Source organism: Corynebacterium sp. HMSC073H12 (genome assembly GCF_001837775.1).
GTDB lineage: Bacteria > Actinomycetota > Actinomycetes > Mycobacteriales > Mycobacteriaceae > Corynebacterium > Corynebacterium amycolatum.
Genome location: NZ_KV834038.1, coordinates 239,775 through 297,083, shown reverse-complemented (window position 1 = coordinate 297,083; position 57,309 = coordinate 239,775). Strand labels below are relative to the sequence as shown.

Sequence of the window (57,309 nt, the reverse complement as noted above, 5' to 3'; positions counted from 1 at the left end):
ATCGGCGCGGCGCTGTCTGATTTCAACGAGCAGCAGGATGCCACGGCCGCGCATATCGCCGAGGCGGCAAAGACCGTGAAGGACTCGGGTGCAACCGCGCTGTTTGCGGAGAACTCGAACAACTCTAAGTCAATTGAGGCGATCGCCAAGGCCGCAGGTGTCAAGGCCATTGTTGGTGAGGACGCACTCTACGGTGACTCCCTTGGTCCGGCTGGCAGTGCCGGCGAGACCTACATCGGTTCCATCATCCACAACGTCACTCAGGTCGTGACGGCATGGGACGGAACTGTCGCGCCGCTGCCAGAGGGCATCAAGTGAGCCGTAACCGCTTAGCTAACCCCATGTCTGCTGACCCCATAGTCACGCTCCGCGATGCCTCATTCGGCTACACGGCGGTACCCATCGTCAGTCACATCACCGCCAGCGTCACGCCGGGTACCGGGCTTGCACTCATCGGCGCCAATGGCTCTGGAAAAACGACTGTGCTGCGCGGAATCCTGGGTGGGACTCGTCTTCTCGCTGGTGAGATGCACAACAACGCGAAGATTGTGTCCTACGTCCCGCAGTCGGCAGACCTCGATTGCACTTTTCCGGTCACGGCTTTCGATGTCGTCGCCATGGGGGTGCTGCACGAACTGCGCCCTTTCCAACCGCTTGGACACCGCAAAGAACGCATCCACGCAGCGCTAGCCAAAGTCGGACTTGCCGACCGCGCCAGCGAACGCTTCGGCAACCTCTCCGGTGGTCAGCAGCAACGCATCCTGTTGGCTCGCGCCATCGTCGCACGTCCGCAACTCGTGCTTCTCGACGAGCCGTTCAACGGCCTCGACACTGAAAATCGGGCGATGCTGCTGAACCTTCTCAACGAACTGAAGGAAATTGGCACGGCGATTATCGCAGCCACCCATGATCTTGTTCTTGCTGAGGAGACCTGCGAAAACACATTAATCGTGGCGGAGCAGCCGGCTTTTGGTGTGACCTCGAAGTTGGTGCCAGCCTATGTGGACTGAGCTTGCGAATGCGCTTGGGGTAGCGCCTTTCATGTTCAGACCGCTGGTGCTGCTGATTGCCCTCGGGGCGGTCTCTGGCCTGGTCGGTGTCATCGTGAACCTGCGTGGCCTCGAGTTCAATGCCGAGGCCATGGTGCATTCGATTTTTCCCGGAATTGTGGCCGGTGCCGTATTCGGCGGCATCGACATGATTATTCCGGTGGCCACGGCGTTTGCGGTGGTAGTGGCAGTGGCACTGACCTTGGTATCACGCTCGCACATGTCGGAAGCCGGAGTGGCCGTTGTACTGACCAGCTTCTTTTCCATCGGTGTGATCCTTTCACTGAAGAAAGGTGACCAGTCAGGACAGCTGGAAGCGCTCATGTTCGGGCGACTGCTGGAAGTCACTGACTCCCGTCTCACCAGCGCCCTGATTGTCTGCGCCATCGCCTTGGCTCTTATCGCAGTGACCTGGCGCCAGCAGGTGTTTGTTGCCTTTGATCGCTTCGGTGCCAAAGCCGCAGGCGTCAATGTGTGGGGCATCGACCTCACCATTAATGCGGCGATTGCTGCGGTCGTGGTGTCGTCGGCAAGCGCAGTGGGCGTGCTGCTGGTAGTCGGATATCTGGTCGTGCCGGGAGCGGCGGCGAGACTGCTGACACGTCGAGTGCATGTGATGGTGCCGATTGCGATTGCAGTGGGCTGCCTCAGTGGAATCGTGGGTTTGGCACTGGTGCCTCTGGGGCCGGTGTCGCCTCAGGCAGTCGTCGCGCTGACCTCGGTGGGACTGTATTTCGTGGCACTGGGACTGCGCGCCGTGATGGGAGGCGACCGTGTCTAGCATCCTGATTTTGCCAATTATCGAACTGATACTGGTAGGAGCTCTGGCTGGAGTAGTCGGGGTACTCGCGGTGCTGGGAAAACAAGTGTTCTTCGCGGAAGCGATTACACATGCGACTTTTCCCGGCGCGGTTGTGGGTGTTGTTATTGCGGCGGCGCTCGGCCTGAGCCACTCGTGGATTTCGGTGTTCCTCTTTATCGGAGCATTTCTGATGTGTATTCCGATTGGGGCACTGTTCGGTCTGTCAAAGGTGGGAACGACGTCCTCGGCGGCGGGAATTGTGCTGACATTCGGGTTCGCACTGGGCTACTTCCTGAATAAGTGGTTCGCCCCGTTGCCGGTGAAGGTTGAGAGTTTCCTGGTCGGCAGCGTACTTAACGTGAACAAGATTGATATTGCGCTGTCGGGTGGGCTCTTGCTGCTGGTGGCGTTGGTGCTGGTGGCTCGGTGGCGCCAGCTGATTTACTTCACCTTCGACCCGGAGTCTTTCAGAGTCGCGCATTCGAGGAGAAAAGCACAGCTGGTCATCAGCGGGCTGATTGTGTTGACTCTGGTGGCGCTGATTCCGGCTGTCGGCACGATTCTATCCATCGCGCTGCTAGCTGCCCCGGCAGCTGCGCTTGTTGGGGTAGTGAACGATACCCGTTGGCTATTCGTGTTGGCGCCATTGATGGGTATCGCGATTGGCCTGGTGGGGCTATTCATTGCGGTGGCGGCGAATCTGTCAGTTGGTGGCTGCATTGGTGTATGCGCCGGCTGTTTCTATGTCCCCCTCAAGATTGCGTCAACACGCAATAGCGCTAGAGTTTGAAGAATGCACGTGGAGGATTTACCAGCAAAGACCCAGGACTACCTCAAGGTCATTTGGGATTTGCACGAGCGCACCGGTGAAAAAGTGGCACTTGGCGACGTCGCTGAGCGGATGGGCGAAAAGAAGCCCACCGCCAGCGAGGCTGTAAAGAAGCTAGCTGCACGTGGCCTTGTCAACCACGAGCCGTACCGGGGCATTAGCCTGTCGGACCGTGGGCGAGACATTGCGCTGATCATGGTGCGTCGCCACCGGCTGATTGAGAGCTTCTTGGTCTCGACTCTGGGATACACCTGGGATGAGGTTCACGAGGAAGCCGAAAAGCTTGAACATGCGGTCTCGGATGATTTCATTAGTCGCATTGATGCAATGCTGGGATTTCCTGAGCGCGATCCGCATGGCGATCCAATTCCCAGCGCAAGCGGTACCATCGCCAGCGCAGTGCGCACCGATTTGACGGATATCGAGGCTGGCGAGAGGGTAGTAGTCGATCGCATTAACGACTCCGACCCTGAACTGCTGCGCTATTTGGCGACCTCAGGGGTAGGTCCGGGAACCGTGCTCCGAGCCGAAGCCGCACCATATGCAGGCATGCATGTCTTTGCCATCCTCGATGAGGTGGACGATGCCGAGCCAAAGAAAATTCATGTGGCAGACTCGGCACTATGGGCAATCAAGGCGACTCCAACAACGAACTGACCAGAGCCGCAGCGCGCTCTTACTATAAGGTGTCGCGGAATCTCACTGGGCCAACTAAAGTGCCACCCGCACCGTCAGTTTCGTTCGACAGCGTGAAGAGTGCTCGTCGGCAGGCATATGCCAGTGTCGAGAGCTTTGATGTGCCACTCAATGCCATCGCTATCTCGCCTGCTGAGCAGCAGGAACACATGGCTGATCTTGAACGCCGCTTGAATGCCTCGACCAAAGACATGCGGGCACTGCTGGACTACGAAGAGCAGCGCATTGCGGTCACTAGCACCGTCAAAGAGGCAATCGTCTATACGTTGCTGGCAATACTCCTTTTGGCAGCAGCCGTCGGACTTGGCTACGCCAGCCACCTGGGGGCCGATGCGATTTTGAATGCTGCGGCGGAGGTGACGCCGCGATGAGTAAACGCTCAGGCTCCGACAACGGGTGCGTGACGGTCATTGTCGTATTTTTCTTCTTCGGCCTGATTATTCAGCTCTTCGGTGTCACGCTGTGGATTCTGCAATATGCATTGCCAGTTGCGGGCTTGGTGCTTGCGATTCTCATTGCATACCAGGCGTGGGCCGGTGTGCGCCGCAGCGCTGAGGCGCACGAGCTCGCCGAGCGTAATCACGCTGAGCTGCAGCAGGTTGCCATGGACACCGAGTACCAGCTCACCGCAATCCTCTCTGCCTGGGACAACGTGAACACCACAATGGGTGTCGGCACCATCTACAAAGATGTATTTGCCTCCGGTGAGGCTACGCCGGAGCTCATCGAGCTACGCGGTGAGCTCTCTCGTGCTCGAAAGCTAAACAACCGACTGCGCGAGCAGCGCGAAACTATGACTAACCGGGAGCTGCTGGACGCCATCTCTGATGCCGACGAGCTGTGGTGCTCGCTGACGAAGACGTATCAGAACGCTCGTCGCGAGCTGTAGTAACGCACTTGAATTACTCGACGGTCATCACGATCTTGCCGTCAGCGTGCCCGTCTTCTAATACTCGGTGGACCTCCGCGACCTCGGTGAGATTCTTAGTCAGGCCGATAGGAAGTGAAATCTCACCGGCAACTACGCGGTCGGCCAGGTCGGCATAAATGGTCGTGTCATTCGAAATAGCCGGAATGTGTGCCTCAATGCCGCGTTCCTTCGTCGGTGTTAAATCGGCCAGCGAAGGCAGCGCCACAATCCGACCATCCGATGCCAACACATCCAGTGAGGGCAGGAAAGTGTCGAAATACACGCCGTCAAGGACAACGTCCACGCCCTCGGGGAACTGTTGTCGCACAGCCTCGAATACATCTTCCGCTGTGTAATCAATGTGCTGCGCACCAAAGCCCACTAGTTTTTCATGATGGCGTGACGACGCGCTGGCCAACACAGTTGCGCCACGGGCAACCGCAAGTTGCGTCATCAGCTGGCCAACACCGCCACCGGCACCATGGATGAGTACGGTGTCCCCGCTTTTTACCTTTGCAAGCTGCTCGACAGCCACGGTCGCCGTGATTCCCACTAGGGCAAGGCCCGCAGCGGTAACGTCGTCAAGCGAATCGGGCGTTCGGACCACACCGTCGGCGGGGAAGACGTTGTGCGTTGCGTAGGTGCCGCGGAAGTCGTCGAAGCTGCGCATGCCGAAGACACGGTCGCCGGGGGCGAGGTTGTCCACGCCTTCGCCGACGGCAACGACTTCGCCAGCGGCTTCGCGTCCGAGCACCGCGGGAGGGGTGAACTTTGCGCACAGGCCGGAAGATCCATCGCGCATCTTGTAGTCCAGCGGGTTTGCGCCGATTGCTGTGGTTTTAACTAGGATTTCGCCGGGGCCCGGCTCCGCAGGCTCGATAGGTGTCCTGGTGAAAATGTCAGCGGGGCCAAATTCCGTAATGGTCATTGCGTATGCGTTGCCTGAATTTGCTGCCATGTCCATCACTGTAGTCCTAGCTGCTAATTATCAACGGTCGGCAAGCGGGAGGGCAGCGGTGACGGCGCCGAACGACTCATTGAGGTAGGCGCTGAGGAGGTCGGCGGCGTGGTGTGGGGTGTCCTCGATGAGAACTTTGGCGATACTGATGTGGCGATCGGCGTATCGGGCATGGAGTTCGATGCTTTGGGGGTAGGAGAGGAAGCAAAGACGGAGTTGGGCCTGAATTGATTCGGCGGTGGCTAACAGGTCGGGGGACCCGGAAGCTCTGACGATGGCGAGGTGAAAGGCATTATTCCGTTCGGGAAGGTTCAATGATGACTGCGAACCACAAATAGAAAGAATCTCTTCGCCGAGGAGCTTTGCTTGGCTCTTGCTTAGCGACCGCAGTGTTCCGCATTCGGCGACATGGCGAAAAGCATACAGCTCGCGGATGCGTTCTTTGTCGAAGGAAGCGATAAAAACGCCGTGATGAGGGATATGAGTGAGTAGCCCCTCAGATTCCAGCTTCCGGTACGCCTGTCGGATGGTGTTGCGACTGACCTGCAGTCGCGCAGCAAGTTGGGTTTCACGGAGCTGCTCGCCGCTGTAGTGCTTTCCGGCGAGAATCTCTCGGCGCAGGACAGTTGCGGTGACATCCGCTACTGAAACGTCATGTTGTTTTTCCCCAGAGGACGTGTGGGTCTGATCGTCGAGGATGTTTCCGGGGGTAGTCATGTAATACAGACTACTAAAGCACTTTTGTGTGGCGGCCATCACCAATTAACATACGAGACATTGTTCAACAATCTCGGTGCAGACGATTTTCAACGTAGGAATCCTTCAACGTGGGAATCGTCTGACTTGTAGGGAAAGGCCTTACGCTATGGACGCTTCAACATCTGCCCACAAGGCGCGTCGAACGGCACTCCTCGGCGCTGTATTCCTGATGGCGACCAGTGCTATCGGGCCGGGTTTCCTCACCCAGACCGCAACCTTTACGGCCAAGCTTGGCGCGGCTTTCGCCTTTGCCATTTTGATCTCGGTGCTTCTTGATATTGCGATTCAGCTCAACGTGTGGCGAGTGATTGCTGTCTCTGGACGCCGCGCGCAGGAGCTCGGCAACGCCGTGCTTCCGGGGTTGGGCTGGCTTATGTCAATTCTCATTGTCATCGGTGGTGTGGTCTTCAATATTGGCAACGTCGGCGGTGCTGGACTTGGTGCGAACGCGATGTTGGGCGTGGACGCAAAGATCGGCGGCATTGTTACTGCAATCCTCGCCATTGGCTTCTTTCTCTCCCGGCGGGCGGGTATGGCGCTGGACAAGGCACTCGTCGTGCTCGGTGTAGTGATGATTCTGGTCACTGGAATTGTGGCGTTCAGTTCTAACCCACCAGTAGGGGAAGCGCTGAAAAACACGGTCATGCCCGACACGATTGACTTGCTGGCAATCATCACGCTGGTCGGAGGCACTGTTGGCGGTTACATTACATACGCTGGCGCTCACCGCATGCTTGACGCTGGTGCCGGCGGTGTAGACAACCTCGCGCAGACCACTCGCTCATCTGTGACGAGCATCATCGTCACGGCCATCATGCGTTTTCTCCTTTTCCTAGCTGTTTTGGGAGTAGTCGCTGGTGGCGTGGTCCTCAATACGGATGGAAACCCCGCTGCGGAGGCATTCCAAGCTGCGGCAGGAGATTGGGGTATGCGCTTCTTTGGTGTTGTCCTGTGGGCTGCGGGAATCTCGTCGATTGTGGGCGCCAGCTACACCTCGGCAACGTTTTTGACTCGTTCCTCGGGTGCAGGAGCCAAGACTCAAAACACGATCACCATTGTCCTAATTGCAATCTCCACGCTGCTTTTCGGTGTCATCGGTACGGCTCCAGCGACACTGTTGGTTTTCGCCGGAGCCTTCAACGGTTTGGTTCTACCAATTGGCGTCACTGTGTTGATTTACATCGCGCTGTTCCGTGCGGACCTCATGAATGGCTACAAGTACCCGAAGTGGTTGGCGGCTATCGGAATCTTGGGTGTCGCAGTCGCCTGGTTCTTGGCGTGGCGTTCGTTCGGCGGTGTGTTTGAAATGCTCGGCTAATCACCCGGTTTCTCGCACAGTGCAGATGAGAACCAACATAACAACGGTACAAAGACCAGCATTACTACCTGGAAGGAGCGGCGACGTTTATGGGCGCCACTATCGATCTCAACTCTGATCTTGGGGAAGCTTTCGGCTCATGGAAGATGGGTGATGATATCGCTCTGCTGGACATTGTGACCAGTGCGAATATTGCCTGCGGGCATCACGCGGGTGACGCTCGCGTCATGATGGAGACCTGTGAGGCAGCTGCCGCACGCGGAATTCGCATCGGCGCGCACGTCGCCTACCGCGATCTCGCCGGGTTCGGACGACGACGCATGGATTACTCACATCGAGAATTGCGAGCCGAAACCATCTATCAAATTGGTGCCCTTTCGGCATGTGCACGGGCGGCGGGTACCGAAGTTTCCTACGTCAAGCCCCACGGAGCCCTCTACAACCGCATCGCAGTGGATGAAAATCAGGCCGCTGCAGTGGTGGAGGCGCTCCTGCTCGCTCGCTCCACCTGCGGAGATGGGCTTGCCATTATGGCGCAGCCGGGGTCGGTCATCGAACGACTCAGCCTCGACGCGGACCTCCCTGTGATTCGGGAAGCTTTTGCAGACCGCGCATACAACTCCGACGGAACTCTGGTGTCCCGAGCACTCGAGGGCTCGGTCATTGTAGAACCCGATGCCGTCGTCAAACGCGTCATTGCAATGGCTAGTGGGGAACCAATCGCCGCCTACGACGGTTCACCGTTGACCGTGCAGGCTAACTCTATTTGTTTGCACGGAGACACCCCTGGCGCGGTCGAACTCTCCCGTATGATTCGCCAAGGGCTCGTCGACGCCGGAGTCACCGTCGCTGCCCACGTATAGCGCGGACTCGCACACCGGTCTTATTGACCGCAGTTTTTCAACCCCGCAAGAAAGAAAGGATCAGCACCGCCATGGCCGAGATTCGCCCTATGGGAACAAATGCGCTGCTTATCGACTATTCATCATCGGCCAATCCGTTGGCGAAGGTACTTCGTGCACACTCTGCTGCGGCCGAGATCGAGGGACTCGTTGACAGGGTACCTGCAGCCCAAACGCTCCTACTTCGCTTTCGCGGACCGGCTCGTCGTTACCTTGGCGCAGTCGAAACCGCGCTGCGGGGCAACAATACGCAGAGGCAGACCGTCGACAAGCGAAAGACAGTGACGATTCCCGTTCACTATGACGGCGCGGACCTTGAGTCCTTGGCACAAAGCCTTGGGATGAGCCCCCAAGCGTTAATTGATTGGCACTGCGAGCGCCCTTGGACGGCCGCGTTCGGTGGATTCGCTCCGGGCTTTTATTACATGGTGCGGGGGAGCGGTCAGGGATGGCCAGAGCCGCTTGATATTCCCCGCCTTGCGACGCCGCGCACTCGAGTTCCCAAGGGCTCTGTCGGACTTGCGGGCCAGTTCGCAGGTGTGTATCCCATCGATTCGCCCGGTGGCTGGCAGCTCTTGGGGCATACAGATGTGGAGATGTGGGACTTAAATCGGCCCAATCCGGCGCTGCTTGAGCCCGGGGCTGAGGTTCAATTTGAGGCGACTTCTACGGTGAGTGCGGCGTAGAAAAAGGGTGCGGAAGAGATGAAGAATTCTATCGAGATTATTCGACCCGGTATTTTGACGACTATTCAGGATTGGGGCCGTGCTGGGCAAGGGAGCTTGGGGGTGAGTACCTCCGGTGCGTTCGACCGCGAGTCCGCGGCAGCTGCTAACCGGATGGTTGTCAACGAAGAAAGCCTCGCTGTGCTCGAATGCGTCGTCGGCGGGTTGGAGTTCCAAGTAGCGGAGGGAGCAATCATCTCCTTTGCAGGAGCCCACGGTGAGGTGACTGTCGAACAGGATGGCAAGGTCATCAAGACCTCGATGAATAGCCGAATTGTGGTCGGGGAGAAGGCAACTGTACGGCTTGGTACCTTCGATGCAGGTCTTCGTGGATATGTCGCGATTCGAGGGGGCATCGATGTCGCGGAAGTGCTGGGGTCGCGGTCATACGATACGCTCGGCAAGCTCGGTCCAGCGCCTTTGCAGGCTGGTCAGGTCTTGCAGGTCGGCGACCCGGAGTATTCGACGGGGTCGTCAATCGCAATTTATCCCGCTCCTCATTGGTCGAGCGAGGCTGCCCGTCTTGATGTTGTCCCTGGGCCTCGGGCGGACTGGTTTACGTCGGAAAGTGTCAGTGATTTCTTTCACGAGACATGGACCGTGACGCAAGAGGCCAACCGCGTCGGACTTCGGCTGAGTGGGACTACTCTTGAGCGCCAGGTCACCCATGAATTGGCAAGCGAGGGAATGGTTCCCGGTGCGATACAAGTGCCCGCATCGGGGCAGCCGATTATTTTCGGTCCTGATCATCCGGCGACGGGTGGATATCCGGTCATTGGTGTGCTGACGGAGCAGTCATTGTCGAGAGCCGGGCAATTGGTACCCGGTGCGAAGGTAAAATTCCGCCGGGTGCGGGCGGCATAGGTCTGCGGCTTCATTCTGCGCTATGGTGCCCCACAGCGTCTGTTAGCTGTCAGAGTCGCACAGCTCTTCGCAGTAAAATCAGCCACCATGATTGAACACGCCTCCTTTTCCCAACTCAGCGCGACGGATGTTTATGCCATCTCCGCGCTACGCACCGATGTGTTCTACCTCGAGCAGTCCTGTGCCGAGCCGGAAATGGATTGGCGCGACCTGGAAGATACCGCAGAGCACTATTTCATCCGCGACGACAATGACTCCCGCAAGATTATTGCCTACTTGCGTGTAATTGACACGCTCGATGAGTACTCGTCGAGCTACCCGCGCACCATCGGCCGAGTTGTCGTTGATGCTGCGAGCCGAGGTCGGGGGTTGTCCTCGAAACTGCTGCAGCAGGTCATCGCTGACCATTCGGATACGGGGCTGGTTCTGCATGCCCAGACACAGGCGAAGGCTGTGTACGCAAAAGCCGGCTTCCATGAGGTCGGGGAGACCTTCATGGAAGCCGGCATCGAGCACATCACCATGGTGAGTGATGCAGGTAGTGGCGAAGCCTAGGAATTAATCGCCCAGGCTCCGGTTTGTACGGTGTTGCTTACTTCGGGTTTAAGCGTTGACCTTCGAATCCGCCAGGATGCGGTTCAGAGAGTCGACGCTGGCCTTCGCATCGCCGATAAGCATGTCGGTGTTTTCGTTGAAGAACAGCGGGTTCTGCACGCCCGAGTAACCTGAACCCATCGAACGCTTCAGCACAATCACGCGCTCAGATTCCCAGACCTTCAGCACCGGCATACCGGCAATCGGGGACCCCGGCTGTTCTGCCATCGGGTTGACGGTGTCATTGGCGCCGATGACCAGGGTGACATCCACATCGGCGAAGTCATCGTTGACCTCGTCAAGTTCCAGCACGATGTCGTATGGGACCTTGGCCTCTGCCAACAGCACGTTCATGTGACCCGGCAGGCGGCCAGCGACTGGGTGGATACCGAAGACCACTTCCTTACCGTCGGCACGCAGGTTACGGACCAGGTCAGCAACGGCGTACTGAGCCTGTGCCACAGCCATACCGTAGCCCGGAGCAATGAGAATCTTATCCGCGTTGCGCAGGATTTCTGCAGTGTCCTCGTGGTTGACCTCAGTATGGGAGCCTTCCACAGCGCTTGCCGACGTAGCTTCGGAGCCAAAGCCACCCAGAATAACGTTGGCAAAGGAGCGGTTCATGGCCTCACACATGATGTACGACAGGTAGGCGCCGGAGGAACCAACCAGCGCACCAGTGATGATGAGCAGCGGGTTGCCAAGCATGAGACCGGTGAAAGCAGCGGCCCAACCGGAGTACGAGTTCATGATGGACACGACAACCGGCATGTCGCCGCCACCGATGGCGATGACCAGGTGCCAGCCCAAGAACAGGCCCAAAGCAGTCACAGCAACCATGCATGCCCATGCGATGGTGCCGCCCTCGGTGCCGGTTGCGATGAAGACAGCCAGGAGAACCAGAGTGACCATCAGAATGGCAATGTTCAGAGCATTGCGGCCCGGCAGCAGCAGTGGCGAGCCCTTGATCTTCTCAGACAGCTTCAGACCTGCGACGATGGAGCCAGTGAAGGTCACAGCGCCGATGAAGACGCCAATGTAGACCTCACCCAAGTGGAACTTCTGGGCATCGGCGGTGACATCCTCAGCAAAGATGTAGGAGTTGAAGCCAATAAAAATTGCACCGAGTCCGACCAAGCCGTTGAACAGTGCGATGAGCTGAGGCATACCCGTCATGGCGACACTGCGGGCGCGGGTGATGCCAATGACACCGCCGATGCCGATAGCGACAGCGATGAGAATCAGGGTAATCAGCGGGGAGAAGTGAGAATCCGGCTTGGTGTCAGCGGTGACGAGTGCCTGGAAGATGGCGATGACAACGGCTACGGCCATACCGGCAATACCGAAGGAGTTACCGCGGCGAGCGGTCTCTGGCTTGGATAGACCCGAGAGGGCAGCGAGGAACAGGACAGCGGCGACAATGTAGCCGACGTTGGACAGGCGGTAGGTCCAGTCCAGAAGCGAAGCAGTATCAATGCTAGCCATTAGACTTTATGCCTCCTCTTTCACAAACATGCCAAGCATGCGGTCGGTGACGGCGAAACCGCCGAAGATATTGATGGAGCTGACCACGATGGCCGCGAACGCGAGACCGGAAACTAACAGGTTGGAGCTTCCCACTTGGAGAATCGCACCCACCAGAACAATGCCGGAAATCGCGTTGGTCTCAGACATCAGCGGTGTGTGCAGGCGCGGCGTGACCGCAGAGATCACGTAGAAGCCAAGCACGATAGCCAAGGTGAGAACCATGAAGTTGGCGCTCACGCTGTGCGGTGCGCTGAGCATAACCACAATTGCCAGCAGTGCCGTCAGGCCCAAAGCAATCTTCGAGCCCATGCCCGATCCCATGAAAGAGACCTTCTCCGGAGCGTTTTCTTCAAACGCAGCCTGCTGAGCCTGCTGCTCCTGCAGCGGGGCAGCAGGGGTGACAGCGACCTTAATCGGCGGTGGTGGCCAGAGAATCTCAGCTCCGGTAGCGCCGGCGCCATTCTGGGGGCGAGCCTTTGTCACCGTAATGCCACGGATAATCTCGTCGTCGAGATTGAGAACTGGAGAGCCATCCTTTTCTGGCGTAATCAGCTTGAACAGGTTGACAATGTTCTGGCCGTACAGCGACGATGCCTGCGCGGGCAGTCGTCCTGCAAGGTCGGTGTAACCGATGATGGTCACACCGTTGTCAGTGACAATGGTCTTACCTGGAACGGTCACCTCGCAGTTACCGCCACCGGCGGCAGCCATGTCGACGATGACGCTGCCCGGCTTCATAGCTGCAACGTCAGCAGCAGTCAGCAGCAGCGGGGAGCGGCGGCCCGGGATGTTCGCGGTGGTAATGACGATGTCAGCCTGTGCGGACTGCTCAGAGTAGAGCTTTGCCGCCGCAGCAGCCTGATCATTGGTCATTTCCTTGGCATAGCCATCTTCGGACTTCTCAGTGGCGGCCGGAATCGGGATGAACTCTGCGCCCATCGATTCGACCTGCTCGCCGGCTTCAGGGCGCAGGTCTGTTGCCTTGACAACTGCACCCATCGAGTTTGCTGTACCAATTGCGGCAAGACCGCCGACGCCAGCACCGATGACGTAAACGGTAGCTGGCGGCATCTTGCCTGCAGCAGTCACCTGACCAGTAAAAAGGCGACCATACGCAGACGCTGCTTCGACTACTGCGCGGTAGCCACCGATGTTGGCCATCGAGGACAGCACGTCCATCGACTGTGCCCTGGAAATGCGGGGAACTGCGTCCATAGCAAGGGCAGTGATATTGCGCTGAGCGAGCTCTTCGACCAGTTCTTCGTTACGGCCTGGCGCAAGTCGGCTGATTAGCATGGCGCCGTCGTTAAGCAGTGCACGGAACTGCTCCGGCGGGGTGTCGAGCGTTACGACGATATCGCTGTGCCAGACAGACTCGTCGACAATGGTGGCACCGGCGGATTCGTAGTCCGCGTTGGTGAACTTAGCAGCCAGGCCGGCGTCAGCCTGCACGGCGACCTCGTAGCCGAGCTTGACGAGTTTGCCGACGGTCTCCGGGGTCGCAGCCACAATTGTTTGCTGGGGATCGGGTTCTAAGGGGATGCCGATTCTCATTGTGGGAGTTCTTTTCTATTCGGGGGTGTTGTTAAGGGCCATGCGCACTCGGTTGTCGGTTAACAGTGAGTGTGGGCGTGGCCACTTTCTCCTTGGTGTCAATAAGGTATGCGCTGCTGGGGAGATAGCGGAGGCGTTTGTGGAAAAAGGTAATAAAAATATGCGGGTAACGGTGGTGAGGTGGGTTTTCTGAATTTGCGCCCTCTCGTAAAGGGGGTAGGAAATGGGGGTGGAGGTGCTAATTATGGGTGAGAGTGAACATTTTCTGCGCTCTGAATGATTGTTTGAGGGGTGAAGTATGGGGGAGGGTATTTCTGTCTTTACGTACGTCTTTACGCATTAGGTAAATTCGTATTCCTAGGTTCCTGGCAAGAGTTAAGGAAAACGATGATTGGTTCACTAAGTGCCGCCGGAAAGACCGTGCCGGCATCCCGCCGAGGGCAGGGGCGCAAGGGCGTTTAAAGCCAGCTACTCCATCGACTCTGGAATCAGCTTTGCCGCGGCCTCGGCGATTGCCTTACGCTGTGCTTTCGTGAGCTGATTGCCGTTGAGGTAGTCGTTGGCCCAGAGGCCATCGGAAATCATTTGGACAACGTAGGCCATGCAGGCTTCCTCATTGGTGGCAATCTGTTCTACCGGCGGATTCCACCGGCGCAAAAGGCGCGTCCAGATTTCGCGCAGCTCCGGGTCGGCGGCAGAGTCGATGGACATGAGTAGCTCGGCCCTCGTTGCCGTATCCAGTGAGACCTGGAGGTTTGCGCGTAGGCGGTTGGCGGGGGAGACCTCCTCTGCGGGCCCGCCCGCGGCTTCAATCAGTTCTTCCTCCCATAGCTGCGCCATGTGCTCATGGACGCTGCGAATCATGTCTTCGCGGGAGGGGAAGTGGTAAATCAACCCTGATTTACTCATTCCGCATTGAGTTGCGACATTTTCGTAGGTGACCTCGGAAAAGCCGTTTGTCTCGATAATCTCAACGATTGTGTCGAGAATGGCAGTGCGCTTACTCGTGCGCATATTCAGTCTCCTTCGGGTTGCCGCGAAATGCCACCGCAGTCGCAATCGCTGCAATGACAGCAACGACAGCCAGGATAATCAAAATGGCCAGGTAGGAACTGTCGAGGCCGGCGCGGGCGCCGTCGTTAAGCGCTGGCGTGTGAAGTGCATCGGTGAGTGAGATGCTGGCGTCGACAGGCGTGAACAAGGCGTAGAACATGGGTAGGAGGCTGCCTGTGATTGCAACGGTGATCAGTGTGCCAAATTCGTAGGACACGGATTCCATCGCTGCCGCCATACCGGCCTTTGACCTCGGGGCTGAGCCGATAATCGCGGTCGACGACACCGACATCACAGAACCTGCGCCCGCGCCGAGCAGTATCAATCCTGCGATCATGAGCGGGAAATTGCCCGAGGAAACACCGTAGTACATGCCCGCCAGGCCGACGGCGTTGAGGAGGAAGCCGCCGGTGATGAGTGTGCGGAAACCCACTCGATGCAGCGCCATGCCGCCGATGACACCAACTGGCAAGGACGCCAGTGCCGCGGTGGCAACTAGCAAGCCCGCGTCGAGTGGTGTGTATCCGACGGAAATCTGGAAGCGCTGCGTCGTCGTCAATTCGGCGCCTGCCAGGACAAACATGGCAAGCGCGGCTGCCAGCACGCCACCGGAAAACATCGGCGAACGGAAGACGGAGAAGTCGATGAGGGGTTCAGTAAGACGTGCCTGACGACGCTGAAACAGTGCCGCGCCCACTAGCCCGCAGGCGATAGCTGCGACGATGACGGTGGAGGAGCGATGACCAGCGAGTTCCTTAATGAGCGAAACCAGGCCCAGCATGGCCAGCATCGCGTAGAGGCTGGTGAGAAAATCCCAGCGCTTGGCCGGGTTGGGCTGATTCGGCGGAGCAAAAATCAGCGTGCCAATGATTGCGAAAACTACTACAGGGGTGTTGATAAGGAAGATTGAGCCCCACCAGAAGTGCTCCAATAGGAAACCGCCAACGACGGGGCCAGCGGCGGCACCCAGTGTTGCCGTGGCAGACCAAATGCCAATAGCTGTGGCAAGTTCACGAGGGTGGCGGAAGGTCTCACGTAGTAGTGCGAGGGTCGCCGGCATCATGGTCGCGGCGCCCAGTCCTAGACAGCCGCGGGCGATGACCAGCGCCCAGGCGTGCGGCGCAAAGGCCGCGGCCAGGGAAGAGAAGCCAAAAATTGTCAGGCCCACAAGAAACATCTTGCGGTGACCGATGCGGTCGCCCAGGGTTCCTGTGCCGAGGAGGAGTGCGGAGATCACCAGTGGGTAGGCGTTGATGATCCACAGGCCCTCCAACTCGGTTGTGTGGAGCTGCTCGCGCAGAACCGGCAGAGCAGTGTAGAGCACCGAGTTATCTATGCCGATGAGTAGTAGGCCGGCGCTGATGATAGCGAGGAAGATCCACCTGTGGGTGACTGAAGTGGGCGGATTAGCCCTCGTGGAAGCGGCGTGGTCGGTACTTGTCATTCCAGTAACTGTAACGAACGTTCGGTTTAGTTACAACGTCGGAAGGGTGCCGATTTAGGCCTAAAACTTCAAGAAAAGTAAGCCAATCTCGCCCAAGGAGCCGGTGAAAAAGTGTCTAAGTTGCAGGCGTTGTTGAGGTACGAATTCATGGACGCCGTTCGATTTCCCGTGGCGTCCGAACGGGTAAAGATCAGCTTGAGCGCGCTGATTTTATGCTCGGAGGCTTACGGTCGGCGCTTTACGATCGGACGTTGTGACCAATCACCGCCGGGATAGTGATTGGCGCATCCCCGAAAAGCTCCTTCTGGTATTCGTTCTGCTCGAAAGCGCCGGCATCGTTATCCCTGATCGTGGCCACGTTTGTCAGTTTGCGTGCCGACGGTGCGGAGTCCTTTTGGAGCAGTCCGCCACGGCTGCCCGCAGTGGTGGCCGCGAAAGCCCCTGCGCCACGGTTTCCAGCAGCAGCGCCCGCGGTTCCGCCAGCAGCACCCGTAGCTCCGGTAGCAGTACTGTTGCGCGCGCTGATTAGGGAATTCATCAATCCACTTCTGCGCTGTGCAAGGCTATTCGAGGCGTTTGGCAAGGCAGAACCAGCAACCCCGGCACCCAAGCCGGTTCCCATCCCGCGCCCCGCTGTTGGCGCTGGCATACGACCGGGACTCGAAGTCGGAAGTCCCGAGGCCGGTGGACGGGGGCGTGCGTTTCCAGAAGACGGCAGTGCCGGGATATTGCTCGCTGGTGTGAGCCCCGCAGTGCGACCTGCACCGAGGGAGCCAGCTGGCCGGTTGCCGTGAACTCCGTAAGGCGAGACTCCTTGCGGTGATGTGCGTTGAAGTGGGGCGCTCGCTCCCGAAGGGGCGACCATGGCTGGATTCGCCGTGTTTGGTTGAGCTATGGCTGATGTGCTGGTCGGGGATGTTGGCGAGATTGTGGAGCTCGTTGGGCTGCTAGGTGATGCTGGGTGCACAGGGGTAGCAGACGGATTTGTGGGGCTCGACAAAGTCGAAGTGCTCGGTTGCACCTGCGAAGGAGCGGAAGGGCTCGCGGTTGTGGATTGCGGTGTTGGAGAATCCGGAACAGTTGAGGTGGCACCAACTGGTGCGCTGGCGGCCTGCATGCTTCCAGTCATCCCCGCAGGCGAAAGGCTAAACTGGCTAGTTCCAGAACGCCCGGCGACTGTGGCTCCAACGGACACCTCGGCAGTCACACCACTTCCCGCATCGGCAGAAACCAGGTTAGGAATTCGGGGAATAGCGGTCTGTAACTGTGCGGTATACGGACCAGAGAGAAAGGCTGCTACCTCGGCCTGTTCAAAAGCCTTTTGCGCGCCAGGGTTTGGGAGTGCCTTGGACTCGGCCTCAATCGCCGATAGTGCATTGACGGCCATTGCCTTAACGGACGGCAAGACGGCAAGGTGCCCGGCCATGACCTCAGATGCGGTGGCGATGCTGGTTGCGCGTGCGGCCAGACCTTTCATTGTTGAGTCAGCAGCAGAGAAGACAGCACCGCTATTGCTCGACACCAAGCCGGATGAGATAGAGGTTAGATTACTGGCCAGCGTGGTCATAGTTTCAGCGAAGTTATTCCAGTAGGCGATTGCCTCGGCTACGGCACCGTCGTTTGTTGAGGAAAACATGGATAGTAGGGACTTCGCATCGAGACCAAGTTCCGCAGAAAGAGTGACTGGCGCGAAAGTGAGACTTCCAGCTTCAAACATCGGCCGACGCTGAAATACACCACTTGTTCGCGCTACTTCAGCAAGGGAAGCGCCGTCACCATTGAACGGGTTAATGCTTCGAAGAATCCGGTTCATGGTGGATTCGTGCTCAGTGATCACGCGACGGAAGTCAGCGAGATTTGTTTGCGCCCACGTGAGCTGTTTGCCCATCGCCAAATGGATGGAACTGGCGCTACCAGGACTGCCTGTTATTGCGAGCGAATGCTCATTCGCAACCAGCTGCAAGGACGGTACCTGTGAATAACCGCCCAACGTTGGGTAGGCAGCTGATGACAAACCCGCCGAAACAGAAGATTTACTTAGTTGTGAAATGGCGTTGTCAATAGACGGGATGAAAGCATTAATCATTACAGGTCCCCCAAATACTTCGTAAGCAGATTATCCACGGGTTTACATAGTTCTTCGGTCAAATCGGAATCATCTTGGCCAGTGATATCGACTGCAAACCCCAACGATCCACGTTCAGTTTCAACGGACGCAATACAGTATGAGAGACCAATTGGGGTTGTCATTGTGTATGTAACCCCGTTGTGGACTCCGTTTTGTCGGTCAATTGGAAGCCCACCGTAACTGGCGAGGCTGGAATGGGCGATCGAAGCTCTCCAAATTCCGAAAACCTCAGACAATGCTGAGCTTTCGGAACCTATGATGCATCCGAGTTGCCTTGTTCCCTTTACGCGTTGAGAAACCTCAGACTGCTCCCGGAACCCCAGTCTGTCGAGGCGCCCCATAATCTCAGGGTCGTCACACGGATTGGTCAGGACGAATTCGGGTGCGTCGTAGTTATAGTGCCCATCGGGGCCAAGTGGAGCATCACCGGGCTCCGGCGGGTTGTTGGGTGGAAGCACGCCCGCAGGTAACGTCACGCCCGAGTCAGTAGTCATGGTTGTCGCATTGTCGCCGACAGGTTGAACGTCCTCGCCGGAAGCCTCGGTCAATGCGCAACTAGTCCCCGTTATTCCCCATAGAAGTGCTGACAGTAGGGCGGCAGTAGTCGCCTTTTTCAATTTTTCCCTCCCCAAAGAATTTGTGTGAGAAAGATATAACACCGCGGTCACAATTGCGCTTGCTGAGAAGCCGAAAAAATAGACCGGCTGTGGATAACTTTTAGGGGTGTGGACAACGCGGTCGCCGCGCGAAACAACGCCGCTGTACAGCCACCACCTGCCCCTTTGGGGTGCGTTCTCCGTGTCGTCGTTAAGCGTTGGTGGACAGCGTGGGTGTAATAACCGAAGTAATCCGAACGATTGGTTAGACTATGAGGCGCATTACAAAACCACGGGAGTGCCAACCGAAATTCCGGCACTGAGAGGACGCTAGGGATCGAGCGTCGACCGGACGAACCTGAATCTGGGTAATACCAGCGTAGGAAAGGGATGTGTTGCTTCATGGCCGCACGTGTATCTGTATCCGCTCCGCCGAAAGAGGGCGAGGTTACAACTGGCCCAATTTACCGCAGCAACAAGCATTACGACGAGGTTGCGTTTAGCAACGATTTTGGTGAGGCGAACCTGCGCATTCCAGCTCGTCGAATCAATCTGACGGATGGCACTCACTTCGATGCGTACGACACCTCGGGTATTTACACCGAGGAAAATCCGGAGCTGAACCTGAAGGAGGGTTTGGCTAAGACTCGTGACTCTTGGCCGAAGGCTCCGGCAGTGCCGGCGGTTGCGGGGTCTGAGGACGCCCCGAAGGTCAAGACGCAGCTGGCATGGGCTCGAGCGGGAATTGTCACCCCAGAGATGGCATTCATTGCTGCTCGTGAAAATGTGGATCCGGAAGTTGTTCGCGAAGAGGTTGCTGCGGGGCGTGCCGTGATTCCGGCCAACCACAAGCACCCGGAGACCGAGCCGATGATTATTGGCAAGCGCTTTGCCACCAAAATCAACGCCAACATTGGTAACTCGGCTGTGACTTCGTCCATCTCCGAAGAGGTGGAGAAGATGGTGTGGGCGACCCGTTGGGGCGCGGACACCATCATGGATCTGTCCACCGGTAAGGACATTCACGAAACCCGCGAGTGGATTCTGCGTAACTCCCCGGTGCCGGTTGGTACGGTGCCGATTTACCAGGCGCTGGAGAAGGTTAAGGGTGACCCGGCCAAGCTGACCTGGGAAATCTACCGTGAAACCATCATTGAGCAGTGTGAGCAGGGCGTGGACTACATGACCGTTCACGCGGGTGTGCTGCTGCGCTACGTGCCACTGGCCGCCAACCGCGTGACGGGAATTGTCTCCCGCGGTGGTTCGATTATGGCCGCATGGTGCCTCGCGCATCACCAGGAGAGCTTCCTCTACACGCGTTTCGCTGAGCTGTGCGACATTCTGGCACAGTACGATGTCACGTTCTCCCTCGGTGACGGCCTACGTCCGGGCTCCATTGCCGACGCTAACGATGAGGCCCAGCTGGCTGAGCTGCGGACCCTCGGCGAGCTGACCAAGATCGCCAAGTCCCGCGGCTGCCAGGTCATGATCGAAGGCCCAGGCCACGTTCCGATGCACAAGATCGCTGACAACGTGAAGTGGGAAGAGGAGTGGTGTGAGGAAGCTCCGTTCTACACCCTCGGCCCGCTGGCAACCGACATCGCGCCGGGCTATGACCACATCACGTCGGCTATCGGCGCGGCAATCATTGCGCAGGCTGGTACCGCCATGCTCTGCTACGTCACGCCGAAGGAGCACCTGGGTCTGCCGAACCGCGACGACGTCAAGGTCGGCGTGATTACGTACAAGATTTCCGCGCACGCCGCTGACCTGGCAAAGGGGCTGCCGCGCGCTCAGGAGCGTGACGACGCGCTGTCGAAGGCCCGCTTCGAGTTCCGTTGGCATGACCAGTTTGCACTGGCTCTGGATCCGGACACTGCGCTGGATTACCACGATCAGACCCTGCCTGCAGAGCCGGCAAAGACCGCGCATTTCTGTTCCATGTGTGGTCCGAAGTTCTGCTCCATGCGTATTTCCAAGGATGTACAGGACTACGCGAAGGAACACGGCCTGGACTCCGTTGAAGCGATCGAGGCCGGCATGGCTGAGAAGTCCCAGGAGTTCGCTGATCAGGGTGGTCGCGTCTACCTGCCGATTACCGCGGAGTAATTGGTTGCATCAAAGCTGCTGAAGTAAGCCGCGGTCGAGCTTTATTGGGCGTGGCCGCGGTTTTCTTTTGCTCTCAGCCATTTCTTCCAATCTCAGTGTTGAGACTCAAACGGGGGTAGGTAAGGCGTGCCTTAATGAATGTATTAGGGGAGCCTAATATGCGGGGTGTACATTGCTTGTATGCACAGTCTGAAGTTCCTGACTTTCGATCATTTCCACCGCCATCTTGCGGGTGCTCACGAAACTCGCCTTTCGTCCGGCTCTGAATCATCATCCATTGGAGAAGGCAGGCGTCGACCGGTGAGGCAGAGTGCGCGCAGAGGTGTTACTGCGGTTTCGCTGTCCGGTGCCATGGTCCTTTCGGCGTTTGTATCCCCAGCAATGGCTGAAACTGCGAAGCCGATCGTGCCGGACAATTTTCCCAATGTGATTAATCCAGCGGAGAACTTCCAGCCGCAGAATCCGCAGTATGTCGAATCCCCGGAAGTTACTGTCACTTTTGAGGACGGCACACCAGTTGAAGGTGCCACGGTTCATCGCGGCGATGTTCTTATCGTTCGCGGTAGTGGTTTTAATCCGTCGGCCAACCGTGGTGGTTACCCGCTTCCAATTCCTCCGGGTGTGCCCAATGGTGTTTACGTTCTCTACAGTGCTTTCCCAGACTCTTGGAGGCCGAGTGAAGGTGCTCCGTCCTCGTCGCGGAAACATCCGCACGACAACATTGCTTGGGTGACGCCGGCTGGAACTCTCGAGGCGATACCGAACCAGGGCGTCGACATGCGACGTTCTATCGCTCGTCAGGCTACCCCGATGACAGATGACGGCAGCTTTGAGGCGCGCATTGTTGTTGACCCGCCAGAGACCCCAGCTGGTGAAAACTGGGGTATTTACGTCTACCCGGCAGCCGGCTCCATTAATGAGGCCGAGGAAATCTACATCCCGTTGAATTACTCGGATGCTCCGGGCAAGAATGCCCCGGCTCCCTCCAGCGAGGATTTAGTAATTTCTGTATCTGCGTTGGAGAAGGTATTCGGCGCACTGGGCGGTGGCGTCACTGCCAAGAACGGTGCCCTAGAGCCTGAGGCTGGTGTCGTCTCATTCACCCGCGACAATGACAACAGCAATGCCGAAGCGGAGAGTTACCGCGGAGAAGTTCACATCACCGCGAAGTTCAGTCTGGTTCATGTGGTCGTTCGTAATCCACGCATTGAGGAAGGCCCGACCGGAAAGATTATTACGGCAGAGGTCTCGCAGGGCTACGATGTCGGCCCGGATGAGATGGAGCGTATGCCCATAGCCGCCGTGGTCGACAGCGATGGAGATCAGCTGATCACGACGATCGGCACTATTTCACAGTTCCGGTAGTCCCTCCGGCCACCGCCGCCAACTGTCGTTCACCTGGCACTTTGTTCAAAGTACGCCATCATACCTTGCGGGTTCTTGCGGGGTGTAACCACTGCCGTATTGGAATCACTACATTAGATAGAGGCGCTTACCAGCGATGAGGAGGAACGTGGGACGGCATAGTCGGGCAGAAGGACCTGTGTCACAGGATGGGGCATCGTCACAGGCTGCGGAGTCGCAACGTGCTGTTGCGAAGTCTCCGTCACAGGCCTCGCGAAAAATGTGGGCTCGCAAACCCAGTCAGGCCCCCTCGCTGGCGCAATCGCCTGTGATGAGCTGGCCTCTTATTCTGGTCTCGCTGCTCGGTGGTCTTGCCTCGCTGTTGGCCTGGAATGGTCGTACTCAGCCGGACGATTGGGCTTCGCTCTGGGTGGGCGGGCTACTTATGGACAGGGGGCTTGAGTCCCATCTCTATGACGCCGATCCAATCGATTTCACCGCCATGAGTGGAGAGGTCTGGCCACGCCTGGCGCAGGAAGTGTCTGCGCCATTTACGCATCCCTTTGTGCAAAACCCTTTGTTCGCAAAGGCTCTGGGAGCGATATCCCACGTCATGAGCTTTGAAACCTCGGTTGCTTGGTTGCTCTTTCTCTCTGGAATGGCCGTCGTGCTCCTCGTTGCAGCTTCCTACCACCTGTGGTTTCGGTCCACCATGCCCTGGGGTATCGCAGCGCTGGTTACCGCATGCGTATTCGCTCTGCCGACCACTCTTAATTCGTTCTGGATTGGTCAGACGACACCGCTGATTGTCGCGGGCGTTGCTTATGGTCTTGCTGCCTCGCGCACTCGTCCTTGGCTCGCGGGCATCGTGCTCGGCATCGTCGCATCCATTAAATTGACTCCGTATGCGCTCATCGCCGTGATGCTCTTTTTCGCTTATCGACGGCGCGCAGCCCTCTGGGCGCTGGCCACCACGGCGGTACTGGCGGTATGGATGTTTATCCGCGTTGATATGTCGGTGATTTCGGATTGGATTGATCGAGTCGGCGACATTGGTGCGTCAGTCTTGGTCGGCGGTGCGAATCAGTCGTTGGCGTCGACTTTAGCCACAGACCTGGGCAAACCTGATTTATTAGTAACAGTGGTTCGTGATTACCCGAGTCACGTGAAAACGATTCCACTGTGTATTGCGCTTGGCGTGGTGTTGATGGTCACGGCAGTTGCGTGGTTGAACCCGGTCTACCGGTTTGAATTTCTGATCACGGGCGCGTGGCTTATTGCAGCCACATTCTCATCGATTCTTTGGACCCACTACATGTTGATGCTGGTCACGTCTGTGTTCGGTTTGGCCGCCATGGCGCGGACCCGATTGACCAGACAGTGGCCGTATATCGGTATTGCGTTGCTAGTGGTCCTGCTGTCGTTCCCTGTGACAAACCCGATTGCTGCTACGCCATATACCGGCGGATTTATGTATTCGGGGATTACCGCGATGCTCTTGACGCTGGCATTGATGCTAGTTGTTGGTGGCTGCCACGCGTTTGCGGTACATCGGTATGGCGATGGTGATACAGGCGAGGTTGGACCTGGTTTTGGCAGTGAATTAGCTGCTGCGGAGACGTTGAAATTTTCTCAGCCAGAGCCAATGGTCTTATTCGACTTGAGGAAGCGCTAGATTTAGCGGCTCAGCATAGAGACGATGTCACGGGCAGACATGTCGCTGTAGATCTCGTTCCGGGTGCTCTTAACCTGGTGGCCGAAGTGGACTGCGTTAGCGTCACTGCTGGTGTCGCGGGTAAGAGCTTCGCGCAGCGGCTGAGAGAAGAAGGCGCGCTTGGTAGTGAAAGAACGGGGGAACAGGTTTTCAAGGCTCACGGTATAAACCCTTTCTGTGGTCGGAATCCGGTCGGGACTCCGGTTTGAGAGTTTCTGTATTCAAGTGGTTTTCTTTGATGCGGTTGCCACTATATGTCTGAATATGCCCGATATCGAGTTAAAACGGGCAAAAGTGACTAAGCGGATACCGTTCCCAACATGAAATCTGCATCACACTGTGGATCGGCTTAATGCTCGGTCACCGTCAGTTGTGGGCTCCAATACAGTTGTGCCCTCCAATACAATGAAATGCGGAATCAAATTTGAAGTAGGAGTTTGGCTATGGCTATTTCTTCGGCACCCACCCCTGAGTCTCCGGATTCGGCGGATACCTCGGACGCGGCATCGCGCAGCGTTCCGGCGACAGCGCTCAGTCACGTTGAGGATTTAATTGATTTTGTGGCTGCGTCGCCAAGCTCATTTCATGCGGCACAACAGGTCGTTGACCGTCTGAGTGCAGCCGGTGCCACGGTCGTCGACGAGCACGAACAGTGGCCAAGCGAACCCGGTGCCTACGTCCTGCGTCGCGATGGCGCTGCCGTTGCTTGGATCGTCCCGGAGACACCGGCTGCCGATTTGATCGGTTTCCGTATTGTGGGGTCCCACACGGATTCGCCCGGTTTTCGTGTGAAGCCCAACGCGCGCACCTCCGCCGCAGGCTATGCACAGGTCGCCGTCGAAGTCTATGGCGGCGCGCTGTTGGGGAGCTGGACCGACCGCGAAATTGAGTTCGCCGGTCGTGTAATTGATAAAAATGGCAATGAGCACCTTGCTCGCACCGGTCCGGTCGCGCGCATCCCGCAGTTGGCTATCCACCTCAATCGTGCGGTTAACGAAGAGGGGCTGAAGCTCCACAAGCAGAATCACACTGCACCGATTATCGGAATGGATACCTTCGGCACCGATGTGCACCAGGTCATCGCCGATGCAGCGGGCCTGTCTGTCGATGAGATTGTCGCCTGGGACCTCATTTCCTTCGACACTCAGCAGCCGCGCACCTTCGGTGCTCACGATGAGTTCCTGGCTTCAGGCCGGCTGGACAATCTGCTCAGTGTCCACTCCTCCCTGGTCGCCTTCGAGGCCTTGCTCCGCCAAAACTGGAGCACGTCAACCGCTATCCCCGTCATGGTCGCTTTTGACCACGAGGAAGTCGGGTCCGCCTCCACCACGGGCGCTGCAGGGCCACTGCTTGCCGACGTTCTGTCCCGCATCGCAGCGGCCACAGGCGCTGACCTGGAACGCACCCAGCAGCTCTACCGCGGTTCCATCTGTCTCTCTGCCGACGGCGCACACGGTGTGCACCCGAACTATGCAGGGGAACACGAGCCGGGGCACCAGCCGGAACTCAATGCTGGCCCAGTGGTGAAGATCAATGCCAACCAACGTTATGCCACCACGGCGGCTGGGCAGGCCGAGGTTGTCCGAATTGCAGCGGAAACCTCCAAGCGCATTGGCCAGGAAGTGCCGGTACAGTATTTTGTCTCTGCGAACCACAAGCCATGCGGCTCCACTATCGGCCCAATCACCGCAACGCGACTGGGTATTGACACCATTGATATCGGAGCTGCGATGGTCTCCATGCACTCGGCGCGTGAGATGTGCGGCACAATCGATCCATGGTGGTTGGCCGAGCTCACTGTGGATTTCTGGGGCGCAGAGAACTAACAGCTCGTGGGCAGCGCTTAAGTCACCTCTAGCAGGGGAGATGTCGGGGCGCTGTGGCCGTCGGAAAGCGAGAATTGGCAGGAGATTTTCCGCAGATACTCGTCGTGGAGCCTGTTTTCTGTCATGCTATGAACCATGACTGATGCTAACGACACCCTGCCGTCGCACCGCCTTGAAGTACCCATCGAAGAGGCGGTGGCATGGCGTCGCCAACTGCACCAGAATCCGGAGCTGAGCTTCCGGGAGTACCGGACCTCGGACATGATTGAGGATCTGCTCAATCAGTGGGACATCCCGACGTACCGGTTGACTCCGACGTCCGTAATTGGCGTCATCGAGGGCACAGCAGGCGACCCCAGCACGGGCCGTGTGATCGGCTACCGCGCGGATATTGACGCGCTGCCGATTCAGGAGGAAACGGGACTGCCGTACGCCTCGCGCACGCCGGGGGTGATGCACGCCTGTGGTCATGATGTGCACACGGCGATGCTGCTGGGCACGGCGAAGGTGCTTTCCGGAATGCGCGATCAGCTGCACGGAAAGGTGCTGTGCATCTTCCAGCACGCCGAAGAAATGCTACCGGGCGGTGCTCGTGAGCTGGTCGACAAGGGGGCCGCCGATGACGTAGATGAGGTCTATGCCTTCCACGTCGCGCCGCATCCGGTGGGGCATGTTGGGATTTGCCCAGGACGAGTGACAACTATGTCGGGCATCGTCTCCATCGCGATTCGTGGCCGTGGCGGGCACTCCTCGAACCCGCAGCTGTCGATTGACCCGGTGCTCATCGCCAGCGAGGTGACTCTCATGCTCAACACGATTGTCTCCCGCGATGTGGATCCGAAGCACATGAACATCGTCAACGTCGGTTCACTGCACTCAGGTGAGGCCGGCAACGTGATTCCGGATACGGCCAACCTGGAAGTGTCTATCCGCTCGGTGGATGAGGCGGACTGGGAGATTGTCTGCCAGCGTATCGAGGCCGTCGTCAACGGCGTCTGCCAAGCTCACGGCGCACAGGCGACTTTCGACTGGCAGATTCCGTACCCGATGGTGGTCAACGCCGACATTGCCGTCAATCGTGCCTGGCATGCGGCCACGAAGGCGATTGGCAAGTCCAAGGTGTTCGCTGCCGATCCTTGGGCTCCTTCGGATGACTTTTCCTATTTTTCCCGTGAAGCGCCCGGCTGTTACATGTTCCTCGGCACCGGTGGCCCGGAAGCGGGTAATCCCTTCTTTCTCCACAACTCCAAGTTTAAAATTGTGGAGAGAGCCATGGTCAGTGGCATGCGCACGGAAATCCAAATCGCGCTCGATGCACTGAACCCGTCGAAGAATCAACCGCCGGAGCGGCCTGCCGCATCTCAGACCATGCCCGCAGCCGGTTCCGTGCCTCCACGGCCGCGGAACCCAGGCCTTGGCACGCCGAAGTCGCATGCTGGCCAGGTGCGGGCGTCGTCAAGCGAATCGGCGGGGGAGACCTCACCGAGCCCTGAGGCTGCGGCGGCACCAGACAATTCCAATCAGCCTCAGGCACCTAGAGAGGATGCATAGGACAATGTCCACTACCCCCAACGCCCCTGATAAGACGCTCGCTGCCGCCGCACCTGAGTGGACGAAGTGGGCTATTGGATGGCACGTCTATCCACTGGGGTTTGTGGGAGCGCCCATCCGTGAGAAGGATCGAGGCGCCGCGCCGGTCAATCGAATTCGCAAACTGATTGACTGGCTTCCGTACGTCCAGGAGCTCGGGCTCAACGTCCTGCAGCTGGCGCCGGTATTCGAGTCGACTAGCCACGGCTACGATACCGAGGACTACTACCGCATTGACTCGCGCCTGGGCACCGAAGAGGACATGAAGGCCGTCATCGGAGCTGCCCATGAGCGCGGCATCAAAGTGCTTTTCGACGGCGTCTTCAACCACATCGGGTCAGAGGCACCCGCGCTGAAGACCGCGAAGGGAAACCCTGACTCTGAAGAAGCGCAGCTCTTTGCGTTTACGCACTCAGATGGCGACATGACCGCGCCGGTGTTTGAGGGACATGAGAGTTTGGTCGAATTTGATCACACCAGTGACGCGACTGTTGATTTTGTCGTCAACGTGATGAATTACTGGCTGGCGCGGGGGATTGATGGCTGGCGACTGGATGCGGCCTACGCAGTGGATCCACAGTTCTGGCATAAGGTTTTGCCGCGAGTGCGTGCTGAGCACCCGCACGCCTTTATCTACGGTGAGGTCATCCACGGTGACTATGCGGAGATCGTGTCGGTGTCCGGCATGGACTCAGTGACGGAATACGAGCTGTGGAAAGCGACCTGGTCGGCGCTGAAGGAGGAAAACTTCTTCGAGTTGGACTGGACTCTGAAGCGCCATAACACCTTCGCAGAGTCTTTTGTGCCGGTGACGTTTGTGGGAAACCACGATGTTTCACGCATCGCGACACAGGTAGGGGCCGACAAGGCCGTGCTGGCGGCAACGGTGCTGTTTACCGTGGCCGGTGTGCCACTGGTCTACTACGGTGACGAACAGGGCTATACCGGTCTCAAAGAGGAACGCATCGGCGGTGACGACCAGATCCGTCCAGTGTTCCCGGATAGCCCGGAGGAACTCTCTACGCTCGGCGAGGACCTCTACCGTGCTTACCAGCAGCTCGTTGCGATGCGCCGCCGCTTCCCATGGTTGCACTCCGCTCGCGTGGAGACTGACGAATTGCGCAATGGTTTCCTTCGCTACCGCGTGATCGCGACCGATGCGGCGCTCGTGGACGATGCTGCCGGGACCTCGGGTGAGGCTGGAGCTTCCGACGAGATGCCCTCGCTCATTGTCGAGCTGAACCTGGAAAATGGCGCAACCAGCGCGGTAATCCGTGATGGTGACCACGTGGAATTTGAGTTTTCCTAGGCTCTCTTCGTGGCTCTAGGTCGTGGCTCTAGGCTGCCCCCAGAGAACCAAAACCGCCCGGACATCATGGCCGGGCGGTAATTCTTTCGTGCCCCATCGATGAGTGGGCACAAGGGGTAGTGACTGCGTTTCTGTTTGCTAACTACCCCGGTTTTCGCAGTTTCAATTATTGAATCTGCAGTTACATCTCTGCGGTCTCAGCAGGAGTCATCTCGTCGGAGGGTGCTGGGGTGGTGGCCTTCTGCTCGAAGGTCTCCGACGGGTTGGCCTGGTCGCCGACCTTTACGTCCGAGTCAACCTCGTTCGGGGGAGAGCAAGCGACCAGGGCTGCTGCGGCAATGGCGGATGCGGCGATAGCGCCGGCGATGCGGTTACGCATGGATGTGGCTCCTCTGTCGGAAAAACAATAGCTACAAGGGCTAATGAACTTTTCTCACATTATCTTAAAGCAATATCTTAGAGGATACTTAACGGCTTGCGGGAACCAAGGGGCCAATCGCCCCCGCGCCGATGCATAGCGTTGCCCCCGGAGTCGCCTTTTCCACATCGACATGGAGAGTATCTCCACCGCCGCTGAGGTACACATAGCGCGGTCGCAGATCATTGTTCATCTTCACGACCGTGGAACCACCGCGGGTTTGCTCTTCAGTCTCGAAAGGATTGGGGAGCGACAGGCGCACATCCATGTCCTCAGAGGCGGTGGCCGGGAACTCAAGCACCCAGTCACCGAGCTTGATAATGTTCTCAAGCTTGATGTCCTCCGACGCAGTGCCGTCCTCGCCAACTGTGATGCGATGGCCACACTGCTCGACAGGGCCATCGGTGACACGGGTGACCTCGGAGACCTTGGCGTCGATAAGCGAACCGTCTGTATTGAACATGCGCGGGTGACCGGTGACGCGCTCAAACGGAGGGCGATCGGAGACCGCATCAAACACCCGCGAGTACATGTTCATCGGAGCGGCGACGGGCACGAGAATCTCGAAGGGGACGGGCTGGTCAATGAGGTTGTAGTCAATCGCCTTGTCGGGGCCAGCGGCGTCGGCCTCCTCGCGCAGCGCGGACAGCGACGCCTTGGTGTTGCCGATCCACTCCATTGCGATGTCATCAGACCAGGCATTGCGGTAAGTGACCACGGAAATCGTGGAGGTGACAGTCAGCGCGATGCCCAGCGACCAAATCAGAATGTGCGTGCGAGCCGGTAGAAGAGCCGGCGCCTCGTCCTTCGGTGGGAGTCCTGCCAGGGAGATCGCGACGCAGATCACGATGACGAGTGCGACATCAGAGTAGTAGTGCAAAGTGTGCGCCAGCACGCCAGAGGTGTTCTCTCCCGAGCGGAACAGGGTGATGGCGAACAAGGTGGTGAACATGTACGCCACCGATAGCGTCCATGGAGCCCAGCCACGGTAATCGCGGCCGATGAGGGTGGCAGACAGAATCAACAGAATAATGCCGCCGAGAGTAATCAGCTGAGACGAAGCGGAGGCAAACGGCTGTCCCGGAGCCCAGCGTTCCCAGCTTGTTGGGCCGCCGATGATGCCGGCAAAAATCTGGCCGAGGCCGTTGAAGAACAGTTCGGGCTGAAGTTTGTCGGAAATGAAGCCGGTGGTTTCGGCGGAGCCGAAGTAGTACCACAGCGCCCAGGCACCGGTCAGCAGCATCGATGGGATCCAGATGACTAGGCCGCGGCGGAGAACCAGCAGGATATTTCTGCGCTCCATGTAAGCCAAAGTGACGACAACCAGCATGGCAATCGGCGCGATAGCCAGGGACTTCTCAAAGAATCCCAGCGCCACTGCCAGCAGTACAAACAGACCAGCGGCTTCCCACGGGCGGGGGCCGAAGGAACGACGCATAGTGGTGCGAATGGCGACAATCATGAAAACCACGAATGCCAGGTGGAACGGCTGGGAATTGGCCGCAGCCGACCACCAGGTGTCTCCCGGAAGCATCAGTGGAGTCCAGGCGACGACCGTGATGAGGAAGAGCGACACCAGCGTGCGGCCAGTGAGAAGCTCAAAGAGTTTAGTGGTGGCGTATGTCAGCGCTACCGACATCACGGCCATGGTGATAGCCGGCAGCCACCAGTTCCACGGCGCAATGAGGTGATAGAGGCCTTGCACCAGGAAGGCCAGTGGTGCAAGGTGTCCGTCGTGGTCCTGAAGCAGGTAGTCCTTGCTCAGCAGCGGGGTGTCATAAAGATGGCCAACAATAATGAAGTCATCCCAGTAAAAGCCATGGCTGGTCAGCACCAGAATGCGAGCGACAAGCTGTATCGCAATAACAACTCCGATGAGTGGCCACCACTGCTTCGCAGACAGGTCAAGTCTCTCGCCCCACGTCAATGTGGGCATGTAGTATGGGCGAGAACTTTCCTGCTCAGCGGTGTTGTCAGCACCAGGGGCCTCGGCAGTTTTCACTGCGGAATCCGCGGCTGTCCCCTCATCGCCGACTGTCGGCGGATGAGGGGTTTGGGCAGTTGGGGTATCTCCAGTAGATGACCGCTCGGCTTTAGTCATGGTTCCTTATGTTATCTAGGCCATCTGCTGGGCGCGGTAGGGTAGGCAAAAGTTAGTGCTTAGGGCGTGTCGGCACAGGCCCCATACGCCGCTAATGAATACATCAAAATTTTTTGAGCAATATCGCTCGGGTTAAAGAAAAATGGGAGCAAGTGAGATGACGCAATCGGCGAGTGCAGCGCGCGCTAACTTCTCGTGGCGCAATATTGACATCATTATTGCAGCTGTTATCGGCGTGGCCGTTGGCCTGATTTTTGTTATCTGGAACATCATCGGCGGTGCGGGCTATGAAGCAGTCAACGCGCTTACTCCTGGCCTTGGCGGTGTGGTCGCTGGTATGTGGTTCCTCGGTGGGCCGCTCGGCGCGTACATCATTCGCAAGCCGGGTGCCGCTATCTTCGTCGAGGTAATCGCAGCGACAGTTTCAGCACTAATCGGTAACCAGTGGGGTATTACCACCCTGTACTCAGGTTTGGCGCAGGGGCTCGGCGCGGAGCTGGTGTTCCTCATTCTGGCGTATAAGAGCTATAACCTGGCCACCGTGGTTATCTCCGGTCTCATGGCAGGTGTCGGCGCGTGGACCTATGAGCTTTTCACCGGCAACCTGGCCAAGACTTTCGAATTCAACGTCATCTACCTGATCTCCACGGCGCTGTCTGGTGCCGTCCTCGCCGGTCTGCTGGCTTACTTCCTGGCTAAGGCACTGGCGGCAACTGGAGCGCTGGATCGTTTTGCCATCGGGCGAGAGCGGCACGGCGACGTCTAGGAAAATCGATGACAGATGAGGCGTTGACGCGGGGGCCGTCGTCAAGCGGAAATGTCCCTGCGGTGAGCGCGCGGGGGTTCGGATATCGGCACGCGGGGCGCAAAGCTGCGGTACTGAACGACATCACGCTGGACGTCGAGCGTGGTGAAAAGGTGCTGTTGCTCGGCCCATCGGGGGTGGGGAAGTCGACGCTGCTTGCCGCTATTGCTGGCGTGCTTGGCGACGACTCCGATGGCGAAGCCACCGGAGAGCTCCTGATTGAAGGTTGTACTCCCGCTTCCGCACGGGGCGCGGTGGGCTTAGTGCTGCAAGACCCTGACTCGCAGACGATTAGTGCCCGCGTTGGCGACGATGTTGCCTTTGGTGCGGAAAACCTTGGCGTTGCCCCGGCTGAGATCGGCAACCGAGTACGCGCCAGCCTGGATGTGGTGGGACTGGATTTGCCGTTGGACCATCCCACGCACCGGCTTTCCGGGGGACAGAAACAGCGTCTCGCATTGGCGGGTGTGCTGGCGATGGGTGCACGGGTCATTTGCTTGGACGAGCCGACGGCCAACATCGATCCGGCCGGTGTGCCGGTACTACGCGATGCGGCGATTACCGCGGCGGAGAGAACCGGTGCGGCGCTGATCGTGGTCGAGCATCGAGTGGATGCGTGGGTCGATGTGGTCGACCGCATCATCGTGCTGGGCCGCGAAGGTGTGATTGCCGATGGTGCGCCTCATCGTGTCTTGGAAGACCACGGGCAGGCTCTGACGGATGCTGGGGTGTGGATTCCGGGAGCTCCGCCCGCGCTGCCGGACGCGCGTTCAGTTGCCTGCGACCAGGACGGGCACTCTAGCGGTGACATCGCGATTGAAACCCGCGAGTTGGACATCGGCTATGGCGCGAAGAAGTCCTGGTTCAGCGGTGGCGAAGCTGTTGAACCGATTGCTCGCGGTGTATCAATTTCAATCCCATCTCGAGCTTCCACCTGCATTGTTGGTCACAATGGCAGCGGCAAGTCCACGCTAGCGCTGACGCTCGGCGGTCTGCTTGAGCCAATGGCGGGCACGGTCCAAGTGGCAGGCAGCGGTAGCGCGCCGTGGAAATGGCCGTCGAAGAGGTTGGCTACTCGGATTGGCACGGTGTTCCAGGACCCCGAGCATCAATTCGTCACCGGCACAGTGCTGGAAGAGTTGCAGCTTGGCCCCAAACTTGTCGGTGTCAACGCTGATCAGCGCATCGAGGAATTACTTGAGCGGCTGCGGCTAACCGCCCTGACCAAGGCGAATCCATTCTCGCTTTCCGGCGGTGAGAAGCGACGTCTGTCGGTGGCGACCATGCTGGCGACAGCGCCGGATATTGTGCTTCTCGACGAACCGACCTTCGGCCAAGACCGCCGGACATTCACCGAGCTGCTCACTTTGCTTCGCCAACTTGCAGACGACGGCCGAACTGTTATTTCGATTACCCACGATCCGTTGGTGGTCCAAGCGATGGGGGACTACGTCGTCGACATGGATGCGTTTCATCCGGAGCGGTCAGGCCGTGCGGCGCCGGGACAGCGTGGTTCGGGGGAGCAGGCCGGTCCGAGCAGCAATAGCGGTTCGCACGGCCAGGGCGAAGCAGGAGGGAAATCGTGACTGAAGTCGGTTCTGCGGGTACGGCTGAAGGTACGCAGAGCGCCGAGCAGAGCAAGCAGCCTTTCCTCGCGACGGTCAACCCGGTGGCGAGAGTACTGGGCCTATTCTTGCTCACCACACCGCTGCTGATTTCCATCGACTGGGTCTCTGCAGTGGTCGCGCTTGTCTGCACGCTTTTCTTGGTGCCACTGTCGGGTTTGGGTTTTCGTCGTTTTCTAGGACGCAGCCTGCCGCTTCTCATCGCCGCGCCCATCTCGGGCATCTCGATGGCGCTCTACGGCAACCCGGAGGGCAAAGAGTATTTCTCCTTTCTGCTTGCGCATGTGACGGATAATTCCATTTCCCTGGCCATCGCGATCATGTTGCGTGTGCTGGCTATCGGTACTCCAGTTATCGTGCTGACAGCCAATATCGATCCCACCGATCTGGGCAATGGGCTGGCGCAGATTCTCAAGCTGCCCAGCCGGTTTGTGCTGGCAACGGTGGCGAGTCTGCGGCTCGTCGGTCTGTTCATCAGTGATTGGCAGGCGCTGACTCGAGCCCGTCGAGCACGCGGTTTGGGTGACCATGGCGCAATCCGCCGCACTATTTCCCAGGTGTTCGCTCTGCTGGTGTTTGCGCTGCGCCGCGGCACTAAACTGGCTACGGCCATGGAAGCCCGCGGCTTTGGCGCACCGATTAAGCGTACGTGGTGGCACTCCTCGACATTGGCCGCGCGTGACTATGTCACCATGGCCGCCTGCCTTGCCATCGCCGTCGCAGCAATCGGTATTTCCGTGTGGGCCGGGGAGTTCCGCTTCTTGGGCGTGGCGTAGTAAAGGCGTTTCAATCACGATGATTCTGCTTATCGACGGCCGTTCCGGCAGTGGCAAAACCACCTTTTCGGCAAAGTTGCACAGTATCCTCGGTTGGCCAGTGATTCACTTGGAAGATGTTTATCCGGGCTGGTCCGGCCTGCAGAAAGCATCGGCCGCAGTCGCGGAGACCATTTTGAATCCCGCGCTACCGGCCGATGAGCGCGGGTATCGCCGTTGGGACTGGTACGCCAGTGAATTCGCCGAGTGGGTACCCACGCCACCGGACTGCTCTCTCATCGTCGAAGGCTGCGGCGCTGTCACTGAAGCTAATCTTGCCGCTGCCCGTGCCATCGGTGACGGCAACGCATGGGGAGTCTGGGTAGAGCTGGACACGCAGACTCGCTTTGCCCGCGCCATGGCTCGCGACGACCACTTCGAGGAACACTGGGACATGTGGGCCGAGCAGGAATCTCAGCACATGGCCAAGCACAATCCGCAACAGCTCGTCGACTGGACTATCAACGTCCCAGAACAGTTAATGTGGAAACTCTGATGAGAAAAACGCTCGCGTGCCTCGGTGCAGGCTTTGGTTCTATGCTCCTCGTCGGCGGACTACGTGTCGCCGCTAGTTCGGAGCTACGCCCACCACGCCTGCCCAATCGCAGACCTCCGCGGTGGGTTCTTCCCGCAGTCGGTGCCACGTGGACGCTGGCCAGCTACCGCGCCTATTACGCCCGCGCATCGCATCGCTTGACGACGCCCCTGCTCGCCGGCCTCGCAGTACCAGGAGCCGCAGCGATAGTTTTCGAGGCCGTTCGCCTTCGATGTGCTGCCAAAAAGCCAACTGTGCCGCCACGCACCGTGATTGTGCTGGGATGCGCATTGAAGAACAATCGGCCCTCGGTCTTGCTGGCCAAAAGATTGCAGCGAGCAGTGGCAGCGTGTGATGAGCGCACCGAGCGAATTATCTGCTCCGGTGGGCGCGGCAGTGAAGCGGTGACAGATGCCACCAGCTCCGAAGCGGACGCCATGGTGGAGTGGTTGGAGGCGAACGCTGGGGACGTCGTAAAGCGTGGTGACATCGAGTTGATCGCCGAGAACCAATCGACGAATACGTCGGAAAACATTGACTATGCGTGCGAGTTGATGCGTGGCGCAGACGGTGCGTTGAGCGCTGGAACGGTTGTTGTGACCAGTGATTTTCACGTGCCACGGGTAGCGAAGCTCGTGCGCGAACGGGGGCTGGAATCCTGGTGTGTCGTCGGAGCCTATACGCCGTTAAGGTACTGGGCGACATCGCTGCTGCGGGAATTCTTAGCGCAGTTTATTCTGTGGGCGCCGAGCGGAAACGCGAGAATTTTACGAATTTCGCGGGTGCAACAAAGTGTTAGCCACTAGTATCAAACGAAGATAATTACGTCGTGCGGTGATAGAGCTGCGTAGAAATGCGTAGAGCGCGATATCGACCACGACATCGGAATCATTAAATCGGGAGGAACACCCACATGGCTTTGACCCCAGGATTCGACCTGTTCCAGCTGCCAGAGGAGCACCAGGAGCTCCGCGCCGTTATCCGTGATCTGGCGGAGAAGCAGATTGCTCCGTACGCAGCGGACGTCGATGAGAACGAGCGTTTCCCGGAAGAGGCTCTGAAGGCTCTCAACGAGGCTGGCTTCAACGCCGTCCACGTTCCGGAGCAGTTCGGTGGTCAGGGTGCGGACTCGGTTGCGGCCTGCATCGTTATTGAGGAAGTTGCTCGCGTCTGTGGCTCGGCTTCTCTTATCCCGGCTGTGAACAAGCTGGGCACCATGGGCCTGATCCTCAAGGGCTCCGACGAGCTGAAGAGCAAGGTCCTGCCGGACATCGCCAACGGTGAAATGGCTTCCTACGCACTGACTGAGCGTGAGGCTGGTTCGGATGCCGGTTCCATGAAGACCCGCGCTGTCCGTGAGGGCGATGAGTGGGTCCTCAACGGCTCCAAGTGCTTCATCACTAACGGTGGCCGCTCCACTTGGTACACCGTCATGGCTGTCACCGACCCGGAGAAGGGTGCCAACGGCATTTCCGCATTCATGGTCCACAAGGACGACGAGGGCTTCCGCGTCGGTGGCCTGGAGCACAAGCTGGGCATCAAGGGTTCCCCGACTGCGGAGCTGTACTTCGAAAACTGCCGTATCCCGGCTGACCGCATCATCGGCGAAGAGGGCACCGGTTTCAAGACCGCCTTGGAGACCCTGGACCACACCCGCCCGACTATTGGTGCACAGGCACTGGGCATCGCGCAGGGTGCTTACGACTACGCCGTCGGTTACGTGCAGGAGCGCCAGCAGTTCGGCAAGCCGATTGCAGCTTTCCAGAACACCCAGTTCATGCTGGCTGACATGCGTATGAAGATTGACGCTGCTCGTCTCATGGTCTACACCGCAGCCGCTAACGCTGAGCGTGGCACTGCTGAGGGCGGCGCTCGCCTGGGTCTGATGGCCGCAAACGCCAAGACCTTCGCCTCCGACGTTGCTATGCAGGTCACCACTGATGCCGTGCAGCTGCTCGGCGGTTACGGCTTCACCCGTGACTTCCCGGTTGAGCGCATGATGCGTGACGCCAAGATCACCCAGATCTACGAGGGCACCAACCAGATCTGCCGCATGGTCGCAGGCCGCCAGATCCTCGCAGACGCACAAAAGCGCTAACTACCAGCACAAACACCAAACCCCCGCTGAAACGGCGGGGGCTGTTTCATGCCGCCACATCACCCAGATTTTGTCTATTAACCCCAATTCGAGTTACTGACTGCGTTTATGGCTGGCGGCGGGCCAATATGAGTTACTGACTGCGTTTATGACAAAAATAGGCTGAAAAATGGCCTGAAAGTGCCATAAACTCGCACAGTTTCACATTTGCAGCCCGTAATTTTGTCTCTTCGTCCCAGGTTTTTCGGCCGTCCCGCGCGAGCCCTGCACTACACCATCCACCAGCTCGCCAGCAGTCGCACGCATCAGCCTTGCTGATCGCACCTTCATTTCGCCAACCAAGCACAGGAAGCTACAACGATTGTCTCTGCTCCTTGGTCAAGAGTGGGTTGGAGGTCAGGGGCGAAAGCTGGGTTGTGGTTGCCAACGGCGCTGCGCTCATCCGCGAAGCCGCCGAGCCCCTAAGCGCTGCCTACGTCGTCACAAAGAACTTCTGGTTTCGCTCGCCGCGGTAGGACTGGGCGGTTGCAGTTGCGGCGATGATAGAGGCAACAATCAGCAGGCCAGCTGTAATCAAACCGAGCGCCGAGGAGTCTCCGGCGCGCACCTGGGAAATCGTTCCGACCAGCGTCATTGATGCATTAATGACAAAAACTGCCGCTGCCACGGACAGCACCGTGCGCGCTGCCGTCGATCCTTCAAGGAGTTTGCCAGCAAGCCACCAGCACGCAATCGCCGTTGCCGTCTGTGCGATAATCGCAAACGCGAAGCTCACGGCCAAGCTGGTCTGAGCGGCGGAAACCTCGATGTTGTTGGCCTTTGCCGCTTCCGTAACAGTCGCATCCCATTGCAATATGGAACTGACCACGGTGAGGATTAGCGCTGGGATGTAAACATATACCGCCAGCCGCCACCACCTAAAGGACTGCGCCGCATGGTAAGGAACGTCTTTAGCCGAATTGACTGCCATAACTCCACACTCTAAACCACGCAGTCGCGGCGCGAAACGTCACTGCTGGGTTGCACTTATCGCTTGCCGACGAGCAGATAATCGGCAACTGTCCAAAAAGCTAACTTTTATACAGCGCTGGTGCGGTGCGGGTCGGTGAAGTCGACACCTTGGGTTTCCCACACGCGACGCAATTCGTCAACGCCCTTAGCGCGAGCAAGGGCAAATTCGTTGGTTGTGGCCGGGACTGGCTGGAAGATCGTGACTTCGTTTTCCTCTACCACGACCGGCGGGATTTCTGCCTTGAGCAGCACAAAACCTGTGAAGCGCGATTGATCCCACAGTGGCTGGCCAAAGTCGATAAGTGCACCCTCGGTGAGGATGAGGCCTTCGATGCTTGGGGAAGCGGCAAGAATACCCAGCGGGCGGATGACTTCGTCCAGACCACCACGAATAGGCAAGATGAGCTCGGCACGCGGGCCAGCGTTGGTGTCCACCACCATTGCGGACGGATCTTGCATCGCCTCGGCACTGCAACCGAGTGTTGCGTAGGTGACAATCCGGTCTGCGTCAGGTCCGAAGCGCAGCATCTTCAGCGGAGCAGAGCCGAGGAAGGTCAGCTGGGCTTCGCCGGGGTTGGACTCTTCAAAATAGGAGGTAAATGCTGCTCGGACGGCTTTGATGATCGCATTGCTATCAGGGCCGGCGGGAGGGATGGGGCCGGTTAAGTTATCGAACACGAACGGTACTCCTTTGTTGAGGTGGTAGTTCTAGGCTGCAGGCGAAAGCTCAACAGCATCAGCCCACGTCGCTTCGAGGTTCAAAGTCTGCATCCACGCATCAATGTTGTCACCGTGTGCAGCGATTGCGGCGCGTGCAGTCAGCGTGGTCTCGATAGCGAACTCGGTGAGTTCATCGCTAATCAGTCCCTGAGTGTGGGCCGCGACGAGCTCGTCGACATCTTCAACTCGAATCTGCGTGGCCGCATCGACAGGTAGGGGAGCTATGGCCTCAGGGTCGGTCGGTGCCTGCAGGATGTCGAGATACAAATCGGTCATACGCCAGCACTGCGGATCAGTGCGGTCGATGCTGACAATATCGACATAGCGTTGGTGTTCCACCTTCACGCCCGGGCGGAAGTGATAAATGCTGATGCGCAACCCTTCGTCGGCAAGCAGGAATGACTCAAGATATCCAAACTTTGGATGATCCATCCCACGGCGCATATAGAGGCGGCTGGGTGTGAGAGTTCGGAACTCGTCGACTTTGCGCTGAAAGCCCTTGGGGTCGATGTTGACCATTTCACGTAGGTCAAAGGTCTCGACTTTTGGAGGATGTGTGTCCTGACTCGAGTGAATCGGGGAGAGTGCAGGAGCTGCCGCGGTCGAAGCCGAAGTGGCCGGTGAAGTCGCCGGTGAAGTGGACATGCGAATACCTTAACGTGTGGGGGCTGCCTTTTTGGGCATAGAAAAGCCCTTTCTGCATACGTGATGCAAAAAGGGCTAGGGGAGAACTAGAAAAACTTAGTTCAGGCCGACCGGGAAGACACCGGCAGTCGGGGTGTAGTTGCAGTTGGTCGGGCCAGGCTCTTCCTGAGTGGTGATACCGCCCTGCATGACAGCGATGACCACGCCCTTGCCCGTGTCAGCGGTGCCGTTGACAGCGCCCGGGCCCTCCTCGGCGTTGATGCCGTTGTTCTCCAGGGTGGTCTTGCCGTACTTGCCGTTGGCAACGTTGACCCAGTAGACGTTCATCTCGGTGTTCTGTTCCTTAGCCAGCTGCTTGGTGCCCAGGCCAGTGAAGACGAAGCCAAGCTGGTTTTCCGGAACGCCAGGCAGCGGCAGGTCAGCCGGACCCGGAACGGAGGTGGCCATACCGATGGAGCGGCTTTCGCCACCGATGCACTTGTCAGCCACGGTCGGCAGCAAGAACTGGTTGGTCTTCGGGGCGCCTTCCGGAACCTCGAAGCCCGGCTCGCCGTCGCCCTCACCAGTCAGGAAGTCAATTCCCTTGTTCAGTGCGCTGGAAATCTCCTCAGGAACACCTGGGGAGTTAATGATGTCGCGCGCGTTGCCGTAAAGATCCGGCGAAGCGATGTTCAGGGAGTCCAGCGAGGGGGAAGCAGAAGCGGCGGGAGTCATGCCCGCAGTGAGAATTGCAGCTGCACCCAAGGTCGCTGCGGCACGGCGCAGGAAGGAGCGTCCAGTCGAAACCACGGTGAAGTACCTCTCATTCGTGGGCTATTGGAGTCGGAATCAAAATTTCGGAATCGTTGCTCATCTTAGAACGACTCCAACGTGAATTGGAAAGATTTGAAAAAGAAATGTTCAGAATCTTCTCAGGAGATTAACGCACGGATTCCCGCGTGTCGCAAGTCAACTAGAGTGAATAAAGGTGTAGAAAGAGATATTTGTGAAAATTGAGACATACTGCATATGTGTGGGGTTAATGGTGTTTCGCAGCGCGTAAGCGGGCGGAGTCAAGTCTTATCCCGTGGGGTTACAACTATGACATTTGGTCACATCTATCACATGGCGGGCTGAGGGATTACCGTCGTGAAGCGTTGTGGTGTGGGCTGATATGCCGTTATGGCTGTCGGTAAAGCGGGGGTGCAACAAGGGGGTAATTTATACCTAAGGGTGGCGCGGCAGTGCCACTTTGCATGACGGATAGGCGCTCGGGGTTGCGAGAAGCTCTGCCAGATGTGCAGGGCCATTAAGAAGGAGTACACTGTAGAACGCTTTATTACGCGTTGATGCGGGGCGTTAAAGGCAGTCGCAAAAGACAGTCCTTTAGGGCAAGGCCGTATCTTTTTCTTTTAGTCCTATTAGCTTGTTAGGAGCTATCCGCCTGTGAGCGATACCGAGTTCCGTAATGTCGCCATTGTCGCACACGTCGACCATGGCAAGACCACTCTCGTGAACGCCATGCTGGAGCAGTCCGGCGTTTTCGGCGACCACGAAGAAGTTGCAGACCGAGTGATGGACTCTGGTGACCTTGAAAAGGAAAAGGGCATCACCATCTTGGCGAAGAACACCGCTATTCGCCGAAAAGGTGAGGGCAAGAACGGCGAAGATCTCATCATCAACGTCATTGACACCCCCGGTCACGCCGACTTTGGTGGCGAGGTGGAGCGCGCACTGTCCATGGTTGACGGTGTCGTGCTGCTGATTGACTCCTCTGAAGGTCCGCTGCCGCAGACCCGCTTCGTCCTGGGAAAGGCGCTTGCTGCCTGCATGCCGGTAATCATTGTGGTCAACAAGACTGACCGCCCAGATGCACGTATCGACGAGGTTGTTGAGGAAGCCCAGGATCTGCTGCTAGAGCTAGCCTCCACCCTGGAAGACCCGGAAGCTGCTGAGGTCGCTGAGCGCAACCTTGAGCTGCCGGTTCTCTATGCTTCCGGTCGTGCCGGTAAGGCTTCGACGGAGAACCCGGGTAACGGCAACTTGCCGGAGTCTGAGAACTTGCAGCCGCTGTTCGACGTCATCACCGAGGTGCTCCCGGAGCCGTCCGCTGAGATTGATGCCCCGCTGCAGGCGCAGGTTACTAACCTGGACTCCAGCTCCTTCCTTGGTCGAATTGGCCTGATTCGTATTCACAAGGGCCGTATCCGCAAGGGACAGCAGATTTCGTGGATTCACTATGACTCTGATGGCAATGAGCACATCAAGAATGCGAAGGTCGCGGAGCTGTTGCGTACCGTCGGCGTGACCCGTGTTCCTGCTGAAGAGGCCATTGCAGGTGACATCGCTGCTATTTCCGGTATCGACGAGGTCATGATCGGTGACTCTCTCTGTGATGCTGAGCACCCGGATCCGCTGCCGCGCATTCTGGTCGATGAGCCGGCTATCTCCATGACGATCGGTGTGAACACCTCGCCACTGGCAGGCCAGGGTGGTGGCGATAAGCTGACCGCTCGTATGGTCAAGGCCCGCCTGGACCAGGAGCTGATCGGTAACGTCTCGCTGCGCGTGCTGCCGACCGAACGCCCGGATGCCTGGGAGGTGCAGGGCCGTGGTGAAATGGCGCTGTCCGTTCTGGTTGAAACTATGCGTCGTGAGGGCTTTGAGCTGACCGTCGGTAAGCCGCAGGTTGTTACCAAGACCGTCGATGGCAAGGTTCAGGAGCCGTACGAGCACCTGACCATCGATGTTCCAGAAGAGCACCTGGGTGCGGTCACCCAGCTGATGGCGGCTCGTAAGGGACGCATGGAACAGATGGGTAACCAGGGCACCGGTTGGGTGCGCATGGAGTTCCTGGTTCCGTCCCGCGGTCTGATTGGCTTCCGCACCACTTTCATGACGGAGACCAAGGGCACCGGTATCGCCAACCACTACTCGGCAGGTTATGGCGAGTGGGCAGGCGAGATTAAGGACCGCCCGACTGGTTCGCTGGTGGCTGACCGTACCGGCCAGATCACCGCTTACGCGCTGATCCAGCTTTCTGACCGCGGTACTTTCTTCGTCGAGCCGGGTGACCAGGCCTATGAGGGCATGGTTGTTGGCCAGAATCCGCGTGATGAGGACATGGACATCAACATCACCAAGGAAAAGAAGCTGACGAATATGCGCGCAGCCTCGGCTGATGCGACCGTGACCCTGGAGAAGGCTCACAAGCTCTCCCTCGATGAGGCTATGGAGTTCTGTGGCGCTGACGAGTGTGTTGAGGTCACCCCGGAGGGCATTCGCGTACGCAAGCAGATCCTCAGCGCCACCGATCGCGCTCGCGCCCGTTCCCGCGCGAAGGCAATGAATAAGAAGTAATTCGGGTTACTAGGGGGCCAGGCCACCTGGAAAACCGGTCTCGGGGTAACTGACTCGGCCAGGTGTCGAGTAATCTCGTGAATATGTTTATTCGCAGCCGTCGTCACGCAGCTTCTCGTCGATTTTTCGTAGCATCGACACTCTGTGTGACGGCGGCTTTGGCGTCCTCGTGCATGGCTCGCCCGTCCGACGCTCCGACTGTGCCCGGGCAGCAGGACGTGCCGGTACAGCAGGAAGACACCGCTGACCAGGCTAAAAAGATGCGTGAAGTCACGGTCGGTGTCGACGAGTTTGTCGAAGGCTTCAATCCGCATTTGCTTGCCGACGTCTCCCCGGTGACCAGCCTGGTAGCGCGACTGACACTGCCCAGTGTTTTCACCCCCGCGCCAGTTGAGGGCGAGGCTGGTGACGCTACTGTCTCCGCGCAAGCTCCCGGAGTGGTGGATAACGCTGCCAATGCCCGCTCGGCAGGTGCTCCCCAGTGGCTGCTCAACTCCGATTTATTGGATTCCGTGCAGGTCATCAGGAACGATGACAGCAAAGACGGCGACACCAGTAATGGAGCTGGAGGCTGGAAAGCAGCCGATGTTGACATCACGGATCCGACGGTAGCGGCAGAGCATGTCCGCTACCGCATTCGAAAGGGGGCGCAGTGGAGCGATGGCACACCGATTAGCGGCGAGGACTTCCGCTATCTGCATTCCCAAGTCACGTCCACTCCAGGATCGTTGGATACAGCGACCTATGAGCTGATTAAATCCATTGATGTCTCTGACGGGGGCCGTCAGATTGACGTGACGTTCACTGAGCCGATTACGCATTGGCAGCGCCTGTTTGCGCATCTCTTGCCGGCGCATCTGATGCGGTCGAACACTGATGGTTTTTCCGAAGGGCTGGCCAGTCGTTTCCCGGCTTCCGGTGGGCAGTACACCGTCGAGTCGATGGATGTCGGCCGCAACGTTATTCGACTGGTTCGAAATGACCGCTACTGGGGTGAGCAACCAGCGGCCTCGGAGATTATTACGCTGCGCGCCATGCGTAGTGCCATCGATGGTGCGGAGCAACTGCGTTCGAAGCAGATCCAGGCCGTGCAGGTCCGTCCTACGGAGACATCTGAGCTGACGTACGGTCTGATCCCCGGTGTTGCTGAGTTTTTCCATGAGCCAAACCGAGAACTGGTTTTCAGTACCAATCTCGCGTCGAACAGGCTTGCCGACGAGTCCGTCCGCCGGACCATTCTGAGCAGCATCAACGTTGCAGAGGTCTCAGAGGTGGCCACCGGCCGCCGAATTGCGGGTGGTTCTGGTGACGGTGGTGACCAGGAGCAATCCGAGACACCACAGGCCGGTATTACTGAGGACAATCCGCTACGAATTGGCATCATTAGCGACGGTATAGCGGCACGCGCTGCGGCTTTTGCGGTCGCTGACCAGCTGACTGCAGCTGGTATCCCCGCCACCGTTGTTTCGTATTCTCCGGCGGACATGCTGCGGTCTTCGTTGCCCTACGGAACTGTCGATGCCGTGGTGGCATGGGCAGAGCAGCCCAATTCTGTCCAGGCGGCCCGGGAACGCTATGCGTGTACGGAAGGCTCGGTCAGTTCGCTGCCGCCGAAGGACCTGGACGAAGCGGGCGCAGAGTCGGCTGCTGAGTCTGAGTCCGAGTCTGATTCTGATTCTGAGAGCGTCGACAGTTCGACAAAACCTGCGCCAAGTGGAGATCGGGAAAAGAGTGCCGAAGAGCAGGGCTCATTGGACGGGACAACACCGTCTGAGCAGTCCAAATCTTCTACCTCAGCGGAGCCGGCTGACCTAAATGGAGTACCAGTTGCTCCGAAATCGGCTGCTCGGAGCGAGAATCTCTCCGGCCTTTGTGACCCACAGATTGATGAGCTGCTCGCTCCCGACAGTTCTGCGTTGCCCGCTGAACTCGCCGATACCATTGCTGGCCACAGTATCGAGCTGACCTTGGTGAAAGACGGCTTGCTGACGGTGGTCAGCCCGGAAATTACAATTACCGGGAGGAGGGACTCTTCGCAGTGGACCGATGACCCAGTGTTGGGCCGCCTCGGTGTTCTGGGCGAGGTTCGCCGTGTCTCGACACAGAGTGGGGCTCGAGAATCGTCTGAGAATTCTCAGCCGGGAGATAATCCGCGCGAAGATACAGAGCAGGACGGTTCGGGTCAGAACCAAGATGGCCGCGATAACGTCGACCAGGAGAACAAGGGGAAGTAAGAAAGTCCGTGAAGTTACTTTTTGTTCACGCACATCCAGATGACGAGTCCATTTGGACAGGTGGTTTGATTGCGGCTGCCGCGCGGTCCGGAGCGTCGGTAAGCGTAGTGACCTGCACGATGGGCGAGCTGGGAGAGGTCATCGGCGCGCCATACCAGGGGCTAGTTGCTGATGAAGCCGACCAGTTGGGCGGTTTCCGCGTCGCCGAGTTGCGCTCGGCGCTGCGTGCGCTTGGGGCCAATGCTCCAGAAAATGCGCCGCGGTTCCTCGGTGGTGCCGGGCGTTGGCGTGACTCCGGTATGGCCGGTGACAAGGGCAATGAGCATCCCCGCGCGTTCGTGAACTCAGGTGATGAGGCGGTCGCCCAGCTTCGCACCATCCTCGATGAGCTGCAGCCAGATCTGGTCATTACCTACGATGCCGATGGTGGCTATGGGCATCCGGACCACATTCGTGCGCACGATATCACTGTCGCGGCGTGCGGAAATCGCTTTCCGACGCTGTGGGCGGTCACCGATCGTGAGGCAATGGCGGCGGGGCTGGATGCCATTACCGTGGTACCGGAGAGCTGGCAGGCGTGCGATGTCGATGACTTCGCCACCGTGACTGGCCATTTCGAGGTTCAGCTGGATGATACCGCTGTGGCTGCCAAGGTTGAGGCCATGCGCGCGCATGCGACACAAGTGTGGTTCGCCGATGGTTCCGTCAGTGAGGTCAATCCAGATGCTGTCTATGGGCAGACTGATGGTTCTGGTCATGCGCGAGCCGTCTGGGCCTTTTCCAATTTGCTGTGTCAGCCGGTGACGCCGACTGAGGCATACCGTTTTGGTACGGCGACTGCGGCGTCCCTGGAAGCTCTGGGGGAGCTGGTGAATATCCAATTACTGCCAGGGCCGGTAGCGAGCGTCGACTATGTACCAAGCGTAGATCTGGAAGCGGAGGGGAGTGCGGACGATGAGTGACCTTCAACCTCACGAAAGCGAAGACTTGATTAACGCTGCTGGCGGAAAGTTGAAAAACGAGCGCTTGAGTATTGAAAAGCGCACGTTTGGAGATGAGCGCTATTGGGGCGATCCGGAACGTTCGCAGCCACGCGAGAACTTCCATCAGGGTGAAGTCACGGTAGCGCTGGTGTGGCTGTCGCTGGCTGCGCTGGCAGCGCTGGTGATTGAGGTAGTTTTCCTCGGAGCGTGGATTACCGTCGGCTCGGTTGCTATTCCGTTGCCGTGGACTATTCCGTTGGCCTATATTGCCAATCTGGTTATCACCAATACTGCGTTGCTGTGGACTCGTGATCGCTCTAAAGCTGCGATTCCGACTGTCATCTGGGTGCTGGGCTTTGCAGGCATTTTGCTGTGGGCAGTGTTGCCCTTCGGTGGTGATTTGGCAATGGGGCAGTGGTTGCGAACAGTTCTGCTGCTTGTTTGCGGTGTGCTGGGCGGTGCCTGGCCACTGCGCCATCTGCGGGCACTCTAACGGAAACTGCAGCGGAACCTGCAGTCGATGCTGTAGGAGACGGTGGGGAACTTATGCAGGGCAGGCCTGCATGAATGCGCATCTTTCTGGAGCTAGTTGATAACAACACCCACGTTGGGTGTAGACTCCAATCTGAATATACCGCTCTGTCTATTTTGCTCTGGTTCTCGTTGGAACGGCATAATCGACAGATAGCGAAAGCCTCAGCCCATATCTTGTGAGAAAGGTTCTTAAACCTAAAACCATGACTTACATCATTGCTCAGCCATGTGTTGATGTCCTCGACCGTGCCTGCGTCGAAGAGTGCCCGGTTGACTGCATTTATGAGGGCAAGCGCATGCTCTACATTCACCCTGATGAGTGCGTGGACTGCGGCGCCTGTGAGCCGGTCTGCCCAGTCGAGGCCATCTTCTATGAAGACGATGTTCCGGATGAGTGGATTGAATACATCGATGCCAACGTCGACTGGTTCGATGAGCTGGGTTCCCCGGGCGGCGCTGCCAAGCTCGGCCCGCAGGACTTCGACGTGCCATTCGTGGCAGCTCTGCCGCCACAGGCAGAAGACTAAATCCACAGCGGATTAAAACCATTTCCTTCTCCCGGTAAGGACTTCATCACCGCTCATGTCAGCAGCCCGCAAGCGTGTAACTCCCGGTTCTCTTCTGCCTCAGTTTCCGTGGGATTCTCTCACGCAGGCGAAAGCCACTGCGGCTGCGTATCCCGAGGGCATGGTGAATCTCTCGGTCGGTACACCGGTCGATGAAGTCGCTCCGATAATCCGGCAGGGCCTTTCCGAAGGCGCTGCCGCACCGGGCTACCCTCAGACCGTCGGCACGCCTGAGCTACGCGCGGCGATTGTTGCAGCGATGGCGCGGCGTTACGGCGTGACGGGACTGGAGTCGGCGGTCAACGGCGGCAATGTGCTTCCGGTCATCGGTACCAAGGAAGCGATTGGCTGGCTTCCTTTCCTCCTCGGCGTAGGGGCGGGGCATACCGTCGTCATCCCCGAGCTGGCATATCCCACCTACGAGGTCGGCGTTCGCATCGCAGGCGCTGAGCTGCTGCGTGCGGACTCGCTGACGCAAATCGGCCCCGCCTCGCCGACACTGATGTTCATCAATTCCCCGGGCAACCCCAACGGCAAGGTCCTTGGTGTTGAACACCTGCGCAAGGTGGTTGAGTGGGCTCGTGCTCGGGACGTCATCGTCGCCTCTGACGAGTGCTACCTGGGGCTCGGTTGGACTGAACAGCCAGTCAGTATTCTCGACCCGCAAGTGTGCGACGGTGATTTCACCAACTTGCTAGCTATCCACTCGCTGTCCAAGACGTCGAACATGGCGTCGTACCGCACCGGCTGGTTCGCCGGCGATGCGGACCTTATTGCCGAGCTGGTTTCCGTGCGCCGTCACATGGGGCTGATGATGCCGGGACCCATCCAGCACGCCACGATCGCCGCGCTTAACGACGACTCCCACGAGGCCGAACAAAAGCAGCGCTACAGTGACCGCCGTGAGATTCTGCGCGATGCACTGGTAGCCGCAGGTTTTCTTGTCGATGACTCCGAGGGCGGGCTCTATCTGTGGGTTACTCGCGGGGAAGACTGCTGGCAGACGGTTGATTGGCTGGCCGAACGCGGCATCCTGGTCGCGCCGGGTAGCTTCTACGGCCCCAAGGGTGCGCAGCACGTGCGGGTGGGGCTCACAGCGACGCTCAACGATATAGAAGTGGCCGCGGCGCGCATTCGCGGCTAGCCCGGCCAGATGTGCTGGCCCGAGTAGGCCGAATGCTGCAAACGGTGCCGACATCGGCATAGACCAAATCATAAAAAAGGGGGCGTGCCGTGGGACGTGCCGCAGGCAATCGAGATGCTTGGTGGGGACTTGAGAAGAACCGTCAGGCAGCGCAAGTCGATGCCGCCGCTCACGAGCGCGAGGAGTACATCCCCTTTGAGCCGGTAATTGTGGCCGACACTGATGAATTTTTGGTCGTAGACAAGCCACCTTTTCTGCCAGCGACCCCCAATGGCCGCATCGTGGCCAATACCGTGCAGGAGCGCCTGCGACGTAGTCTCGGGGAATCGGAGATTGTGGCCGTTCACCGCCTGGACCTGCTGACCAGCGGGCTGCTGTTGCTCTCTCGGAATCCGGCTACTCGTGCGCGCTACCAGCAGCTTTTCCAAAACCAGGAAATCACCAAAGAATACGAATGCCTCACCGTGATGCCCGATGATTGGCATGCGGGGGAAACCAGGGATGTCACGCTTCTGCTCGATCCCAACCCCGTGGGACGCGGCGTAAAAGTTGTGGAGACCAATGATCCCACACGCGCCGCTGCGAAGAATCCCAAGTTCAAGCTCGCACACACAACAGTGACCTTCCTAGGCCCGATAGCGGCGGATATCGGCGATGTGCTGGCGAGCAGCCGTGGCGGTGGTGCGACCAGCGCCAGTATTCCGCAGCATGCAGTCGGCTGTGGTTGCGGGCATTGCGGTAGCCGCATGCAGGTGGGGCACTGGCGGCTACAGCCCCATACGGGCCGTACACATCAGCTGCGGGCGACGATGGACTGGCTAGGCTATCCCATTCTCGGTGAGGACACCTATGGCCGAGAGGTTGGGACGCAGGGGCCGTCGGCAAGCGCGGGCAACGCGCCAAAGTACACGCCGCAGTTGCGCCTGACGGCGACCGCATTGGCGTTCATCGACCCCGTCACTGGTGAGCGACGTGCCTACCGGAGCGCGCGGAATATTTCGGCCCCGGCAGACGTGCCGACCGCCTTTAGTTAGCGTGCAGATCGGCGCTGAGCTTCACCTTTTCGGCAGCCCACGGCACAACCTCGACTGCACCAGAGAGTGAATTGCGGCGGAAGAGCATATTCGATCCGCCCGAAAGCTCGCGGGCCTTGAGCGTCTTCTTCACGCCGTCCAGGGCAACGTGACACTTCGTGCCGGCGGTGATGTAGAGCCCGGCTTCCAGTACGCAGTCATCGCCGAGCGAGATGCCGAGTCCAGCGTTCGCACCGAGTAGGCATCGCTTGCCGACGGACACAACTTCCTTACCTCCGCCGGATAGTGTGCCCATGATGGACGCTCCGCCGCCGATATCGGAGCCGTCGTCGACGATGACGCCCTGGGAGATACGACCTTCCACCATGGAGTGTCCAAGCGTGCCTGCGTTGAAGTTGACGAAGCCCTCGTGCATGACTGTGGTGCCCTCTGCGAGGTGGGCTCCAAGGCGCACGCGGTCGGCGTCACCGATGCGGACTCCGGTGGGAGTGACGTAGTCGACCATGCGAGGGAATTTATCGATGGAGTAGACGGTGACAGGCCCGCGGCGTGACAACTTGGCTCGGGTCACCTCGAAGCCTTCGACAGCACAGGGGCCAAAATTGGTCCACACCACGTTGTTGAGCTTGCCGAAGATGCCGTCCAGGTTGATGCTGTTGGGCACAACCAAGCGGTGGGAGAGCAGATGGAGGCGCAGGTAGGCGTCGATGGTGTCGGCGGGTGCGTCATCGAGTGAAGCGATAGTAGCTGTGACCAGACGGCGTGTGGTACCACGGTCCGCATCGGCTACGGCCAGGTCTGCGAGGTAGGTGAAATCTTCGGGGAGCGCGTCGGTGTCGATGGTTCCGGTCGTGGTGGAGGTTGCCGTGCCCTCTTCGATGAGCTTGGGGGCGGGGAACCAGACGTCGAGAACAGTATCGTTGTTAAAAGTGGCAATGCCGGTAGCTTGTGCTCCAAAATTCATGGAAAACAGGCTACCGGCATATCCCTATCTATGAAAAGTGTTCCGCAAATGTGTAGCAAGGATGTGTTCGGATAGGGGTAGCAGGGTGGTTAGACCCTGTAATTAGTTGTCACGGGCTAGTTGCTATCGCTGGACTCGAAGGCCTCGCGGGCCGCGGTGCGGCTCTTCTTAGTCAGCGCGGCAAGCACCGCGAGGAACGCAGTGACACACACTACGGCGATAACCTGCTGGCGAGCACCAGGATCGGTGAGCATGCCAACAGCGAGGCCCAGGATCAGGATGACCGCTACCCAGGACAGTGCCGGGTAGGCCCACATGCGAACGGAAAGCTCGTTGTTGGCCTCCATCTGCGGGCGCAGCTTAATCTCGGACAGGGCAATGACCAGCCAGATCACCAGCAAGCAGCCGCCGACAGCGTTCAGCAGGAAGACCAGGACACTCGAACCGTCGAAGACAACCTGTAGGCCAACGGAGATGAAGGCGAAGACCATCGACATAATGACCGCACGGTTCGGAACTGCGTGCTCATTGGTGTGGGCGAAGAAGCGCGGTGCCTCACCGCGGGTGGACATCGAGTAGACCAGGCGAGAGGTGGCGTAGATCTGAGCGTTGAACGCGGACAGCAGCGCCAGAACGATAATGGCCTCCATGAAGCCAACGGCACCTGGAATGTTCGCCTGCTTCAAAACCTGGGTGAACGGCGACTCAGCTGCGGAGTCAGCGCCGTCGATCTGGGAGTACGGCAGCAGCAGGATGATAACGGTCACGCAGCCCAGGTAGAACACAGAGATGCGGAAGATCACTGAGCGGACAGCAGCAGCGATGGAGCGCTGCGGATTCTCGGCCTCAGCAGCGGCAATCGTGACAATCTCGATACCGCCGAAGGCGAAGGCCACAGCCAACAGACCAGCGGCAATGCCGGACACGCCGTTCGGGAGGAATCCGGATTCGGCAATATGCGTCGTACCGACGAAGCTGGTGCCTGGCAGCAGACCGAAGAAAAGAAGAACGCCAATGACCAAGAACGCGATAATCACCGCGACCTTGATGAACGCGAACCAGAACTCAAACTCGCCGAAACCGCGCACATTCGCCAAATTCACTACAGCGAAGAAGACAACACAGACTAGGCCTGGAATCCAGCCCGGAATACCGAACCACGCACCCATGATGGCACCGGCGCCGGTGATTTCAGCGCCGAGCACCATGATGAGCATGAACCAGTAGAGCCAGCCGAGGACAAAGCCAGCCGAAGAACCAAAGGCCATCTCAGCATAGGTGGAGAAGCTACCCGGTGTCGGGCGGGCAGCGGCCATCTCGCCGAGCATCTGCATGACGAGGACGACGATGAAGCCAGCGATGACATAGGAGATCAGAACACCCGGGCCAGCTGCCTTAATGCCGACGCCCGTACCAAGGAAAAGGCCGGCGCCGATTGCGGAGCCAAGACCCATCATGGTCAGGTGTCGAACCTGCAGCCCCTTGCCCAGCTGAGTTGTCTCGCCGGAGGTGGAGGTAATTTGCGATTCGGTCATGTCGCAAACATTACCTGGCTGATAACAGGGGCAATAACCGTATTACGGGTTTACCCCCGTTCACCGTTTCGGGGCCAATTAATGTGCCTTCAAGACACCTAAAGTAGGTTATCCGGCCAGCTCATCCGGCACGTCGGCAAGCTGAGCGAAAGTAGCGGCACCTTCGTCATTGCCCGAGCGCTCCGTGCGGCGGACGCACACCGCCGAGTGGTCCGGGTGATGGTAGAAGTGCATATTGTCGCGGCCCGAGATTTCCCATGCCTGAATACGGTGGTTCTCTTCGGGGACATCGATGGGCGTATCGGGGGCAATGAGGATGCTTCGGTCAATAATGCAGTCATTACCGAGGCTGACGCCGACGGTGCCGGCCGCGATATCGATGTGGCAGCGCTCGCCAACCGTGAGCGGCTTACGCTGACCGGAATCGTCGTGAGCGGCAATGATGGAGGCCGACAGCCCCACCTTCGTGTGCGCGCCAATGACAACACCGGAGGATAGACGTCCCTCAATCTTGCATGGGCCCAGAGTGCCCGAGTTCAGCGAGACAAATCCCTCGCGCAGTACGGATGTACCCGGTGCTAGATAAGCGCCCAGCCGCACGCGCTCGGCCTCTGCAATGCGGACACCGGCTGGCAGCACATAGTCGACCATGCGCGGCATGCGGTCGATGGCATAGACGTGAATCAGGCCGCGGACGCGCAAGTGGGTACGCAGTTGCTCGAAGTTGTCCGGCAGGCATGGCCCCTTGTTGGTCCACGCCACTACATGGAGCAGCTCGTAGAGGCCCTTGGTGTTGAGCTGGTGCGGCTTGACCAGGCGGTGAGAGAGCAGATGCAGGCGCAGGTAGGCATCGTGCGGGTCGACAGCAGGCTTGGACAAATCCTCAATGGACGTGCGCACTGCCACCTGCTCCACGCGGCGGTCCTCGTCCAAAATCACTTGGCGCAGCAGTTGTGGGGTCAGGTCTGCGGCGCCGAGGCGATGGGTGGTTGATTCTACGACCTCATCGCTTAACTGAGGTGCGGGAAACCAAGTATCAAGAACTGTACCGTCCATTGCGATATTGGCGATTCCCGTAGCGACAGCACCAGATGTAATCATGATTCTTAATATTAGTATCCCTTAGAGGAATCTTCGCGGAAGGATGAACTATGCCCCTAGCTGGCCTTGAAAGCACACAGAAGATGAAACAGTGGTTCTTGGTGAGCCTTATCATCGCTGTCAGTGTGCTCGGACTCGGCTTCGTCCTGGCCCTGCCGGTGGTCTTCTATGTCGGATTCGCACTGCTGAGTGCTTGGATTCTCGCCGTAGCCAGCTTCTTTGGTTTCGTTTTGCCGCCGCGAGCAATGCCAATTGGCGCAGTCGGTGTGGCTATTGCCGCAGTGGTTGCGCTCATCGCGCCGAACCGTCTTGTGCTGGTTCTCACAGTTGCCATCGCGGTGGGGCTCGGTGGTGGCATGATCGCCCGTCTTCTGCTGGAGCGCAAGAACCGCGATCAGCAGACACGCATCGACGCGCTGCCGATGTGGGAGCGCGATGAGCTGGGCGATGTCGCCGAAACGCTTCGTCCTGCTTATCGACGAGACATCGATCCCACTCCAGTGCAGCTGCCACATGCAACGGCCAAGATTGTCGCGGCCGTCTGTAAGCCGCTGGCCGGTTCTACGGTGATTGTCAGTACGAATGAGCTTCGTCCGGTGATTGCGGTCTATGGCTCCCGTGTGGCTGTGGTCTATGGGCCCGGCGCGGGCGTTGTCGAGGAAGAAGGCGGCGACGGAGAGGTGACCGATAATGCGGGAGAGGAGCGGGCGCTGGGGTCGTCGGCAAGCGAAACTCCGGAGGAAATCATTGCCCAGACTCTCCCGGAAGGGGCGAAAACCCTGGTCTTTGAGGTGGCAGATGGGCTCAAGGGATCTGCGGAGGGGAGAATTGGTGTGACCTCCGCCGAACCGCATGAGCTGGCGCTGTTCCTCGGTGGTGGCGCGCCTGCCAATGGGGATGCGATCAATGGTCGTGCGGCGCATATTCATCACAAAATTCTGGTTTCGCTGGCGCACAATGGTTTGTACGCTTAATTGATGTGAAATCGAAGTTAAATCTGCTCCAAGATCCTGTAGACCTCACGGCGGCACTGGTGGACATCGAATCGGTGTCCCACAATGAGATCGCGATTGCGGATGCCGTCGAGGTGGCATTGCGTGAGGTAGCGCAGGCAGATGAGTCGATTGAGGTCCTGCGCATCGACAACAACGTGATTGCACGGACCCATCGTGGATTGCCGCAGCGTGTGATTCTGGCCGGACACCTGGATACGGTGCCGACTGCGGACAATGTGCCTTCGACGCGTGGGGTAGACGCGCAGGGGAGAGACACACTCTTTGGCTGCGGAACTGTGGATATGAAAAGCGGGGACGCGGTCTATCTGCATGCTTTTGCGACGCTAGCGGCAAGCCAGGAGCTGCAGCGCGACCTGACGCTCATCATGTACGAATGCGAAGAAATCGCCGCGGAGTTCAACGGGTTGCGGCACTTGAGTGAGTCGCATCCGGAGCTTCTGGCTGGCGATGTCGCTCTGCTAGGCGAGCCCAGCGGCAATGTCATCGAAGCCGGTTGTCAGGGCTCTATTCGCCTGCGTTTGACCGCTCACGGCACACGTGCGCACTCGGCTCGGGCGTGGCTCGGCGACAATGCGGTGCACAAGCTCGCGCCGGTGCTCACGCGGATTGCGGAGTATGAACCGCAGACTGTGGACATCGACGGCTTGGCCTACCGCGAAGGGCTCAACGTCGTCTGGCTGGAGGCCGGAGTTGCCACCAACACGGTCCCCGATGAGGCCGTGTTGCGGGTCAACTTCCGATTCGCGCCCAACCGCAGCGCCGATGAGGCTATGGCACACTTCCGCCAGGTGCTGGGGCTCGACGAGTTCGCGGCCGAGGACCTCACCGTCGATGTCGAGGATGTGAGCCCTGGGGCACTGCCGGGACTGCATGCGGCTGCTGCGAAGGAGTTGGTTGCGGTCGCAGGCGACGTCGTAAAGCCCAAGTTTGGGTGGACCGATGTGGCGCGTTTTTCGGCGCTCGGCATTCCTGCGGTGAACTTTGGCCCGGGTGACCCGGCGTACTGCCACAAGAAGGATGAGCAGATTCCGGTCGAGTGCATAACGGCACTGTGGGAGGATTTGCGGCGGTACTTGACCACCGCGCCGGTGGCTGAGTGACCACGGCGCCGGTGACTGAGTGAGCCTAAAACACACCCTGCCACGCCGACCGGGTGCGAGTATGTCGTAGCTGGCATACATTGTGAGGTTATGAAACCCGTACGTACTCCGTCCCCAGCTAAGCGCCGTGCACTTCGTGGCCCGATTGCAATCCGACAGGCGGGTGAACCGCAGGCATCCACCACAGATCGCAGGCTGTTGTCGCACAATCCAAACACGGATTGGCTGCACAACGATACCTGGCGTGTGCTGCGCATTCAGTCGGAGTTCGTTGACGGCTTTGGTGCGTTGGCGGAAATCCCGCCGGCGGTGACGGTGTACGGTTCTGCACGCTTGACCGAGGACAGCCCTTACTACCAGTGGGGCTTCGACCTGGGCAAGGCGCTGGCGGAGGCGGGTTACGCGACCATCACCGGTGGCGGCCCGGGCATCATGGAAGCCGCCAACCGCGGCTGCTACGACGCCGACGGCCTGTCCATTGGATTGGGCATTGAGCTGCCGCACGAGCAGCACTTGAATGACTGGGTCGACCTGGGCATGAACTTCCGCTACTTCTTCGTGCGTAAGACCATGTTCCTGAAGTACTCGCAGGCGTTTATTTGCCTGCCGGGTGGTTTCGGCACGCTCGATGAACTTTTTGAGTCACTGGTGATGGTGCAGACCGAGAAGGTGGAAAATCACCCAATCGTGCTGCTCGGCACTGAGTTCTGGTCGGGGCTGGTTGATTGGATGCGCGAGAAACTGGTGGCCGTGGAGCTGATTTCTCCGACTGATATGGACCTCTTCCTGGTCACCGACTCCGTTGAAGAAGCTGTCGAGTACATCGAGGCCGCGCACGAAAAGCTGATGGAAGAGTGTGAGCAGACCTCTGACGTTCGCGAAAAGCTCCGCCGAGTCCGTCGCTTCAGCGAAAGGTAGGACGCTGTGCGGAGTTTTTATCAGGACTCCGCGGTGCCGACGGTGATGGCTATCGTCAATCGCACCCCGGATTCCTTCTATGACCATGGCGCGACGGCTGCGGAGGAGACCGCGCTTGCTCGCGTCGACGAAGTTGTTGCGGCAGGCGCGGGCATTGTTGACATCGGCGGTGTCAAGGCCGGTATCGGTGCGGAAGTAACCGTTGCCGAGGAGATCGAGCGTGTGGTGCCGACCATCGCGCAGGTTCGCGAGCGCTATCCTGACCTGCACATCAGCGTCGACACCTGGCGCGCAGAAGTCGGAGAGGCCGCCATCAACGCTGGCGCCAACCTCATTAACGACACTTGGGCAGGCCATGACCCGGAGCTGCTGGAAGTCGCGGGCGCCCACGGGATGGGTTACGTCTGCTCGCACACCGGTGGGGCACTGCCACGCACCAATCCGATTCGCGTGCGTTACGACGACGTCGTGGACGATGTCATCTCAGAAACCGGCAAACTCGCCCAGAGGGCAGTGGACGCTGGCGTGCCGGAGGACCGCATTCTCATCGATCCCACCCACGACTTTGGCAAGAACACCTACCACGGCCTCGAACTTCTGCGGCGCTGCAATGAGCTCGTGGCTACAGGCTGGCCGGTGCTGATGGCGCTGTCGAATAAGGACTTCGTCGGTGAGACTCTGGACCGCCCGGTCGAGCAACGTGTGCCCGGCACCTTGGCAGCGACTGCCCATGCGGCAGCTGCCGGCGTTGCGGTGTTCCGTTCGCATCAGGTGTCCGAAACCCTTGATGTCTGTCGCATGACTCTGGCTATTTCCGGTGGTTTTGCACCACTGCATCCGGTGCGTGGGCTGGTGTAAGGGGCGTAGTTCGAGGTGCTTCACCCATGCCGCTGCGTGAAACAAAGGACTATGATGAAGAGAAGTAGTCGAAAATGCCGACAGGGATTCTAAACCGGGATCTTGAACCGGGGTCTTAGACCGAGGTCTTGAATCGGGATTGTCAATCTCCCGGCTACCACAGCTGAGCTGGGGTAGCTGGTCGTCTCCTGCATCGACATTGTCTTAGAACGAAGGAGTTCACATGGCAGCAATGAAGCCGCGTACCGGTGATGGTCCGCTGGAGGCAGTCAAAGAGGGCAAGAAGATTGTGATGCGCGTCCCCGCAGATGGTGGTGGGCGCCTGGTGGTGGAACTCTCCCCAGAGGAAGCCAAGGAGCTCGGCGCAGAGCTCGTAGCAGTAGTGGAGTAGTGGATAGCCGGGTAGCGGGGTAGCGGCCGGGCTTGTCCGGTTTTGACCCAGGGGTGACCTACACAAATGGTGTAGGTCGCCTTTTCTTTTTCAGGTGATAACGGCTCGAATGCGGGTTTATAAACAAAAAGTACGGGCTGCACATGTGAAACTGTGCGAGCTTATGACACTTTGAAGCCGTTTTTCGGACCATTTTTGTCATAAACGCAGTCAGTAACT

At 58.6% G+C, this 57,309-nt stretch carries 53 protein-coding genes, 1 pseudogene and 1 riboswitch (1 of these 55 cut by a window edge); of the genes and pseudogenes, 36 read left to right on the top strand and 18 right to left on the bottom strand.

Features of this window, described 5'->3' with window-relative positions; all coding sequences use genetic code 11:
- The 7 genes in view from HMPREF2708_RS08000 to HMPREF2708_RS07970 are tightly spaced (at most 23 nt apart) and all read left to right on the top strand, a layout consistent with a single transcriptional unit that may run on beyond the window.
- Nucleotides 1-318, top strand: the end of a protein-coding gene (locus tag HMPREF2708_RS08000) for a metal ABC transporter substrate-binding protein (protein WP_070833804.1). 813 nt of this gene lie to the left of the window's left edge; 318 of the gene's 1,131 nt are visible here — the last part of the coding sequence; its start codon lies off the left edge, out of view; the stop codon is at nt 316-318.
- 23 nt (nt 319-341) lie between these two features.
- Nucleotides 342-1,010, top strand: coding sequence for a metal ABC transporter ATP-binding protein (locus HMPREF2708_RS07995; protein ID WP_070833803.1), 669 nt, complete (start codon nt 342-344; stop codon nt 1,008-1,010).
- Entirely contained in the window at nt 1,000-1,830 is an 831-nt protein-coding gene (locus HMPREF2708_RS07990; protein WP_070833802.1) for a metal ABC transporter permease, read from the top strand. The genes HMPREF2708_RS07995 and HMPREF2708_RS07990 overlap by 11 nt, the downstream gene beginning before the upstream one ends.
- Entirely contained in the window at nt 1,823-2,641 is an 819-nt protein-coding gene (locus HMPREF2708_RS07985) for a metal ABC transporter permease (protein WP_070833801.1), read from the top strand. Before HMPREF2708_RS07990 ends, HMPREF2708_RS07985 begins: the two co-directional genes overlap by 8 nt.
- Before the next feature lie 3 nt (nt 2,642-2,644).
- A complete protein-coding gene (locus tag HMPREF2708_RS07980) occupies nt 2,645-3,337 on the top strand; it encodes a metal-dependent transcriptional regulator (RefSeq protein ID WP_070833800.1) in 693 nt (230 codons plus the stop codon).
- Nucleotides 3,304-3,747, top strand: a complete 444-nt coding sequence (locus tag HMPREF2708_RS07975; RefSeq protein ID WP_141762934.1) for a hypothetical protein — start codon at nt 3,304-3,306, stop codon at nt 3,745-3,747. Before HMPREF2708_RS07980 ends, HMPREF2708_RS07975 begins: the two co-directional genes overlap by 34 nt.
- A complete protein-coding gene (locus tag HMPREF2708_RS07970; protein WP_070833798.1) occupies nt 3,744-4,265 on the top strand; it encodes a hypothetical protein in 522 nt (173 codons plus the stop codon). The genes HMPREF2708_RS07975 and HMPREF2708_RS07970 overlap by 4 nt, the downstream gene beginning before the upstream one ends.
- A gap of 13 nt (nt 4,266-4,278) precedes the next feature.
- Here HMPREF2708_RS07970 and HMPREF2708_RS07965 read toward each other — a convergent pair whose 3' ends face one another.
- Together HMPREF2708_RS07965 and HMPREF2708_RS07960 are read right to left on the bottom strand one after the other, a co-directional pair.
- A complete protein-coding gene (locus HMPREF2708_RS07965) occupies nt 4,279-5,244 on the bottom strand; it encodes a quinone oxidoreductase family protein (protein ID WP_246840386.1) in 966 nt (321 codons plus the stop codon).
- A 30-nt stretch (nt 5,245-5,274) separates the two neighbouring features.
- Nucleotides 5,275-5,961, bottom strand: a complete 687-nt coding sequence (locus HMPREF2708_RS07960) for a GntR family transcriptional regulator (RefSeq protein ID WP_070833926.1) — start codon at nt 5,959-5,961, stop codon at nt 5,275-5,277.
- 148 nt (nt 5,962-6,109) lie between these two features.
- Between HMPREF2708_RS07960 and HMPREF2708_RS07955 the strand changes: the two genes are divergently transcribed.
- The 5 genes from HMPREF2708_RS07955 (at nt 6,110) to HMPREF2708_RS07935 (ending at nt 10,367) form a co-directional block, all read left to right on the top strand.
- Entirely contained in the window at nt 6,110-7,321 is a 1,212-nt protein-coding gene (locus HMPREF2708_RS07955) for an NRAMP family divalent metal transporter (RefSeq protein ID WP_070833796.1), read from the top strand.
- Between the two features lie 89 nt (nt 7,322-7,410).
- The gene (locus tag HMPREF2708_RS07950) at nt 7,411-8,184 is read left to right on the top strand and encodes a LamB/YcsF family protein (protein ID WP_070833795.1); all 774 of its coding nucleotides are present in this window, start codon (nt 7,411-7,413) and stop codon (nt 8,182-8,184) included.
- Nucleotides 8,185-8,255: 71 nt separating this feature from the next.
- A complete protein-coding gene (locus tag HMPREF2708_RS07945) occupies nt 8,256-8,909 on the top strand; it encodes a 5-oxoprolinase subunit B family protein (protein WP_070833794.1) in 654 nt (217 codons plus the stop codon).
- Between the two features lie 18 nt (nt 8,910-8,927).
- On the top strand, nt 8,928-9,812 hold the full coding sequence (locus HMPREF2708_RS07940; RefSeq protein WP_070833793.1) for a 5-oxoprolinase subunit C family protein: 885 nt from the start codon (nt 8,928-8,930) through the stop codon (nt 9,810-9,812).
- 87 nt (nt 9,813-9,899) lie between these two features.
- A complete protein-coding gene (locus HMPREF2708_RS07935; RefSeq protein WP_070833792.1) occupies nt 9,900-10,367 on the top strand; it encodes a GNAT family N-acetyltransferase in 468 nt (155 codons plus the stop codon).
- A gap of 48 nt (nt 10,368-10,415) precedes the next feature.
- On the opposite strand, the gene HMPREF2708_RS07930 is transcribed toward HMPREF2708_RS07935, so the two are convergent.
- The 5 genes from HMPREF2708_RS07930 to HMPREF2708_RS07910 form a co-directional block, all read right to left on the bottom strand.
- Nucleotides 10,416-11,891 carry an NAD(P)(+) transhydrogenase (Re/Si-specific) subunit beta gene (locus HMPREF2708_RS07930; protein ID WP_070833791.1) on the bottom strand — a complete coding sequence of 492 codons (1,476 nt, stop codon included), beginning with the start codon at nt 11,889-11,891 and terminating at the stop codon, nt 10,416-10,418.
- Nucleotides 11,892-11,897: 6 nt separating this feature from the next.
- Nucleotides 11,898-13,487 carry a Re/Si-specific NAD(P)(+) transhydrogenase subunit alpha gene (locus HMPREF2708_RS07925; RefSeq protein ID WP_070833790.1) on the bottom strand — a complete coding sequence of 530 codons (1,590 nt, stop codon included), beginning with the start codon at nt 13,485-13,487 and terminating at the stop codon, nt 11,898-11,900.
- 468 nt (nt 13,488-13,955) lie between these two features.
- The gene (locus HMPREF2708_RS07920) at nt 13,956-14,501 is read right to left on the bottom strand and encodes a TetR/AcrR family transcriptional regulator (RefSeq protein WP_070833789.1); all 546 of its coding nucleotides are present in this window, start codon (nt 14,499-14,501) and stop codon (nt 13,956-13,958) included.
- Nucleotides 14,488-15,984, bottom strand: a complete 1,497-nt coding sequence (locus HMPREF2708_RS07915; protein WP_070833788.1) for an MFS transporter — start codon at nt 15,982-15,984, stop codon at nt 14,488-14,490. The genes HMPREF2708_RS07920 and HMPREF2708_RS07915 overlap by 14 nt, the downstream gene beginning before the upstream one ends.
- 238 nt (nt 15,985-16,222) lie before the next feature.
- Nucleotides 16,223-17,872 (bottom strand): hypothetical protein, encoded by a 1,650-nt coding sequence (locus HMPREF2708_RS07910; RefSeq protein ID WP_246840385.1) that lies wholly within the window; start codon nt 17,870-17,872, stop codon nt 16,223-16,225.
- Nucleotides 17,873-18,990: 1,118 nt separating this feature from the next.
- A riboswitch (TPP riboswitch) is annotated at nt 18,991-19,112 on the top strand.
- Here HMPREF2708_RS07910 and thiC point away from each other — a divergent pair.
- The 3 genes from thiC (at nt 19,111) to HMPREF2708_RS07890 (ending at nt 23,836) form a co-directional block, all read left to right on the top strand.
- Entirely contained in the window at nt 19,111-20,817 is a 1,707-nt protein-coding gene (thiC, locus tag HMPREF2708_RS07900; protein ID WP_070833786.1) for a phosphomethylpyrimidine synthase ThiC, read from the top strand. Its footprint overlaps the riboswitch before it by 2 nt.
- A 381-nt stretch (nt 20,818-21,198) precedes the next feature.
- On the top strand, nt 21,199-22,182 hold the full coding sequence (locus tag HMPREF2708_RS07895; RefSeq protein ID WP_246840384.1) for an HtaA protein: 984 nt from the start codon (nt 21,199-21,201) through the stop codon (nt 22,180-22,182).
- A gap of 178 nt (nt 22,183-22,360) precedes the next feature.
- Nucleotides 22,361-23,836, top strand: coding sequence for a glycosyltransferase family 87 protein (locus tag HMPREF2708_RS07890; protein WP_246840383.1), 1,476 nt, complete (start codon nt 22,361-22,363; stop codon nt 23,834-23,836).
- A gap of 2 nt (nt 23,837-23,838) precedes the next feature.
- On the opposite strand, the gene HMPREF2708_RS07885 is transcribed toward HMPREF2708_RS07890, so the two are convergent.
- Entirely contained in the window at nt 23,839-24,036 is a 198-nt protein-coding gene (locus HMPREF2708_RS07885; protein WP_070833784.1) for a hypothetical protein, read from the bottom strand.
- 282 nt (nt 24,037-24,318) lie between these two features.
- Between HMPREF2708_RS07885 and HMPREF2708_RS07880 the strand changes: the two genes are divergently transcribed.
- From HMPREF2708_RS07880 to HMPREF2708_RS07870, 3 genes are all read left to right on the top strand, one after another.
- Nucleotides 24,319-25,701 (top strand): M18 family aminopeptidase, encoded by a 1,383-nt coding sequence (locus tag HMPREF2708_RS07880; protein ID WP_070833783.1) that lies wholly within the window; start codon nt 24,319-24,321, stop codon nt 25,699-25,701.
- 135 nt (nt 25,702-25,836) lie between these two features.
- Nucleotides 25,837-27,252: a M20 metallopeptidase family protein gene (locus HMPREF2708_RS07875; RefSeq protein ID WP_070833782.1), complete on the top strand. Its 1,416-nt coding sequence runs from the start codon at nt 25,837-25,839 to the stop codon at nt 27,250-27,252.
- A 4-nt stretch (nt 27,253-27,256) separates the two neighbouring features.
- Entirely contained in the window at nt 27,257-28,600 is a 1,344-nt protein-coding gene (locus HMPREF2708_RS07870; RefSeq protein ID WP_070833781.1) for an alpha-amylase family protein, read from the top strand.
- A 181-nt stretch (nt 28,601-28,781) separates the two neighbouring features.
- Here the strand turns inward: HMPREF2708_RS07870 and HMPREF2708_RS07865 are convergent, their stop codons facing one another.
- Nucleotides 28,782-28,979 (bottom strand): hypothetical protein, encoded by a 198-nt coding sequence (locus tag HMPREF2708_RS07865; RefSeq protein WP_038628285.1) that lies wholly within the window; start codon nt 28,977-28,979, stop codon nt 28,782-28,784.
- A gap of 88 nt (nt 28,980-29,067) precedes the next feature.
- The gene (locus HMPREF2708_RS07860) at nt 29,068-31,119 is read right to left on the bottom strand and encodes a DUF2339 domain-containing protein (RefSeq protein ID WP_070833780.1); all 2,052 of its coding nucleotides are present in this window, start codon (nt 31,117-31,119) and stop codon (nt 29,068-29,070) included.
- A gap of 157 nt (nt 31,120-31,276) precedes the next feature.
- Here HMPREF2708_RS07860 and HMPREF2708_RS07855 point away from each other — a divergent pair, with 157 nt between their 5' ends.
- From HMPREF2708_RS07855 to HMPREF2708_RS07830, 6 genes are all read left to right on the top strand, one after another.
- On the top strand, nt 31,277-31,885 hold the full coding sequence (locus tag HMPREF2708_RS07855; RefSeq protein ID WP_070833779.1) for an ECF transporter S component: 609 nt from the start codon (nt 31,277-31,279) through the stop codon (nt 31,883-31,885).
- 8 nt (nt 31,886-31,893) lie between these two features.
- On the top strand, nt 31,894-33,510 hold the full coding sequence (locus HMPREF2708_RS07850; protein WP_070833778.1) for an ABC transporter ATP-binding protein: 1,617 nt from the start codon (nt 31,894-31,896) through the stop codon (nt 33,508-33,510).
- Complete coding sequence (locus tag HMPREF2708_RS07845) at nt 33,507-34,325, top strand: energy-coupling factor transporter transmembrane component T family protein (RefSeq protein ID WP_070833777.1); 819 nt, start codon at nt 33,507-33,509, stop codon at nt 34,323-34,325. Before HMPREF2708_RS07850 ends, HMPREF2708_RS07845 begins: the two co-directional genes overlap by 4 nt.
- Before the next feature lie 19 nt (nt 34,326-34,344).
- Nucleotides 34,345-34,860 (top strand): nucleoside/nucleotide kinase family protein, encoded by a 516-nt coding sequence (locus tag HMPREF2708_RS07840; protein WP_070833776.1) that lies wholly within the window; start codon nt 34,345-34,347, stop codon nt 34,858-34,860.
- Nucleotides 34,860-35,705, top strand: a complete 846-nt coding sequence (locus HMPREF2708_RS07835; protein ID WP_070833775.1) for a YdcF family protein — start codon at nt 34,860-34,862, stop codon at nt 35,703-35,705. The genes HMPREF2708_RS07840 and HMPREF2708_RS07835 overlap by 1 nt, the downstream gene beginning before the upstream one ends.
- A gap of 107 nt (nt 35,706-35,812) precedes the next feature.
- Complete coding sequence (locus HMPREF2708_RS07830; RefSeq protein ID WP_016422383.1) at nt 35,813-36,997, top strand: acyl-CoA dehydrogenase family protein; 1,185 nt, start codon at nt 35,813-35,815, stop codon at nt 36,995-36,997.
- Between the two features lie 326 nt (nt 36,998-37,323).
- Here HMPREF2708_RS07830 and HMPREF2708_RS11290 read toward each other — a convergent pair.
- From HMPREF2708_RS11290 to HMPREF2708_RS07810, 5 genes and pseudogenes are all read right to left on the bottom strand, one after another.
- Nucleotides 37,324-37,458: pseudogene (locus tag HMPREF2708_RS11290) on the bottom strand (amidohydrolase); the annotation flags it as partial.
- 11 nt (nt 37,459-37,469) lie between these two features.
- Nucleotides 37,470-37,967 carry a hypothetical protein gene (locus HMPREF2708_RS07825; protein WP_070833774.1) on the bottom strand — a complete coding sequence of 166 codons (498 nt, stop codon included), beginning with the start codon at nt 37,965-37,967 and terminating at the stop codon, nt 37,470-37,472.
- Nucleotides 37,968-38,074: 107 nt separating this feature from the next.
- Nucleotides 38,075-38,686: a suppressor of fused domain protein gene (locus tag HMPREF2708_RS07820; protein ID WP_070833773.1), complete on the bottom strand. Its 612-nt coding sequence runs from the start codon at nt 38,684-38,686 to the stop codon at nt 38,075-38,077.
- 30 nt (nt 38,687-38,716) lie between these two features.
- Nucleotides 38,717-39,373 carry a ribonuclease FAU-1 family protein gene (locus tag HMPREF2708_RS07815; protein ID WP_070833772.1) on the bottom strand — a complete coding sequence of 219 codons (657 nt, stop codon included), beginning with the start codon at nt 39,371-39,373 and terminating at the stop codon, nt 38,717-38,719.
- 96 nt (nt 39,374-39,469) lie between these two features.
- The gene (locus tag HMPREF2708_RS07810; RefSeq protein WP_070833771.1) at nt 39,470-40,162 is read right to left on the bottom strand and encodes an Rv1157c family protein; all 693 of its coding nucleotides are present in this window, start codon (nt 40,160-40,162) and stop codon (nt 39,470-39,472) included.
- A 636-nt stretch (nt 40,163-40,798) separates the two neighbouring features.
- Here HMPREF2708_RS07810 and typA point away from each other — a divergent pair.
- From typA to HMPREF2708_RS07775, 7 genes are all read left to right on the top strand, one after another.
- A complete protein-coding gene (gene typA, locus HMPREF2708_RS07805; protein WP_070833770.1) occupies nt 40,799-42,712 on the top strand; it encodes a translational GTPase TypA in 1,914 nt (637 codons plus the stop codon).
- An 83-nt stretch (nt 42,713-42,795) separates the two neighbouring features.
- Nucleotides 42,796-44,946, top strand: a complete 2,151-nt coding sequence (locus tag HMPREF2708_RS07800) for an ABC transporter family substrate-binding protein (RefSeq protein ID WP_070833769.1) — start codon at nt 42,796-42,798, stop codon at nt 44,944-44,946.
- A gap of 8 nt (nt 44,947-44,954) precedes the next feature.
- Entirely contained in the window at nt 44,955-45,908 is a 954-nt protein-coding gene (mshB, locus tag HMPREF2708_RS07795; RefSeq protein ID WP_070833768.1) for an N-acetyl-1-D-myo-inositol-2-amino-2-deoxy-alpha-D-glucopyranoside deacetylase, read from the top strand.
- Nucleotides 45,901-46,422 (top strand): hypothetical protein, encoded by a 522-nt coding sequence (locus HMPREF2708_RS07790; RefSeq protein WP_070833767.1) that lies wholly within the window; start codon nt 45,901-45,903, stop codon nt 46,420-46,422. The genes mshB and HMPREF2708_RS07790 overlap by 8 nt, the downstream gene beginning before the upstream one ends.
- 244 nt (nt 46,423-46,666) lie before the next feature.
- Complete coding sequence (fdxA, locus tag HMPREF2708_RS07785) at nt 46,667-46,990, top strand: ferredoxin (protein ID WP_048761072.1); 324 nt, start codon at nt 46,667-46,669, stop codon at nt 46,988-46,990.
- Between the two features lie 55 nt (nt 46,991-47,045).
- On the top strand, nt 47,046-48,173 hold the full coding sequence (dapC, locus tag HMPREF2708_RS07780) for a succinyldiaminopimelate transaminase (protein ID WP_070833766.1): 1,128 nt from the start codon (nt 47,046-47,048) through the stop codon (nt 48,171-48,173).
- An 89-nt stretch (nt 48,174-48,262) separates the two neighbouring features.
- Nucleotides 48,263-49,207: a pseudouridine synthase gene (locus tag HMPREF2708_RS07775; protein WP_070833765.1), complete on the top strand. Its 945-nt coding sequence runs from the start codon at nt 48,263-48,265 to the stop codon at nt 49,205-49,207.
- Here the strand turns inward: HMPREF2708_RS07775 and dapD are convergent.
- The 3 genes from dapD to HMPREF2708_RS07760 form a co-directional block, all read right to left on the bottom strand.
- Nucleotides 49,200-50,171, bottom strand: coding sequence for a 2,3,4,5-tetrahydropyridine-2,6-dicarboxylate N-succinyltransferase (gene dapD, locus HMPREF2708_RS07770; protein WP_070833764.1), 972 nt, complete (start codon nt 50,169-50,171; stop codon nt 49,200-49,202). The two genes, HMPREF2708_RS07775 and dapD, sit on opposite strands and share 8 nt — an antisense overlap.
- Nucleotides 50,172-50,287: 116 nt before the next feature.
- Entirely contained in the window at nt 50,288-51,706 is a 1,419-nt protein-coding gene (locus HMPREF2708_RS07765) for an amino acid permease (protein WP_070833763.1), read from the bottom strand.
- A gap of 108 nt (nt 51,707-51,814) precedes the next feature.
- Entirely contained in the window at nt 51,815-52,807 is a 993-nt protein-coding gene (locus HMPREF2708_RS07760; protein WP_070833762.1) for a 2,3,4,5-tetrahydropyridine-2,6-dicarboxylate N-succinyltransferase, read from the bottom strand.
- Between the two features lie 101 nt (nt 52,808-52,908).
- Here HMPREF2708_RS07760 and HMPREF2708_RS07755 point away from each other — a divergent pair, with 101 nt between their 5' ends.
- The 5 genes from HMPREF2708_RS07755 to HMPREF2708_RS07735 all read left to right on the top strand — a co-directional run bounded on the left by HMPREF2708_RS07755 (nt 52,909) and on the right by HMPREF2708_RS07735 (nt 57,090).
- On the top strand, nt 52,909-53,781 hold the full coding sequence (locus HMPREF2708_RS07755; protein WP_246840382.1) for a hypothetical protein: 873 nt from the start codon (nt 52,909-52,911) through the stop codon (nt 53,779-53,781).
- Nucleotides 53,782-53,786: 5 nt separating this feature from the next.
- The gene (gene dapE / locus HMPREF2708_RS07750) at nt 53,787-54,923 is read left to right on the top strand and encodes a succinyl-diaminopimelate desuccinylase (protein ID WP_070833760.1); all 1,137 of its coding nucleotides are present in this window, start codon (nt 53,787-53,789) and stop codon (nt 54,921-54,923) included.
- 90 nt (nt 54,924-55,013) lie between these two features.
- A complete protein-coding gene (locus HMPREF2708_RS07745) occupies nt 55,014-55,841 on the top strand; it encodes an LOG family protein (protein ID WP_070833759.1) in 828 nt (275 codons plus the stop codon).
- 45 nt (nt 55,842-55,886) lie between these two features.
- Nucleotides 55,887-56,699, top strand: a complete 813-nt coding sequence (gene folP, locus HMPREF2708_RS07740) for a dihydropteroate synthase (protein WP_070833758.1) — start codon at nt 55,887-55,889, stop codon at nt 56,697-56,699.
- A 223-nt stretch (nt 56,700-56,922) separates the two neighbouring features.
- Nucleotides 56,923-57,090: a DUF3117 domain-containing protein gene (locus HMPREF2708_RS07735; RefSeq protein WP_005509573.1), complete on the top strand. Its 168-nt coding sequence runs from the start codon at nt 56,923-56,925 to the stop codon at nt 57,088-57,090.
- Nucleotides 57,091-57,309 lie beyond the last annotated feature (219 nt).

Bases quoted from the DNA above. Each gene is read 5' to 3' on its own strand.
- HMPREF2708_RS07995 (WP_070833803.1), top strand. From the start codon at position 342: ATGTCTGCTGACCCCATAGTCACGCTCCGCGATGCCTCATTCGGCTAC.
- HMPREF2708_RS07990 (WP_070833802.1), top strand. From the start codon at position 1,000: ATGTGGACTGAGCTTGCGAATGCGCTTGGGGTAGCGCCTTTCATGTTC.
- HMPREF2708_RS07980 (WP_070833800.1), top strand. From the start codon at position 2,645: ATGCACGTGGAGGATTTACCAGCAAAGACCCAGGACTACCTCAAGGTC.
- HMPREF2708_RS07975 (WP_141762934.1), top strand. From the start codon at position 3,304: ATGGGCAATCAAGGCGACTCCAACAACGAACTGACCAGAGCCGCAGCG.
- HMPREF2708_RS07970 (WP_070833798.1), top strand. From the start codon at position 3,744: ATGAGTAAACGCTCAGGCTCCGACAACGGGTGCGTGACGGTCATTGTC.
- HMPREF2708_RS07965 (WP_246840386.1), bottom strand. From the start codon at position 5,244: ATGGCAGCAAATTCAGGCAACGCATACGCAATGACCATTACGGAATTT.
- HMPREF2708_RS07960 (WP_070833926.1), bottom strand. From the start codon at position 5,961: ATGACTACCCCCGGAAACATCCTCGACGATCAGACCCACACGTCCTCT.
- HMPREF2708_RS07955 (WP_070833796.1), top strand. From the start codon at position 6,110: ATGGACGCTTCAACATCTGCCCACAAGGCGCGTCGAACGGCACTCCTC.
- HMPREF2708_RS07950 (WP_070833795.1), top strand. From the start codon at position 7,411: ATGGGCGCCACTATCGATCTCAACTCTGATCTTGGGGAAGCTTTCGGC.
- HMPREF2708_RS07945 (WP_070833794.1), top strand. From the start codon at position 8,256: ATGGCCGAGATTCGCCCTATGGGAACAAATGCGCTGCTTATCGACTAT.
- HMPREF2708_RS07940 (WP_070833793.1), top strand. From the start codon at position 8,928: ATGAAGAATTCTATCGAGATTATTCGACCCGGTATTTTGACGACTATT.
- HMPREF2708_RS07935 (WP_070833792.1), top strand. From the start codon at position 9,900: ATGATTGAACACGCCTCCTTTTCCCAACTCAGCGCGACGGATGTTTAT.
- HMPREF2708_RS07930 (WP_070833791.1), bottom strand. From the start codon at position 11,891: ATGGCTAGCATTGATACTGCTTCGCTTCTGGACTGGACCTACCGCCTG.
- HMPREF2708_RS07925 (WP_070833790.1), bottom strand. From the start codon at position 13,487: ATGAGAATCGGCATCCCCTTAGAACCCGATCCCCAGCAAACAATTGTG.
- HMPREF2708_RS07920 (WP_070833789.1), bottom strand. From the start codon at position 14,501: ATGCGCACGAGTAAGCGCACTGCCATTCTCGACACAATCGTTGAGATT.
- HMPREF2708_RS07915 (WP_070833788.1), bottom strand. From the start codon at position 15,984: ATGACAAGTACCGACCACGCCGCTTCCACGAGGGCTAATCCGCCCACT.
- HMPREF2708_RS07910 (WP_246840385.1), bottom strand. From the start codon at position 17,872: ATGGGCAAACAGCTCACGTGGGCGCAAACAAATCTCGCTGACTTCCGT.
- thiC (WP_070833786.1), top strand. From the start codon at position 19,111: ATGGCCGCACGTGTATCTGTATCCGCTCCGCCGAAAGAGGGCGAGGTT.
- HMPREF2708_RS07895 (WP_246840384.1), top strand. From the start codon at position 21,199: ATGGCTGAAACTGCGAAGCCGATCGTGCCGGACAATTTTCCCAATGTG.
- HMPREF2708_RS07880 (WP_070833783.1), top strand. From the start codon at position 24,319: ATGGCTATTTCTTCGGCACCCACCCCTGAGTCTCCGGATTCGGCGGAT.
- HMPREF2708_RS07875 (WP_070833782.1), top strand. From the start codon at position 25,837: ATGACTGATGCTAACGACACCCTGCCGTCGCACCGCCTTGAAGTACCC.
- HMPREF2708_RS07870 (WP_070833781.1), top strand. From the start codon at position 27,257: ATGTCCACTACCCCCAACGCCCCTGATAAGACGCTCGCTGCCGCCGCA.
- HMPREF2708_RS07865 (WP_038628285.1), bottom strand. From the start codon at position 28,979: ATGCGTAACCGCATCGCCGGCGCTATCGCCGCATCCGCCATTGCCGCA.
- HMPREF2708_RS07860 (WP_070833780.1), bottom strand. From the start codon at position 31,119: ATGACTAAAGCCGAGCGGTCATCTACTGGAGATACCCCAACTGCCCAA.
- HMPREF2708_RS07855 (WP_070833779.1), top strand. From the start codon at position 31,277: ATGACGCAATCGGCGAGTGCAGCGCGCGCTAACTTCTCGTGGCGCAAT.
- HMPREF2708_RS07850 (WP_070833778.1), top strand. From the start codon at position 31,894: ATGACAGATGAGGCGTTGACGCGGGGGCCGTCGTCAAGCGGAAATGTC.
- HMPREF2708_RS07840 (WP_070833776.1), top strand. From the start codon at position 34,345: ATGATTCTGCTTATCGACGGCCGTTCCGGCAGTGGCAAAACCACCTTT.
- HMPREF2708_RS07835 (WP_070833775.1), top strand. From the start codon at position 34,860: ATGAGAAAAACGCTCGCGTGCCTCGGTGCAGGCTTTGGTTCTATGCTC.
- HMPREF2708_RS07830 (WP_016422383.1), top strand. From the start codon at position 35,813: ATGGCTTTGACCCCAGGATTCGACCTGTTCCAGCTGCCAGAGGAGCAC.
- HMPREF2708_RS07825 (WP_070833774.1), bottom strand. From the start codon at position 37,967: ATGGCAGTCAATTCGGCTAAAGACGTTCCTTACCATGCGGCGCAGTCC.
- HMPREF2708_RS07815 (WP_070833772.1), bottom strand. From the start codon at position 39,373: ATGTCCACTTCACCGGCGACTTCACCGGCCACTTCGGCTTCGACCGCG.
- HMPREF2708_RS07800 (WP_070833769.1), top strand. From the start codon at position 42,796: ATGTTTATTCGCAGCCGTCGTCACGCAGCTTCTCGTCGATTTTTCGTA.
- HMPREF2708_RS07790 (WP_070833767.1), top strand. From the start codon at position 45,901: ATGAGTGACCTTCAACCTCACGAAAGCGAAGACTTGATTAACGCTGCT.
- fdxA (WP_048761072.1), top strand. From the start codon at position 46,667: ATGACTTACATCATTGCTCAGCCATGTGTTGATGTCCTCGACCGTGCC.
- dapC (WP_070833766.1), top strand. From the start codon at position 47,046: ATGTCAGCAGCCCGCAAGCGTGTAACTCCCGGTTCTCTTCTGCCTCAG.
- dapD (WP_070833764.1), bottom strand. From the start codon at position 50,171: ATGAATTTTGGAGCACAAGCTACCGGCATTGCCACTTTTAACAACGAT.
- HMPREF2708_RS07765 (WP_070833763.1), bottom strand. From the start codon at position 51,706: ATGACCGAATCGCAAATTACCTCCACCTCCGGCGAGACAACTCAGCTG.
- HMPREF2708_RS07760 (WP_070833762.1), bottom strand. From the start codon at position 52,807: ATGATTACATCTGGTGCTGTCGCTACGGGAATCGCCAATATCGCAATG.
- HMPREF2708_RS07745 (WP_070833759.1), top strand. From the start codon at position 55,014: ATGAAACCCGTACGTACTCCGTCCCCAGCTAAGCGCCGTGCACTTCGT.
- folP (WP_070833758.1), top strand. From the start codon at position 55,887: ATGGCTATCGTCAATCGCACCCCGGATTCCTTCTATGACCATGGCGCG.
- HMPREF2708_RS07735 (WP_005509573.1), top strand. From the start codon at position 56,923: ATGGCAGCAATGAAGCCGCGTACCGGTGATGGTCCGCTGGAGGCAGTC.